Origin of the sequence: Streptomyces anulatus, assembly GCF_000721175.1 — a bacterium.
GTDB classification, from domain to species: Bacteria; Actinomycetota; Actinomycetes; order Streptomycetales; family Streptomycetaceae; genus Streptomyces; species Streptomyces anulatus_C.
The window spans coordinates 1-44068 of record NZ_JOEZ01000053.1; the positions used below are offsets into that span (position 1 = coordinate 1).

General features: G+C 70.1%; 26 protein-coding genes and 5 pseudogenes. 19 read left to right on the top strand and 12 right to left on the bottom strand.

The window, feature by feature from the left end; translation table 11 throughout:
- Nucleotides 1–79: 79 nt before the first annotated feature.
- Nucleotides 80–505: an ATP-binding protein gene (locus tag IG90_RS40985; protein WP_051860457.1), complete on the bottom strand. Its 426-nt coding sequence runs from the start codon at nt 503–505 to the stop codon at nt 80–82.
- 1220 nt (nt 506–1725) lie between these two features.
- Here IG90_RS40985 and IG90_RS0136505 point away from each other — a divergent pair.
- The 7 genes from IG90_RS0136505 to IG90_RS44540 all read left to right on the top strand — a co-directional run bounded on the left by IG90_RS0136505 (nt 1726) and on the right by IG90_RS44540 (nt 15378).
- Nucleotides 1726–2124 carry a hypothetical protein gene (locus IG90_RS0136505; RefSeq protein WP_030594693.1) on the top strand — a complete coding sequence of 133 codons (399 nt, stop codon included), beginning with the start codon at nt 1726–1728 and terminating at the stop codon, nt 2122–2124.
- A gap of 302 nt (nt 2125–2426) precedes the next feature.
- Entirely contained in the window at nt 2427–2846 is a 420-nt protein-coding gene (locus tag IG90_RS46780; RefSeq protein ID WP_267958716.1) for a DUF5988 family protein, read from the top strand.
- Between the two features lie 100 nt (nt 2847–2946).
- A complete protein-coding gene (locus IG90_RS0136510; RefSeq protein ID WP_209443587.1) occupies nt 2947–4224 on the top strand; it encodes a beta-ketoacyl synthase N-terminal-like domain-containing protein in 1278 nt (425 codons plus the stop codon).
- 232 nt (nt 4225–4456) lie between these two features.
- On the top strand, nt 4457–10759 hold the full coding sequence (locus IG90_RS0136515) for a type I polyketide synthase (protein ID WP_280922393.1): 6303 nt from the start codon (nt 4457–4459) through the stop codon (nt 10757–10759).
- 605 nt (nt 10760–11364) lie between these two features.
- A complete protein-coding gene (locus IG90_RS0136520) occupies nt 11365–12375 on the top strand; it encodes an Ig-like domain-containing protein (protein WP_078841981.1) in 1011 nt (336 codons plus the stop codon).
- Between the two features lie 56 nt (nt 12376–12431).
- Nucleotides 12432–15209: a beta strand repeat-containing protein gene (locus IG90_RS40990; RefSeq protein ID WP_167345028.1), complete on the top strand. Its 2778-nt coding sequence runs from the start codon at nt 12432–12434 to the stop codon at nt 15207–15209.
- On the top strand, nt 15148–15378 hold the full coding sequence (locus tag IG90_RS44540) for an Ig-like domain-containing protein (RefSeq protein ID WP_233436189.1): 231 nt from the start codon (nt 15148–15150) through the stop codon (nt 15376–15378). Before IG90_RS40990 ends, IG90_RS44540 begins: the two co-directional genes overlap by 62 nt.
- A gap of 505 nt (nt 15379–15883) precedes the next feature.
- Here IG90_RS44540 and IG90_RS0136540 read toward each other — a convergent pair.
- Together IG90_RS0136540 and IG90_RS0136545 are read right to left on the bottom strand one after the other, a co-directional pair.
- Nucleotides 15884–18334, bottom strand: coding sequence for an ABC transporter permease (locus tag IG90_RS0136540; RefSeq protein ID WP_030594705.1), 2451 nt, complete (start codon nt 18332–18334; stop codon nt 15884–15886).
- Nucleotides 18331–19023: an ABC transporter ATP-binding protein gene (locus IG90_RS0136545; protein ID WP_030594708.1), complete on the bottom strand. Its 693-nt coding sequence runs from the start codon at nt 19021–19023 to the stop codon at nt 18331–18333. The genes IG90_RS0136540 and IG90_RS0136545 overlap by 4 nt, the downstream gene beginning before the upstream one ends.
- Nucleotides 19024–19243: 220 nt before the next feature.
- Here IG90_RS0136545 and IG90_RS0136550 point away from each other — a divergent pair, with 220 nt between their 5' ends.
- Both IG90_RS0136550 and IG90_RS0136555 read left to right on the top strand, forming a co-directional pair.
- Entirely contained in the window at nt 19244–20542 is a 1299-nt protein-coding gene (locus tag IG90_RS0136550) for a sensor histidine kinase (RefSeq protein ID WP_033895010.1), read from the top strand.
- Between the two features lie 2 nt (nt 20543–20544).
- The gene (locus tag IG90_RS0136555; protein ID WP_411572664.1) at nt 20545–21228 is read left to right on the top strand and encodes a response regulator; all 684 of its coding nucleotides are present in this window, start codon (nt 20545–20547) and stop codon (nt 21226–21228) included.
- 12 nt (nt 21229–21240) lie between these two features.
- Here IG90_RS0136555 and IG90_RS47225 read toward each other — a convergent pair.
- A pseudogene (locus IG90_RS47225) lies at nt 21241–21478 on the bottom strand (IS982 family transposase); the annotation flags it as partial.
- Nucleotides 21479–21758: 280 nt separating this feature from the next.
- Here IG90_RS47225 and IG90_RS44545 point away from each other — a divergent pair.
- The gene (locus tag IG90_RS44545) at nt 21759–21944 is read left to right on the top strand and encodes a transposase (protein ID WP_030594717.1); all 186 of its coding nucleotides are present in this window, start codon (nt 21759–21761) and stop codon (nt 21942–21944) included.
- On the opposite strand, the pseudogene IG90_RS40185 reads toward IG90_RS44545, so the two are convergent.
- Nucleotides 21901–22448, bottom strand: a pseudogene (locus IG90_RS40185) (hypothetical protein). The gene IG90_RS44545 and the pseudogene IG90_RS40185 overlap by 44 nt on opposite strands.
- 217 nt (nt 22449–22665) lie before the next feature.
- On the opposite strand from IG90_RS40185, the gene IG90_RS0136570 reads away from it, so the two are divergent.
- The 4 genes and pseudogenes from IG90_RS0136570 (at nt 22666) to thrS (ending at nt 29168) form a co-directional block, all read left to right on the top strand.
- Entirely contained in the window at nt 22666–23298 is a 633-nt protein-coding gene (locus tag IG90_RS0136570) for an RNA polymerase sigma factor (RefSeq protein WP_030594720.1), read from the top strand.
- Nucleotides 23291–24268, top strand: a complete 978-nt coding sequence (locus tag IG90_RS0136575) for a CU044_5270 family protein (RefSeq protein WP_030594723.1) — start codon at nt 23291–23293, stop codon at nt 24266–24268. The genes IG90_RS0136570 and IG90_RS0136575 overlap by 8 nt, the downstream gene beginning before the upstream one ends.
- Nucleotides 24269–24704: 436 nt before the next feature.
- Nucleotides 24705–27753: pseudogene (locus IG90_RS40190) on the top strand (Tn3 family transposase).
- A gap of 188 nt (nt 27754–27941) precedes the next feature.
- Complete coding sequence (gene thrS / locus IG90_RS0136590; protein WP_030594730.1) at nt 27942–29168, top strand: threonine--tRNA ligase; 1227 nt, start codon at nt 27942–27944, stop codon at nt 29166–29168.
- A 12-nt stretch (nt 29169–29180) separates the two neighbouring features.
- Here thrS and IG90_RS0136595 read toward each other — a convergent pair whose 3' ends face one another.
- The 3 genes from IG90_RS0136595 to IG90_RS0136615 form a co-directional block, all read right to left on the bottom strand.
- Nucleotides 29181–30155 carry a tyrosine-type recombinase/integrase gene (locus IG90_RS0136595; protein ID WP_030594733.1) on the bottom strand — a complete coding sequence of 325 codons (975 nt, stop codon included), beginning with the start codon at nt 30153–30155 and terminating at the stop codon, nt 29181–29183.
- A 902-nt stretch (nt 30156–31057) separates the two neighbouring features.
- A complete protein-coding gene (locus IG90_RS0136610) occupies nt 31058–31489 on the bottom strand; it encodes an Ig-like domain-containing protein (RefSeq protein WP_078585537.1) in 432 nt (143 codons plus the stop codon).
- A gap of 242 nt (nt 31490–31731) precedes the next feature.
- Nucleotides 31732–32751 (bottom strand): IPT/TIG domain-containing protein, encoded by a 1020-nt coding sequence (locus IG90_RS0136615; RefSeq protein WP_078585538.1) that lies wholly within the window; start codon nt 32749–32751, stop codon nt 31732–31734.
- 1558 nt (nt 32752–34309) lie between these two features.
- Between IG90_RS0136615 and IG90_RS0136625 the strand changes: the two genes are divergently transcribed.
- The 4 genes from IG90_RS0136625 (at nt 34310) to IG90_RS0136640 (ending at nt 39133) form a co-directional block, all read left to right on the top strand.
- Nucleotides 34310–35056 carry an IPT/TIG domain-containing protein gene (locus IG90_RS0136625; protein WP_030594746.1) on the top strand — a complete coding sequence of 249 codons (747 nt, stop codon included), beginning with the start codon at nt 34310–34312 and terminating at the stop codon, nt 35054–35056.
- A 1046-nt stretch (nt 35057–36102) separates the two neighbouring features.
- Nucleotides 36103–37215: a bifunctional DNA primase/polymerase gene (locus IG90_RS0136630; RefSeq protein WP_030594749.1), complete on the top strand. Its 1113-nt coding sequence runs from the start codon at nt 36103–36105 to the stop codon at nt 37213–37215.
- On the top strand, nt 37212–38735 hold the full coding sequence (locus IG90_RS0136635) for a DNA primase family protein (RefSeq protein ID WP_030594751.1): 1524 nt from the start codon (nt 37212–37214) through the stop codon (nt 38733–38735). The genes IG90_RS0136630 and IG90_RS0136635 overlap by 4 nt, the downstream gene beginning before the upstream one ends.
- Entirely contained in the window at nt 38732–39133 is a 402-nt protein-coding gene (locus IG90_RS0136640) for a DUF6009 family protein (RefSeq protein ID WP_030594754.1), read from the top strand. Before IG90_RS0136635 ends, IG90_RS0136640 begins: the two co-directional genes overlap by 4 nt.
- 311 nt (nt 39134–39444) lie before the next feature.
- Here IG90_RS0136640 and IG90_RS0136645 read toward each other — a convergent pair whose 3' ends face one another.
- Both IG90_RS0136645 and IG90_RS46460 read right to left on the bottom strand, forming a co-directional pair.
- Nucleotides 39445–40146, bottom strand: coding sequence for a hypothetical protein (locus tag IG90_RS0136645; protein WP_030594757.1), 702 nt, complete (start codon nt 40144–40146; stop codon nt 39445–39447).
- A gap of 343 nt (nt 40147–40489) precedes the next feature.
- Nucleotides 40490–40776, bottom strand: a pseudogene (locus tag IG90_RS46460) (HNH endonuclease); the annotation flags it as partial.
- A 146-nt stretch (nt 40777–40922) separates the two neighbouring features.
- On the opposite strand from IG90_RS46460, the gene IG90_RS43015 reads away from it, so the two are divergent.
- A complete protein-coding gene (locus IG90_RS43015) occupies nt 40923–41117 on the top strand; it encodes a hypothetical protein (RefSeq protein ID WP_078585539.1) in 195 nt (64 codons plus the stop codon).
- Between the two features lie 376 nt (nt 41118–41493).
- Here IG90_RS43015 and lexA read toward each other — a convergent pair.
- Nucleotides 41494–42180, bottom strand: a pseudogene (gene lexA, locus IG90_RS40200) (transcriptional repressor LexA).
- A gap of 624 nt (nt 42181–42804) precedes the next feature.
- A partial coding sequence (locus IG90_RS46465) for a DUF2637 domain-containing protein (RefSeq protein WP_245170751.1) occupies nt 42805–44068 on the bottom strand: 1264 nt, incomplete at its 5' end.

Genomic DNA, 44068 nt, shown 5'->3' on the forward strand with positions numbered 1-44068 from the left:
ACACGGCGTTCGTGATCGGACAGCTCCAGCGGCAACGGCTTCGGACCAGGCATCAGCCCACCCTACAACCGCGCGCGAACTAACGACTCAGGACACTAGCGACGATGCCGAGGCCGCGACCGAACCCCGAAGTGTTGTGCCAGTGTTCCCCGGTGGAGAGCGTTCCCTGGTCGCGAACCTGAACGCGCAGGTGGGTTCGGTTTCTCCGCAGGGAGGCGGCGATGACGGCGCTGTCGGTGTGGACGATGGCGTTCGTCGCGAGTTCCGTGAGCACGAGCAGGGCCGTATGACGGATGTCCTGGTCCGCCAGTTGCTGCTGGTCCAGCCATAAGCGTGCCAGGTCACGGCAGATCGGAACCGAGCGGTCGATCGCGGGGAGGTGAACGGTGAGGGCCTGCGACTGGCGCCAGGCGATGGCCGGTGCTTGGATCACCGACGAGTCAGGCCATCGCTCGACGTCCTGGGGCGAAAGAACTATCGGGGCGCACGCACGTGTGGTCAGCATGTCTTGTCGCTCCTGATCCTTGGGATGAAAGCCGCGGCTGCAGTACCGGTGCCCTTGGCGCGAGCCACACCAGCGCCGATATCGTGTGCTGGCCTGCCCGTCAGGCAAGGGAACGTGCGTTTCTGCATCGGTAGCGGCCTGATGGTGCCTGACCGGCGAGGCGTGGGCCGGCGCCACCGGAAATGCGTCTGCGGGGTTCCCCGACGCCTGCGCCAGTGTCGAAGGTGTGGCGCCGCTCCTGTCCGGGCCTGCTCCGTCTTCCATGAGCAGGAACAGGGGGGCGTCGGAGGTGCAGGTCTCCGTTGCTACCGCGTTCGAGGAGCTCGCCCATCTCACGCGATGCGACATCAGAGTCGGCCGACGGGGCCAACCCTCCTCAGGGTGTCCATTGCTGGGGCCTGCCGTTCAACGGCTGGGTGAAGTCTGGCGCGTTGAGGACGGACGACCACTCCGCCGGAGAAGATGGGCATCTCACCGTCGGTTGTAACCGCTATCCAAGCGTTTGACACATGACGACAAATTCTATACGAAGGCAAGCACTCGTAAGGCCTAATCTTGCGATAAAAGCAACGGGGTGTGCTTGAAGTGAATGCGTGACCAAATGACTTGGCCGCGCCTCTCGCATGAGCGCATGCGCCGGCCGCGCTTCTGCCAGCCATTCAGGAGAAACTGATATCACCCGGCCGGATAGGGCCCAAGGCCTGGCGTATTGCAGCCAAATGACCGGCGGGTCTTTTTCCGGTCACGGCGTCGATCAAGCGAGGTGGCCCTTGGCTGTCCAGATATGGCACCCCTCATCGCGCCGGCTGCGTGTGCGCGCTGGATCAGCAGTAAATCCCGACGCATGACCTTCGCTCGTGAATTCGCCCGAAACCCCGGCAAGTTGCTTGCCATTCCCGCGAGGTGGGTGACAGCGATCTGGCTTGTAGACGCTGTAGGTCAATCAGCAGCCTTACTCCGATCAGGTGACGCAGGTGCCGATCCTCTTGAGGTGCCGCTCGTCCGTGCTCCATTACTGGATTACGAACCGGCGGGCCGCCCATACCTTTCCGGGAAGTGACTGCTACCCGCTCCGGTCATCACTCCCAGCGCGCGATGCACGCGGCGATCAGGTCGATCTCTCGTCCCACAGCGGCCACTCCCGGGCAGTCGGGGGCAAGCCCTTTCATCGGCGTCGTAGCCCATGAGTGAACCAGTTGTCTCTTCAAGGGAGTGCCATCATGTTCCGTTCCCGTTTCGCCGTCGCCGCCGTCACCGCCACCATGGCGGTGGGCGCCGTCGTCGGCATCGCCCCTGTGGCCATGGCCGCCCCAGTTGCCTCGGCCTGCGTCACCGCCCTGGAGTCCGCCCAGACATCCAACAACGCCGCCATCGCGGCCGACGAGGCCAACAACCCCGCCGCCGCCCGCACTCACAACGTGGTCACCGCCACCTACCTCGTCAGCGCCGTGGGTGACTGCCAGGGGCAGCCGCAGGTGGTGGGGGCCAACATCCTGACGGCCAGCGCGTCCAACGGGACCGCCCTCGTGTACAACATCCTCGGAGTCACGAGCGCGGCCCTGGCCGCCGAGCAGGCGACCGCCTCGGCGATCAGCCAGGCGCTGGCCAACGCGTCCTGACCGGTACACGGGCAGGTCCCGGTGTGACATCAGCGCCTGCCCCAGGACCGTCCGTGCGTGAGTAGGGACCAGCCGCGCGCCGGCACCGCCCCCCGCCGGCCCGGCGCGCGGCGACTGGGCGGGGCACTCGCTGTCAACGGCGAGTGCCCCGCTACTCAGCGACGCACGAACCACTGGTCAGGGTCGTGGCGCGTCGCGGCCGGACGCCGGCGGGTTCGTCTCCTCGGTGACGCGCAACCGGCCGCCGCCAGCACCCCTTGCGGCCAGAAGCCTCTCGCAAGCCTCATGTCTGGCAGGTCATCATGTCGCTTTCCACCATCCTCAACGCAGTGTGCCGATCCTTCGTCACGGCCTACCGATGCCTGCTCCTCCCGCCTTACCTGCCCCTCGCTCTTGAGAGGACGGCGCCGCCGCACGACCAGGACGACTGCGTACGAGGTGCCGAGCACGACACCCGCGGGGGTACCCAGGGGCGTGACCATGCAGCCCTCTTCTCGGATCCGAAGGCACCGAACCCTGTGCGAGTGGTTCTTTCCGGAGGCCCGGACTGGGTGATGGTTCCTGCCGTATGGGAAGTCAGGTCCGTCGAATCCGAACCCAAAGTAAAAATCTTGTGCGGTAACGCCTACGAGCACTTCGAGTTCTCGGGCATGTACTCCTTCCACGAAGGGGAGCGATTGCCCGTCTATCGCTGGTGCAATCGCACCTACGTGGCCGAATAGCCCACCACCCGACCCCGAAGGGAAAAGCCATGACCTCTGCACCGTCACAGGCAGGTGCCCGGTGACGCGGCGCACCGGCGCACGTGCGCGGGACGCCGTCGTGACCGGAATCGGACTGTGCCTTCCTGGCCCGGAGACTCCGGTGTTCACCGCCGACGAACTCTGGGACGTCGCTTCCACCGGCACGTCCTGCCTCGTCAAGAAGGGCGTCTACTACGGCAGCGTCAACCTCTCAGCAGCGATGTTCAACGAGCGCGTACCCGGCGTCCCGGAGCTCTTCTCACGCCACTACACGGAGGCCCACCGCTTCGGGCTGGTCTCGCTCACGCAGGCGTGCACGGACGCAGGCCTCGAGGTGCAGCGCGATCTGCAGGACGCCGCCGTGCTGGTGGGGCGGGGCGGAGTGGATGCCAACATCGACAGTTACCTCGCCGTGCTGCGGGCCGATCCGGCGACCTACCCCGCCGCCGAGGCGCTGGAGATGTTCGTCGCGGCGGAGCAGGCCGTCACACCGTCCGACGTCGCCCTGGTGCAAGGCGCACTCACTCGGTCGAAAGGCGCCAACTTCACCGTGTCGTGCGGTTGCGCCTCGTCCGCTCTCCAGGTCGGCAACGCCCTGGGCATGATCGCCGCAGGTGAGACCGACATCGCCGTGGTGACCGGAGTCGACGTCTTCAGCGTCACGCTGATCCGCAACATCCAGCGCCTGCTGAGCGGAGCCCAACAGGCGTACGACACCATGCGCTCGCAGGACATGCCCAGCCTGCTGCCGTCCTTCGACGCCCTGATGCGTCCGTACGACCAACGTGCCGACTGCATCAACCACGGCGAGGGGTCCGCGACCATCATCATCGAGAGCCGGGAGCACGCCTTCGCACGGGACGCGCGCCCCTACGGTCAGATCCTGTCCCAGGCCACCACACGGGACGGGCTCGCGAACCCGCTGGCGTCTGACGAGACCGGAAACGCACTGGTGTCTGCTGTACGCCGGTGTCTCGGCGGCACCTGGGACATCGGGCAAGTGCCGTACATCCACGGCGGCAGTGACGGCAACGTGGTCGTCACAGCCTTCGAGTCGAATGCCATCAGGGAACTGTACGGCTCCGCGTCACGCGACCTCCTCATGTCTTCGCAGGAGGGCTGCTTCGGGCACAACGGCGCTCCGGCCGGATGCCTCGGGGTGGCACTGACCCTGCTGATGATGCGGAACGGCCAGGTGTGCCCGACGGCGAACTGCGAGCAGCCGGCCGACCACCTGACGTTCGACCCCGTGCCCGGGACGCGGCCTCGTCCCCTCGACTTCGACTACGCCTTCACCTTCAACTACCAGGTGGGAGGGGTGAAGAGCGCGATCCTGCTGGGCGGCCCGGACGTCTGATCGCCCTTCCTCCCCCCCCGCTCCTGGACCCACAAGCCACGCACCACCGCCTCGTCATGTCGTGCACACCTACGTGCTGTCGCTACGCGCGTCCGCACGGGCCGATTCTCGTGCGGGGCCCGCCTTCACGGCCCGACAAGCGGCACATCCCCCTCTTCCGAGCGCAGCCGCGCCGCCCCTCCCCCGCGACAAGGAGACCTTCGTGGCCAAGTACAAACACCGTCCTCAGCCGGTGAGCTCGACACCCATCGCCGTCATCGGCATGGGATGCCGGCTTCCCGGAGACGCCGACTCCCCGGCCGCCCTGTGGCGCCTGCTGAGGGAGGGGCGTGACGCAGTCGGCGTTCCACCACCCGGGCGGGAAGCTGCCGAGCCTGAGCGCGGGTTACCCAGTGACGCGCACCCCTCGATGCATCAGGGCGGCTACTTGAAGGACGTCTCGCGGTTCGACGCGGACTTCTTCGGCGTCGCGGGTCGTGAGGCCGAAGTCCTGGATCCCCAGCACCGGCTCCTCCTGGAGGTCGTCTGGGAAGCGCTGGAACACGCGGGTCTGCCCCCCGACCGGCTCCATGGTTCCCCGACCGGGGTCTTCACCGGGCTGAGTTACAACGACTACATGGACCGGCTGGCCGGGCAGCCACAGGAACTCGAGGGCTCCATCCTGACGAACGGCCACTGCGTGGCCGCCGGCCGGATCTCCTACCTCCTCGGCCTGCACGGCCCCAGCATCGCTCTCGACACGGCCTGCTCATCCTCCCTCGTCGCGTTCCACCTCGCCTGTGAGTCCCTGCACCGCCAAGAGTGCGACCTGGCTCTCGCCGCCGGCGTCACTCTCATGCTGGCCCCCCGCGTGACACGGTCCTTCGCCCGTATGGGCATGCTCTCGCCGACCGGCCGTTGTCACACGTTCGACGCGGCGGCGGACGGCTTCGTCCGTGGTGAGGGCTGCGGCGTCGTCGTCCTCAAGCGTCTGTCCGAAGCCCGCCGGGACGGCGACCGCGTCCTGGCCGTTGTCCGCGGGTCGGCGGTGAACCAGGACGGCCGTTCCGACGGCCTCGCCGCCCCCTCCGCCGATGCGCAGCAGGCCCTGTACCGGGCCGCGCTCCGGCGGGCCGACGTCGACCCGGCCCGGATCTCCCTGATCGAAGCCCATGGCACCGGAACCCCTTTGGGCGACCCTGTCGAGTTCGCCAGCCTGGCCGCCGTGTACGGCAACGGGCTCTCGCCTTGCGCACTCGGCTCGGTCAAGACCAACCTCGGGCACCTGGAGCCGGCCGCCGGGATCACCGGTCTGATCAAGACCGTCCTGTGCCTGCAGCACAGCATCATCCCGCCCAACCTGCACTTCACCGACTGGAACCCTGCCATCACCGCCGACCCCACTCGGCTGTTCATCCCTCTCGAGAGCATGCCGTGGCCGGCCAAGGAGCCGGTCAGGCTGGCTGCGGTGTCCTCTTTCGGCTTCTCCGGAACCAACGCCCACGTGATCCTGCAGGAGCCTCCGCCGCCCGCCCGCCGGGCCGGCCTGCCCGCCCCCCGCCGCCCCCGGCCGGCGTCGCCCGACGTGATCCTCGTCGGGGCCGGATCCCACCGGGCGCTGCCGGACGCCGCCCGCAGAATGGCTGACTGGCTGGACGCGGAAGGCGCGGACGTCCCGCTTCGGGATGTCGCCCACACCCTGGCGCTGCGGCGCAAGCCGGGCCGCGGACGCCTCGCGGTCATCGCCCGATCGCGAGCAGAAACCGCTGTAGCGCTCCGGCTCTACGCCAACGGCGAGCATGCCCCGGCCCTCGTGTGCGGTCCGGCCGATGTCACCGCCCCCCGCCGTCCCGTGTGGGTGTTCTCCGGTCACGGCTCACAGTGGGCCGGCATGGGCCGCGAGCTGTTGGTCCGGGAAGAGGCCTTCCGGAAGGCGCTGACCGAGGTGGACACCCTGATGCGCAAGGAGGCGGGCTTCTCCGTGCTGGACCTGATCCAGACCGGTGAACCGGTCACCGGATGCTCGCGGATCCAGCCGGCGTTGTTCGCGATGCAGATCTCCCTTGCCGCGGTCTGGCAGGCGCACGGCGTGCGGCCCGCTGCCGTGATCGGCCACTCGATGGGAGAGGCCGCGGCCGCGGTCGTGTCCGGTGCCCTCTCCCTCGCCGACGGCGTCCGCGTGATCTGCCGCCGCTCGGCACTGCTGGAGCGGATCGTCGGCACGGGCGCCATGGCCTCCGTCGGCCTGGGGCGGGCCGCGGTGGAGGCCGCACTCGCCGACGCGGGCGCCGCCGGCGTGTCCGTAGCCGTCCTGGCGGCGCCCGACACCACCGTCGTCTCCGGCGACGCTGACCAGATCACCCGGCTGATCAGCCAGTGGGACGAGCGCGGCATCGCCGCCGTACCCATCGCCGTGGACGTCGCATCGCACAGCCCTCACGTCGACCCACTGCTCTCCGATCTGCGTCAGGCACTCGCCGGCCTTGCACCTCGTACACCCGACGTCCCCTTCTACTCCACCGTGGCCGAGGACCCGCGACAGAACCTCCTCCTCGACGCCGCGTACTGGTGCGACAACCTCCGCCGGCCCGTTCGCTTCCACCCGGCCGTGGCGGCGGCCGCCGAAGACCGACACCAGGTCTTCATCGAGATCTCACCCCATCCCGTGGTCACCCAGTCCCTCAAGGACAGCCTGGCCCCGTCGTTTCCCCATCCCGTCGTTCTGCCCACTCTTCGTCGTGCCCAGCCTGAGGTCGCCACCCTCCGGACCCAGCTGGCCACCTACCACTGCAACGGCGGCACCGTCGACTGGACGCCCTTGTACGGCGACGGCTCTCTGGTCGACGCGCCCACCACCGCCTTCGACCGCATGCGCCACTGGACTGCCGGCGGCACCGCGCCGCAAGCCGATGACGGTGTTCTGCCCGGCCGCCACACCGAGGTCCCCGGTGATCCCGTCCGGCACGTCTGGCACGCCACGGCTCCCGCCCGGCACCTGCCCTGGTTCGACGACCACCGCGTCCACGACGCCCCCGTCCTCCCGGGCGCCGGCTCCTGCGCCCTGTTCCACACCACGGCCCTCGCCGCACTGACCGGCGCCAGCGGCGTCGACCTCCTCGACGTCACCTTCCACGACCTGCTGCCCCTGGGCGATGACACCGAGATGAGCACCACCGTCACTCTCACCGACGGTGATCAGGCCACCTGTGAGTTGCACTCCCGTACTCCGGAGGGCTCTTGGCAACTCCACGCCTCGGCCACCGCCCGTCGGACGCTCGCGCCGCCCGACGCCCCCGCAGCCTCCGTCTCCGCACTGCACGACAAGCATCCCGTCGTCCTCGAGCCCGATCAGATCTATGCGAAGCTGCGGGCCTGCGGCCTGGAACACGGCCCCGCCTTCACCGGCATCACCACACTGCGGACCACGAGGCAACAGGAGAGCTTCTGGGCCGGTATCCGACTGCCGCGCACCGCTCTCGCCCCTGCCCCCGACCTGAGTGTCCACCCCGTCCTCCTCGACGCGTGTCTGCAACTGCTCGTCGCGGGAGCGGTCCAGGACCCCACGCCCCCACTGATCCTCCCGGTCAAAATCGGTTCCCTCCGCCTCCTCGGAGACCCCGCGCAGGCCGTGTACGCCCACGCGTTGATCACCGAGAACAGCGATAGGGCACTCGTCGGCGATGTCCGCGCCCTGGACGCGCAAGGGCACCCCGTCGTCGCACTCGACGACGTACAGTTCCTCAAGGGAGCACCTGCCGAAGAGACCCCCGTCGACCAGTGGTTCATGGAACTCGGCTGGCACGAAGCCCCCCGGCCGGACACCGACAGGAAACCGCCGGGGAACTGGCTCGTACTGGGCGAGGGGGACGGCCGGGCCGAACGGCTGGCCGAGCTCCTGCGCTCGGCCGGCGCCCGCGCGGAGGCGCAGGAGATTCCCCTGGGCACCCAGGTGCTCTCCTCACTGGCCGGGACCTTCAGCCGGCACCTGGCTGTCGGCGCCGACCCCTGGTCCGCCGTCGTCCTGCTGGGCGGCACACCCTCGGCCGGTCAAACCGACCCCACCGAGGGCGCGCAGCAATGCGCGCGGCGGCTGCTCGCTCTGGCGCAAGCAGGCGACGAGCACCGCGGATCATGGCGCCTGTACGCGGCTACGCACCACGCTTACGCCGTCACGGCCGAGGAAGCCGGCCACCCCGCCCACAGCACCGTGCGCGGCGTGGCGCGAGTGCTGGCGGTCGAACGGCCTCACATGCGCCCCACCCTGGTCGACACCGACCCCGACGAGCGGGGGCTGCGCACCCTGGCGGCCGAACTCCTCGCCGACGCTCCCGAGGACGAGGTGGCACTGCGCGGTGGCACACGGTACGTGGCGCGCATCGACCGGGCTCCCGTCGCGCCCCCCACGAGCACGGTCAGGACCACCCGGACCGTCCGCTTCGGCGACCACGGATTCCGCCTGCGCGTCGGGCGGCTCGGCGATCTCGACAGCCTGGAGCTCACCGCGACCGGCCGCCGCCGGCCCGGAGAGGGCGAGGTCGAGGTACGTGTCCAGGCGGCGGGCGTCAACTTCCGGGACGTCCTGACCTCCATGGGTATGCTCGGCTCCGAGCCTGCCACCCCCTACCGCATCGGTTTCGAGTGCGCGGGTGTGGTCAGCGCCGTGGGACCCGGCGTGGACCATCTGCGGTGTGGGGACACCGTGCTCGGCGTCCAGCTGGAGGGCGGTGCGTTCGCCTCCTTCGTCACCGTTCCCTCCTTTGCGGTCGTCCCCGTACCGCAGGGCCTGGCTCCCGCCGCAGCAGCGGGGCTTCCCACGGCCTACCTCACCGCGTGGTACGCCCTGCGGCACGTCGCACGGCTTGCTCCCGGCGAGCGCGTGCTGATCCATTCCGCGACCGGAGGAACCGGGCGGGCGGCGATCGCCGTCGCCCGCCTCCTGGGCGCGGAGGTGCTGGCGACGGCCGGGACGGAGCAGAAGAGGCACCAGCTGCGAGGAATGGGGATCCACTGCGTCATGGACTCCCGGACCCTGGACTTCGCCGAGCAGGCGCGCCTGGCCACCGACGGCCAAGGGGTCGACGTCGTGCTCAACTCCCTTTCCGGACCGGCCGTCCGTGCCGGGCTCGAAAGCCTGCGCCCGTTCGGCCGCTTCGTCGAGCTCGGGGTACGCGACATCATGGCCGACGCTCCACTCAAGCTCGGGCCGCTGCGCCACAACATCACGTTCAGCACGGTCGACCTCATCGAGCTGCAGCGACACCGACCGGAGCTGCTGGCCACGATGCTGCGCGAGGTGGTGGAGCACATCGCCGCAGGCAGGCTCAAGCCGCTTCTGTGCACCGAGTACCCGCTCGGCCGCGCGGCCGACGCCTTCCGGCTGATGGCTCGCGCCGGGCACACGGGGAAGATCGTGCTGACTGTTCCCGACCGGGGAGAGGCCGATGCCGTGGTGCCCGAGGGGCCGCAGAGCGTCGTGCGCAACGACGGTGCGTACATCGTCACCGGAGGGCTGGGAGGACTCGGGCTGGCCACCGCCCGCTGGCTGGCCGAGCAGGGAGCGCGGCGCATCGTCCTCAACGGCCGCCGTGCCCCGTCTTCGGACACCACCCGCACCGTGAACGAGATGGCGGCGGACACCGCGGTCGTACTGGGCGACGTCTCTCAGCGCGAGACCTGCGAACGACTGGTCGAGGTGGCCACCGAGGGCGGTGTCCCGCTGCGCGGCGTGGTGCACTGCGCCATGGTTCTTGACGACGCCGCGCTGGCCACCATTCGCGACGATCAGCTGGGGCGGGTCTGGGAGCCCAAGGTCACCGGTGCCTGGAACCTCCACCAGGCCACGGCCGACCAGTCTCCGGACTGGTTCGTCGTCTATTCCTCCATGAGCTCCCTGCTGGGCAACGCCGGGCAGGGTACGTACGCGGCGGCCAATGCCTGGCTCGACGCCTTCGCCACCTGGCGCACGCGCAGCGGCCGGCCCACACTGGCCGTCGACTGGGGACCGTGGGGGGACATCGGGCAGGCCGTCGACTTCGCTCAGCGGGGTTACGAGACCATCCCCACCCGCAAGGGCCTGGAAGCACTCCACTGCCTCCTCGCCGACCGCAGGGTCCGGACCGCTGTGATCCCTGGGCCTCCCCGGACCTGGATCCCCCAGGCGGCCGCCGGTTCCAGTCTGTTCACCCTGCTTGCCCCGGACAGTGTCCGCACGCAGGAGAAGCAGAGCGCAACCGGAAGCTCGGACATCCGCGCTCGCGTCGAGGCCTCGCCCGCCGGCATCGCCCGCCAGACAGCTGTGGAGAGCTACCTGGCAGACCACATCCGCACCATCCTGCGCACCGGCAGCGCCACGCTCGACCCGAACACCTCGTTGAAGTCCCTGGGGTTCGACTCGCTCCTGGCCACCGAGCTGCGGATCCGCCTCGACACCGACCTCGCCATCCGTCTGGCGAGCAACTTCATCTGGCAGCATCCGACCATCGCCTCGCTCGCCTCGGCCCTGGTCGCGCACATGGGCCTCGCCGCGGAGGAGGACCCGTCGCCCGCCGAACGCTAACCGGCCTGCCCGTACCCGGGACGATCACGGCTGTGCCCCGCTACGTCGGTAGCGGGGCACAGCCGCGTGCCTTCCGCCGAGTCCCCGCCTCGCTCATCGAGCGCGGAACCGCCTCACGGCGGTACTGCGTTCCGTCCAGCCGGGGTTCGTTCCACGGGCACCGGCAGCGGAACCCGACGACTCCTCGGCCGGAAGCGCGTCGCAGCGGACCTGGACGAGGCTTTCGGCCGCCTCTCCCCCTCGGGAGCGGCTCCGGGAGGCACCGCGCGACCTTTGCGACCACCGCGGGCGTGCCGCGGACCGCGAGCGCGACGAAGACGTACGGGGAGTGCGGGGCCGCAGCCGGTGCTCACGGGCGGCGCACGCCGAAGGCGTAAGCGGCGTGCGCCCTTCACGCGCCCTGCGCGCTCGTCTGTTAAGGGTGCTGTGGCTCTGGCATCCGGGACCGCGGGGGGCGCCTACTGGTGACACCGACCGGGGCCGCCCATCTCCTGTTGGGACGGCAGCGCGTGATGCCCAGCATCAGCTGCCGAAAGCGGCCGCTGGAGTCGGGGGACGAGTGGCGGCCGTAACCATCCTCGATCCCGTTTGGAGGCCGCATCCTCATGCCAGCCACATTAACCCTGGTCGCCATATCGCCGAATCCGTCGGCTTACGGCCAGCCGGTGACGCTGAGCGCTATCATCATCCCGCTCGGGCCCGGTACACCGACCGGCACCGTCACCTTCAGCGTCGACGGCGGACCGACCGTCACCGCACCCGTCGTGGGCGGTACGGCGACAGCGACGATCGGTGACCTGCCCGTCGGAGTCCACCGGGTGACCGCCGCGTACAGCGGTGACGCCAACTTCACCCCATCGACGGGCGCCACCCTCCAGATCGTCCTCCCGGCAGCCACCCGGACGACGGTGACCTCCTCCCCCGACCCCTCGGCCTACGGCCAGCCGGTGACGATCACGGCGGCGGTGACACCGGTCGCGCCGCTGCAGGGCACGCCGACGGGCACCGTCACCTTCATCATCGGTGGCGGGCCGACTCTCACGGCCCCGCTGGTGAACGGTACGGCGACGGTCACCGTGAACATGCTGAGCGTCGGTCCGCACCCCATCACCGCGATCTACGGAGGAAGCCCCGGCTTCCTGCCGTCCTTGGGGACGGACCAGCACGTTGTGCAAGGCAAGGGCGCCAGCACGACGACGGTGACCTCCGCACCGGACCCGTCGGCGCCCGGCCAGCAGGTGGCCTTCACCGCCGTCGTGGCGCCGGTGCCGCCGGGCGCGGGCACACCCACCGGTACCGTGACCTTCGACTTCGGCGACGGGTCGGTGCCGGTCACGGTTCCCCTGGTGGGGGGCGTGGCCACGGCCAATCACGCCTACGCGGCCGGCGGCCCGCACACGGTCACGGCGACCTACAGCGGAAGCGCCAACCTCGCCCCGTCCACCGGCACCGACACCCACACGGTGGTGGCCGCGGCGACCACCACGACGGTGACGTCGTCCCCGGATCCGTCGGCGGTGGGTGAGCCGGTGACCTCAGCGGCGACGCGAGCTTCACCGCGTCCACCGGCACCGACACCCACACGGTGGTGGCCGCGGCGACCACCACGACGGTGACGTCGTCCCCGGATCCGTCGGCGGTGGGTGAGCCGGTGACCTCCACGACCACGCAGGTGACGTCTTCGCCGGATCCGTCGGCGGTCGGCCAGGAGGTGGCCGTCACCGTGACGGTCGATCCGGTCATCCCGACCCCCGGGTCTCCCACGGGCGACGTCACCATCGACTTCGGCGACGGCGGCCAGTCCGAGACCGTGGCGCTGGTGGGCGGTTCGGTGACGGTGACCCACGTCTACACCTCCACGGCCGGCAGCCCTTACACCATCACCGCCGCCTACGGCGGGAACAGCGACTACGGCTCCTCCTCCGGGACGGACACGCACACGGTGACCGCGGCGGAGACGGAGCTCACCCTCGCCTCGGCCCCGGACCCGTCACAGGTCGGGCAGCCGGTGACGTTCACCGCCGCCGTGGCTCCCGTCGCCCCCGGCGCCGGAAGCCCGACCGGGACCGTCACCTTCGACTTCGGTGACGGCAGCGACGCGGTGACGGTGCCGGTCGCCGGCGGGAACGCGACGGCCGACCACACGTACACCAGCGCCTCCGGCAGCCCCTACCTGGTCACCGCCACCTACGGCGGTGACGCCGACTTCGCGGGCTCGTCGGCCACCGACCCCCACACCGTCGAAGCCACGGGCACCATCACCGCGGTCAGCACGAGTCCCGACCCCTCGGTGGCCGGCCAACCGGTCGACATCACCGTGGCGGTCGCCACCGAAGCGCCCGGTGCCGGCACGCCGACCGGGGAGGCGGTCGTCGACTTCGGGGACGGATCACCCACCGAGACCGTGACGCTGGTGAACGGCACGGCAGTGGTCACCCACACCTACACCGGCGCGGCGGGCAGCCCCTACACCGTCACCGCCACCTATGGCGGGAACGGCGACTTCACCGGCTCGTCCGGCACCGACACCCACACCGTGAACATCGCCCTGACGACCACCGCGGTCACCTCCACGCCCGACCCCTCCGCCTTCGGCGAGCCGGTGACGATCACCGCCACGGTGACGCCCACGGCGCCCGGAGCCGGCACACCCGGCGGGACGGTGTTCTTCGACATCGGCGGCGGCCCGGTCCTCGACGCACCGGTCGTCGCAGGCACCGCCACGGTCGTCACGGACGCCCTCACGGTCGGTACCCACACCGTCACCGCGACCTACCCGGGCACCGCGAACTTCGGTGCCTCGGTGGGCAACGACACCCACACGGTCGGCCAGGCGGCCACCACGACCGAGGTCACGTCCGCCCCCGACCCGTCCCGGCCCGGTGAGCAGGTGACGGCCACGGCGACGGTGACGGCCACCGCACCGGGCGACGGGACACCGACAGGCACCGTGACCTTCGACTTCGGCGACGGGACCGCGCCGGTCCCCGCGGTCGTCGTGGGAGGCACGGCCACGGCCGCCCACGTCTACACCACGACGGCCGGAAGCCCCTACACCGTCGCCGCCGCCTACGGCGGCGACTTCAGCCACTCGGGTTCCGCGGGCACCGACCAGCACGTGGTCGCCGCGGCGGACACCACGACCACGCTGACGGCCTCACCGGACCCGTCGTTCGTGGGCGAGCCGGTGACAGCCACCGCGACGGTCACGGCGAACGCGCCGGGCGGAGGGACACCGGCAGGGACGGTGACCTTCGACTTCGGCGACGGAACCACGGCCACCGCAACCCTGGTGGGCGGCGTGGCCACGGTCGAGCACACGTACACCACGACCGGGGGAAGCCCGTACAGCATCACCGCGGACTACCAAGGGAACGGGGACCACACCCCTTCCGGAGCCACGGAGGCGCACACGGTGCTCCCGGCCCCGACCACGCTGGTCGTTGGTTCCGCCCCCGACCCGTCCGTAGTGAACCAGACGGTGACGGTGACGGCGTCCGTGGCCGGCTCCCCGGGAACGCCGGGAACGCCGACGGGCGACGTCGCGTTCGACTTCGGCGACGGGACCCCCGCCGCCACGGCGACCCTGGTGGGTGGCGTCGCCACCGTCGAGCACACGTACAGCACCGCCGGAGGCAGCCCCTACACCATCACCGCCGTCTACGAGGGGAACAGCGACTTCACCGGCTCCACCGGGACCGGTCCGCACACGGTGCAGCAGGACGCGACCACCGTGCTGGTGACTTCCGCTCCCGACCCGTCGGCGGTCGGTGAGCCGGTGACCGTCAAGGCGACGGTCCTCCCGGGCACCCCGGGCCCGCTGGTTCCCACGGGGACGGTGGAGTTCGACTTCGGCGACGGCGGACCGCCCGTCACCGCGTCCCTCACCGACGGCGCCGCGGAGGTCCCGCACGCCTACACGGACGCGGGAGGCAGCCCCTACACCATCCACGTGACGTACGCCGGGGATCCGAACTTCTCCGGTGCCCTGGGATCGGACACGCAGACGGTGCAGCCCGCCCCGGCAACCGTGGCGGTGACCTCCGCGCCGGACCCCTCCCTGGTGGGTCAGCCGGTGACGGTCACCGCGGCCGTGACCTCGGCCTCTCCGGGCTCGGGGGACGCCGACGGGCTGGGTGGTTCTCGAGTTCGGCGACGGGGTGGGGAACGTCGCACCACTGGTGGACGGGGTGGCGACGATCCCGTACACCTACTTCTCGGCCGCGGGCAGCCCGTACACCATCACCGCGAGCTACGAGGGGGACCCGAACCACGCCGGGGCCGACGGTACCGACAGCCACACGGTGCAGCCGGCGTCCACCACGCTGTCCCTGGCGTCCGGTCCCGACCCGTCGGTCGAGGGCGAGGCGGTGACCTTCTCCGCGCTCGTGACCCCGGACGCTCCGGGAGCCGGGACGCCGACAGGGGAGGTGCTGTTCGACTTCGGTAACGGAGACCTGGTGAGCGCGACGCTGTCGGGCGGGCTGGCGACGCTCTCGTACACCTACCTCTCGGCAGTCGGCAGCCCCTTCACCGTCAACGCGTCCTACAGCGGGGACGGCGACTTCCTCGAGAGCTCGGCCACGGACACCCAACAGGTCGAACCGGCCGGACCCTAAGGGCCCGACCGCGGTCGAATCGGTCCAGCACGCCGAGGAGACCGATAGCCGCTGCGCCTCCCCGGCCGCCTTCGCGCGGCCGGAGAGGCGCAGCGGCGCTCGCCGTCTAGGCACGGGATGTGGCCTTCGAGGATCGCGGTGACCTTGTCGCTCATGTACTCCATCCACTCGTCCTTGCCGGGCCGTGCAGCGGATGGAGCACTGCGGGAAGCGGCGCTCGGCACAGCGATCGGAGATCGGCTGGTCGTGCAGCGGCAGCGCCAGCGAACCGATTTGGTTCCAGTCCATGACAGAAATGGTCTTCGGGGGAAGCCTTCCGTTCAGGGGTTCCAGTAGACCGTGGTGAACGCGCGGTCGAAGCGCCACGCGGTCAGGTCCTCGCGTGGGATCACCCAGAGGCCCTTCCCGCAAGCCCAAACGGGGCATTCGGCTCCTGTGCCTGTACGGGCGACCCGACCCCGCGGACCTGGCGGATCCGCCCCGGCAGCTCGCGCTCCGCCGGACGCTACTCGGTGCGCAGCGCCGTGTCCGTACGCGCCCTGGCGGCCCAGCCGGCCGGGATCAGTGCGCCCAGCATCGCGATCACTACCCCGCCGAGCCCCAGCAGGAGCAGCTGAACAGGTTCGTACACTTCGAGGACCGGCGACGGCAGACTGGTGCCCACGGCACGCCCCATCACCGGCATGACGACGTGGTGCAGCGCGTACCCCGCCGGCACGCCGAGCAGCCCGCCGGTCACGCCGATCACGGCCACCGAGGCGAGCACGAGGCTCAGGGTCTGCCGCGGCGACATGCCGATCGCCTTGCAGACGCCCAGGTCGTGGATGCGTTCCCGGGTGTCCAGGACCACGGAGTTGAGTACGCCGAGACCGGCCACGGTGATCAGCATGAGGGTGAGCAGCACCGCCATCGCGGCCATGATGAGGATGACGCCGTCCTGCCCCGACTCGGAGCCGGTCGTAGCGTCGCCGCCCAGCGGCTGCACGACCGCGGCGACCTTCTGGGCGTAGTCGTCGGCGGAGACGCCGGGCTTCGTTTCGACGAGGAAGGTGCTGGGCTCGGCCGACGTGAAGTCGGCCATGTCCGCGTGGATCTCCAGCTGGCTGCCCGACGTGTCGAAGGACTCGCCCACGATCCGCAGGGTCGCGGTGTCCTTCTCGTAGGTCACCCGCACCGTGTCACCGATCTTGGTGCTGGTCCGTTCCAGGAAGCGCGAGGGCACCACGACCTGTCCCTTACCAGTGATCCAGTGCCCGGAGATCATCTCGTAGCTGCCAGAGCGCGAATCGCCCTCGTAGAGGCTGGCCCGGATTGATCCTGAGATCCCGGCCACGGCGACCTCGGTCCGGGCCTTGCCGTAGTACGACTCCGTGCCCGGCTGCGACGTGACGGCGGACCGCACCTTCGCCGGATCGGCGACCTTGGGCTTCTTGGACGTGCTCGCCGCACTGTTCTCCACGGGAGGCGGGCCTGCATCGCTGCCGCCAGAGGGGGGCGGATCTCCCGCGTCGCCCCCCACAAGAGGCGGCGGCGGGGGAGCGACTTCGATCGGCTTGGTCGTGGTGACCGTGACTGCGGCACGGTTCTCCGGGTCCTGCGAGGTGCCGATCGCGTTCAGGGACGAGGTCAGCCCCACAGCGAACGTTGCCGCGACCGTACCGAACGCCACCGCGAGCAGCATCGCGAGAGTACGTACCGGATGCGTGAAGGGGGTGGCGAGACCGTAGGTCACCGGCCGCGGCAGCGGCAGCAGCCCCATCGCACGATGCGCGCACTGGCCGCGCCCAGTGCGCGGCGTCCGGCCGACCGCGATGGCCTCGACCGTACGCAGCCTTCCGGCCCGCAGCGCGGGAATCAGCGCCGCGAGCCCCACCACGACCAGGGCGGCGGCCGGTACGGCGACGTCCACCCACCAGGCCACCGAGAGCGAGACGCCGCCGTACACCGACTCGGTGTCGGACAGCAGGGGCACGGCAAGGAGATTCCCCAGGACGACACCCAGGACGATGCCGACGACGGCCGGGATCAGCGCCTGGGCCATGTAGGCGCGTACGACCTCGCTTGGGGTGAAGCCGATGGCCTTGAGGATGCCGATTCTGCGCAGGCTGGTGCCGACCGCACCACTGATCACACTGCTGACGGTGATCACCGACATCACGATCCCGAGCGCGCCGAAAGCCATCACGAACGGGACGGTCGCCGCCGCACCCTGATCAGCGGCGCGCTTGGTGTCCAGCCAGGACTGGGTCCCAAGAAGCGCCCCGGGCACCACGGAGGCGGCGAGCTTCTTCCGGTCGGCGATGATCTGCCACTTCGTGCTCGCGGAGTCGAAGCGGTAGAGCATCTGACTCGCGACTGGGTTGCCCTTCGATGCCAGCGCGTCGACCTGCGCGGGGGCCGCCCAGGCGTCGGCGGTCTTGCTGGCGGAGACGGCAAAGCCGACGATCAAAAGGGGCGGTGCGTCCTTGGCGTCCGATGTCTTCATGGGGGTGCCGATCCCGAGGGCGGGCCCCTCGAGCGACGCGTCGAGCACGATCTCGCCCGGCTTCTGCGCCCACCGGCCCGACTTCAGATCCACCCGGTCCACGGCGCCGTCAGGGCCGGACCGCCCGACCAGGGTCAGCGTCGGCAGTTGGAAGCCCGCCCGGTCCACCGGACGGACCGACGTGGACGGGTACGGTCCCGCGCTCGCGGCGACGCCGGGCAGCTTCCCGGTCTTCGCCAGCTCCGCCGCACTCGCCTTGGCAGGATCGAACTGGGCGGTGATGTGCGAACCTCGCTGCTTCGTGAAGGCGTTGTCGAAGGGCGCGGCTGCGGCGACCATCAGCGACCCGGCGACCACGGCCGAGGCCACGGCCATCATCGTGGCCACGGCGATCACCACTGTCTGCACCCGCCGTCGGTCGACGCCGGAGCGTACGACCCGGCCCATCGCGCCGGTGCCGAACAGGCTCATCGAACGGCCTGCGCGTAGGAGTCGAGGGCGACGTGACCGTCGACCAGGTGAAGAGTGCGGCTCGCGCATGCCTCCGCCAGCGTCAGGTCGTGCGTCACCAGCACGATGGTTTGTCCGGCGCGGTGCAGATCCATCAGCAGATTGCGGACATCGTGGCCCGAGGCGGTGTCGAGCGCACCGGTGGGCTCGTCGGCGAGCAGCAGCGCGGGCCGGTTGACCAAGGCCCGGGCGACCGCGACCCGTTGCCGTTCACCTCCGGACAGTCGGCCCGGGTAGGCGCGGGCGTGCTTCTGGATGCTCAGCATCTCCATGAGGTCACCCGCACGGGCCGCAGCCTTGCGCCGACTGGTCCCGGTCAGCTGGGCCGGGAGCTGGATGTTGTCGGTGACGGTGAGGTCGTCGAGGAGATTGAAGAACTGGAATGCCATGCCGATGTGCTCGCGACGGAACTTGGCGAGGGCGTGCTCGCTCAACTGGTCGATCCGTCGCCCGGCCACGATCACGGCGCCGTCGGTCGGCTTGTCCAGGCCTGCGACGAGGTTTAGCAGCGTGGACTTGCCGCTGCCGGAAGGGCCCGTCACGGCAAGGGCCTCACCCTTGGCGACGCTGAGCGTGAGCGGTCCGAGCGCCGGCGCGCCGGCGCTGTCGTAGCGCTTCGCCACACCCTCCAGTTCGATCACTTGGTGCATACGTTTTGTCCGTCCTTACGGTCGCGAGAGGCACATGCCGTTGCCAGTCCTGCGAACCTAGGAGTGCCGTGTATGGGGCGCGTCGGCCGCGGAACCGACATCAGGCCCTTCCCGCGGAGGATTCGGCCGCAGAGTCCTACCTGAGAAGTAGGCCTCTGGGACAACGCACTGGCCGGACAGGCGGACGCGGACCGGGCGGAGAGCGCAGCACAATGCGCGGATGGAGACGGAAGACCGGCGCAGTCGGCATCGGCAGCTCATCGACGCGCTACGCCCGGAGGCGAAGGCCGCCCCGCTGTCCCGGCGAGCGGTGCGCATCGATGTGGTGCTGGCGGTCGTACTGACCGTCACTGCCCTGTTCATGGCGGTGCGCTATCCCGGCGACGGGCCGGTGAACAGCAGCCCCCCTGCGGTGGACGTCGGGACCGGGGTCCCGGCCCCGCCCCTGCCACCCGACCCTGGTCAGGTGCCCGTGGAGGAAGAACCATCCTCCGTGCCCTGGGCCCTGGTCGTCCTGTCGACGCTGCCACTGGCAGCCCGGCGCCGGTATCCGCTGACCTTGTTCGTGGTGGTGCTGGGCGCAGCACTGGCCATCGGCAGCTCCGCCTCCTGGATCACCGTCCTGGCCTGTGTCATGGGCGCCTACAGCGCCGTCGTATACAGCCGCTATCGGATAACGGCGATCGCCGTCCTGGTGATCGCCGCCGCGCTGTCCGGCTTCGCTTTCCGCCACGCGGAACCCGTGCTCCCCGGATGGTCCAGCCCGGGATTCCTGCTCCTGGTGGCAGGGATGCTGGCCAGCCTCGTCCGTTTCCTGCAACTGCGGCTGGCGTCCAGCCGGGACCGGGTCACAGAACTGCAGGCCGCTCAGGAGGAGGCCACGCGTCGCGCTGTCGAGGAGGAGCGTGCCCGCATTGCCGCCGAACTGCACGACGTCGTGACCCACAATGTGAGCGTGATGGTGATCCAGGCCGGCGCGGCCCGCAAAGTGATGGACATGGCGCCCAAGCAGTCCAAGGAGGCACTGCTGGCCGTCGAAGCGGGCGGTCGGGCCGCCATGGCCGAACTCCGCCACGTGATGGGCCTGCTGGCCGCTCCGGACCACGAGAGGCCCGACAGCCTGGAGCCCCAGCCCGGGCTCGCACAGCTCGACGCGCTCGTCACACGAGTACGCGCCGCCGGTACGCCCGTGAACGTCGGGGTGTCGCTGCCGCCGGCTCCGCTGCCACCGGGGGTGGACCTCGCGGCGTACCGCGTCGTACAAGAGGCGCTGACCAACACGATCAAACATGCGCGCGGCGCGCAGGCGTCCGTCGCGATCGGCTACACCGACGCCTGTCTGGAGATCGAGATCACGGACACCGGTGGTGCCAAGGATTCCCCGCCGGTGCAGAGCAACGGCCGTGGTCACATGGGGCTGCGCGAGCGGTTGGCCGTCTACAAGGGCGAGCTGACGGCCGGACCGACGCCGACCGGCGGCTACCGGGTGACGGCCCGCATCCCGCGGAGCACCGTATGAATATGGGCCAGCCGCCGCTGCGCGCCGTCATCGCCGATGACCAAGCCCTCGTACGCACCGGTTTCAAGATGATCTTGGCCGCGGACGGCATCGAAGTGACGGCCGAGGCCGCCGACGGGGCCGAGGCTGTCGCAGCGGTTCGCCGTACGCGGCCCGACGTCGTCCTCATGGACATCCGGATGCCGGAGATGGACGGCATCGAGGCCACCAGGCGCATCATCGGCGACGCCGGCACGGCCGGAACGCGGGTCATCATCCTCACCACATACGACCTCGACCACTACGTCTACGCCGCACTCACGGCCGGCGCCAGCGGCTTCCTGCTCAAGGACGTCAGCCCCGAACATCTGGTCTCCGCTCTACGCCTGGTGCAGACCGGCGACGCTCTCCTCGCACCCACGATCACCCGTCGGCTGATCGAGCGCTTCGCCCCTCACGACGAACCGCAGACCATCCCCCCGCACCGCGATCTGTCCGGCCTGACCCCACGCGAGCTCGAGGTGCTCCGCCTACTCGCGACGGGCCTCAGTAATGCCGAACTCGCCTCTCGGCTGTTCCTCAGCCCGACCACGGTCAAGAGCCACGTCGGCCGCATCCTGTCGAAGCTGGACCTGCGCGACCGTGTCCAGGCCGTCGTCTTCGCCTACGAGACGGGGCTGATCGCCCCGGGCGAGGTGCCTAGATGATTGATTCCAAGGTCAGTGGCCGTAGCCGGTCAGTGACCGGATGGCTGATTGGTCGGTGTGGTGGTTGTTCCAGACCGCGGTGGCTAGAGCGAGGAGTCGTTGCACGACGCGGACGGCTACCCCGGCAGCGTCTGGTTGACGGACTCGATCAGCCGCCGCCGCGGCTTGAACAGCGCCGCGCCAGCCGTTCGGGTTGGCCCTTGCGGGCCGGCCGCAGCAGCCGGACGCCCAGGCCAGCGAGTGGAAGTTCGGTGTGGTCCTCGACACGGACCGGCCAACTGCCCTCAGTACCGCAGCGGCCTTCGGTCGCGGCAGGTTTTCCGGCGTCGCAGCGAATCACCAGATGTGCGTCAGCCGTGATGCCGTCACCCTCCAGGGCGCATTCCGAGGCGCGACGTCGACGCCCGCCAACTGACCGACGCTCACCACCGGCTGGAACTCGTCTGGGCCGACGGCGGATACCCCGGCAGCTTCGTCGAGCACTGCCTGGCCTCGCACTGGTCCTGGCGATCGTCAAGCGCAGCGACGACATGCGCGGATTCGTGGTGCTGTTCAAGCGGTGGATCGTCGAGCGTCTCTTCGCGCACCTGATGCGAAGCCGCCGCCTGGCGCTCGACTTCGAACGCCGCACCAGCAGCGCCGAGGCGATGGTCTACTGGTCGAGGACCATGGTCATGACCCGCCGCCTGACCCGCTCACGCCCCGCGCGAGCGTGAACCGGCCCGTCGCCGGCTCGGCCGGCCAGCCCCGCGAGACCAGGCGTTTCGCCTTCGACCGCAGCCCCTCCACCTTGGCCGGCACCACGTCCATACCGAAGGAGGAAGCCATCTCCTGGCAGGTCAGGGGCCCTTGACCGAGACGGATCCGATCCGCGAGCGCGGCCAGGATGCGCTGATAGTCCGCCGACAGTGCCGTCCAGGCCAGCCCCTCGCGCCACACCGGAACCTGCGACTTCGCCTTCTCCGCCACGGGCGGTGACGCCTGCACCTCGGCTTCCGTCCCGGCACCGCCCGGTCGTCCGGCGGCCACCGCGACGGCTGAATCGCCGCCCGGCGCTGACAGCACCGCACCCACCGCTCGCGGGCAATCGTCCACTCCAGCCGCTCCTGCTCGGCCATCGCGAGCTCGGCCTGGATGCGGTCGACTTCCTCGCGCAGCCCGTCCACACGACGACGGGCGGCAAGCTCGTGCTGTTCCAGCAGTCCGACAACCGACGGCATTCGCGACCTCCACGGGAGCGACGAAACGACGATCCATCACTCCCACACCGACGCCGCCTCTACCCCTGACCAGCGAAAACACAGTCGTCAGACTCGGAAGGACAACAGCCTCTGCCCTGTTGCTGAGGGGACTGAGGGAACCGCTTCGACGCGATGGGCGAAGGACAGGCGAAAGCCCAAGTATTCGAGCATCGTCCCTTGGACGAGAGGAGCCCCGATGGCCGTCGGACCAGGCGTCTGCATCGGCACCGCGCGTGCCGATGCGGAGAGCGACGCCTCAGTGATCGCGCGGTCACGGGATGAGCCCGAGGCGTTTGCCGCGCTCTTCGACCGGCACGCCGACGCCGTACACCGCTACGCGGCCCGCCGCCTCGGCGGCGAGGTCGCCGATGACCTCATGGCGGAGACCTTCACCACCGCATTCCAGCAGCGGCATCGCTACGATCCGGCCCGCGGCACGGGCGCCGACGCCCGGCCCTGGCTTTTCGGCATAGCGACCAACCTGGTCGGCCGGCATCGGCGGGCCGAGGCCCGCCGGTTCAAGGCCATGGCCCGGGTCCCGGCCCTCACCGACCACGACGAGCCGCTGGCCGACCGGGCCGCGGACCGGGTGATGGCGCGGGACGTACGCCGCGAGCTGGCTGCGGCGCTGGCCGCGCTGCCCGCTCGGCACCGGGACGTGCTGCTGCTGGTCGCCTGGGGTGATCTCAGCTACGAGGAGACGGCCCAGGCGCTCGGCATCCCCGTGGGCACGGTCAGATCGCGGCTCCACCGGGCTCGCAGCAAGCTACGCGAAGCATTGGGCGGATCAAACCCGACGGCACGGCGAGAGGTATCCGACCATGAATGACGAACTCGAACTCCTGAGGGAGTGGGACGCGGGCACGACCCCGCTCACCGGCCGGGCCCGGGCCCGGGCCCGGCACCAGCTGCTCAACGCGATGGCCCACGCGGACGAGCGCACCGGCACCGCCACCGGCCTCGGTCGCCGCCATGCACTGCGCTTCGCGGCAGTCGCGGTGGTCGCCACGGCGGTCACGGGGACGGCGGTGCTGATCGGCACGGACGGCTCCGGCGAGGGCGGCGCACCAAACACGAGCACCCCGCGGTTGGAGTACGCCGCCGCCACGGTGCTGAACGGGGCGGCGACGTGGGAGCGGGAGCAGGAGAAGGAGCCGGTGGCGCCGCGCGACGACCAGTTCATCTACTCGAAGCGGATCATCAAGGAAACGGAGCAGAAGACCGGCAAGGTCCAGACCTACACCGACGAGATGTGGGACTCGGTGGGCGTCTCCAAGCTCTCCCTGTCCATGGAACTGGGCCGCGAGATGTGGGAGGAGCCCGGGGGAAAGGGCAGCGGGATATGGCCACCCCGGAAGTGGAGCGAGCTGAAGAAGCTGCCCCAGGATCCTGAAGAGCTCGTCTTGGCCATCCTCTCCTCCGGCTCCCGCCCCGACGGCCGGTCGATCAGCGATCTCGACGAACTCAATCAGTACGAGGCCTACTGGCTGCTCGGCGAGCTTCTGAAGAACCCGGTACTGCCCCGGGGACTGCGCCCCGCGGCGTACGAGGCGCTGGCCCATGTGCCCGGCGTCAAGACGATCCCGGGAGTGAAGGACTCCGCAGGGCGGACCGGGGTGGGGATCGCCCATACCGGGCGCGGGTCCTACAAGAGCAAGTACCTGATCTTCGACCCGGTGTCGTACGAGTTCCTGGGCTTCCGCGACGAACGGACCTCTGCTTCCGGGAAGGAGACATACGCCCAGCTGTCGCACGTTGTGGACTGGGGGATCGTCGACCGGGTGAGGCAGCGACCGTAGGCCCCTGTCCCGCGGCCGGGACCCGCAGGGCCGTCGGCACCGGCAGTTGGTCGCCGGCGGCCCCGAGGTTGTCTCCGGGAGGTCAGTGGGGATGCCGCAGCCGAGGGCCTTGCCGCACGGCGTTGCGGACGAACTGCCTCTCGGCGTCGGTGCTGACTACGGGCTTCGTTGCTCTGTGAACAGTGCCCGAGGGCGTTGCGCTGCACGGGCATGTTGAAGATGATCCGACCATGGAACCGAATGCTCCGAAGTCGGCGCTCGGCCCAGGTGACGTTCCCGAGCGGATCGAGGCTGACGGCCTGGTGTTGGGGGTTGAGGAACATCGGAACGAAAACCGGCGCTAAGCCCCTGGAGGGCTTCAGAGAGCTTTGACCTGGGGTTCAGCGGGGGCGGAGCCTACGGCAGTCGTGTTGATCACTGACTGTGGAGGTCCGGGGTGCCGGTCGAGTTTCTGACGGATGAGCAAGCCGCGAAGTATGCGGCGTACGACGGGGCGCCGTCACGTACGGAGTCGGAGCGGTTCTTCTTCCTGGACGACACGGACCGGGCGTTGATCGAGCCGAAGCGGCGGGCCCACAACCGGCTCGGTTTCGCGGTGCAGATGACCACGGTGCGGTTCCTTGGGGTGTTCCTGGACGATCCGACAGACGTGCCGGCGGAGGTGGTCGATTACCTCGCCGAGCAGTTGGGCGTCGCGGACGCGTCGGCGTTGAAGGCGTACGGCGAGCGGGAGAACACCCGGCTCGATCACGTCCGTGAGCTACGGCGGGTTTGGAGTACACGGAGTTCACCGAGGCGGAGGCGGAGCTGCGGGCGTGGGTGGATGCGCGGGCCTGGACGACCGGGGAGGGCCCGAAGGCGCTGTTCGATGCGGCGGTGGGGTGGCTGCGTGAGCGGCGGGTGCTGCTGCCCGGGGTGACGACGCTGGCCCGGTTGGTGGCCTCGGTGCGGGAGATGGCGAACCAGCGGCTGTGGGACAGCCTCCACGGGTTGTTGAGCACTGGTCAGCGTGCGGTGCTGGACTCTCTGCTGGCGGTGCCGCCGGGGGCTCGGGTATCGGAGCTGGACCGGCTGCGCCGGGGTCCGGTGCGGATCTCCGGGCCGCAGATGAAGTGGGCGTTGGAGCGGGCGGAGGAGATCGCGGCCTTCGGGATGGGCGAGGTGGACGTGTCGGGGATACCGCCGCGGCGTCTGGCGGAGCTGTCGCGGTACGGGGTCGACGGTAAAGCGTCGCTGCTGCGGCGGCACGGTGATTCCCGGCGCCTGGCCACGTTGCTGGCCACTGCGGTCTACCTGACGTCCCGGGCGGTCGATGACGCCTTGGACCTGCTGGAGGTACTGATCGCGACGAAGCTGCTGGCCAGGGCGGAGCGAGAGACGGCGAAGGAGAAGCTGAAGACCCTGCCGCGAGTGGAGAGGGCGTCGGCGAAGCTGGCCGCCGCGTTTCAGATCGTGTTCGACACCACCAGCGAGCAGGTCGACACCGACACCGGGGAGATCAGCCCGCCCGAGGTGGAGACGCTGGAGGCGATGTGGGAGCGGATCGAGCGGGTGGTGCCCCGGCACGAGCTGGCCGCGGCGATCGCCTCGCTGTTCGAGCTGACTCCGCCGCTCGACTCGGACGCGGACGAAGCATGGCGGGCCCAGCTGGTCACCCGGTTCGGCACCGTGCGGCCGTTCCTGAAGCTCCTGGTCACGGTGGTCGACTTCGGCGCCACACCGGAGGGCCTGCCGGTCCTGAAGGCGTTGAAATCGCTGCCGGACCTGATGGGGCGCAAGAAGGTCGGCCCGGTGGAGATCGACACCGGCCTGCTCATCGGGTCGTGGCGGCGTCTGGTGCTCTCCGCGCCACACCTGGAGCCGGGCACGGTCGACTGGAAGGCGTACGCGTTCTGCGTGCTGGAGCATCTGCACCGGATGCTGCGGAGCAAGCAGGTATTCGCGAAGAACTCCTCCAAGTGGGGCGACCTCCGCGCGAAGCTGCTGGACGGTGACGCATGGGAGCAGGCCAAGCCAACCGTTCTCGCCTCGCTCAACCTGCCCGCCGAGGCGGGTGAGCACCTGGCGGCGCAGGCCGCGCTGCTGGACGGGACCTACCGCGAGGTCGCCGCGCGGGTGCCGGCGAACTCACAGATCGTGTTCGACGACGACGGCCGCCTGCACTTCGCCGCCCTGGAGCCGAACCCACCTCCCTGCGCGTGCTGCGGGAGGCAGTGGAGGCGATGCTGCCCCGGGTCGACCTGCCGGAGGCTCTGCTGGAGGTGTTCTCGTGGACCGGCGCCGACCAGGCGTTCACCTCGGTCACCGGCGGCGAGGCCCGGCTGAAGGACCTGCACGTGACGATCGCCGCGCTCCTGGTCGCGCACAGCTGCAATGTCGGCTACACCCCGGTCATCGGGGCCGCGGACGCGCTGAAGTACGGGCGCCTCTCCCATGTCGACCAGACGTATCTGCGGCTGGCGACCTACCGGGCCGCGAATGCCACACTGATCGACTACCAGGCAGCCATCCCGCTCGCGCAGGCATGGGGCGGCGGCCTGGTCGCCTCCGTGGACGGCATGCGGTTTGTTGTCCCCGTGCCGTCGGTGTACGCGCGGCCGAACCCGAAGTACTTCGGGCGCCGGGGCGGGGCGACCTGGCTGAACATGATCAACGACCAGGCGGCGGGGCTGGGCGGGAAGGTGGTGGCCGGCACCCCACGCGATTCCCTGTATGTGCTGGACGTCCTCTACGACCGCGACGGCGGCAAGCGCCCGGAGATGATCGTCACGGACACCGCGAGCTACAGCGACATTGTCTTCGGCCTGCTCACCCTGGCGGGATTCGCGTACGCACCGCAGCTCGCTGACCTGCCGGACCAGAAGATGTGGTGCATCGACCGCACCGCCGACTACGGCGCCTTCCAGGACGCGGCCCGTGGCCGGGTAGACCTCGCCAGGATCGAACGGCACTGGGAGGACATTCTGCGGATCATCGGCTCCATCCACACCAGCGCCGTGCGCGCGTACGACGTCATCCGCATGCTGTCGCGCGACGGCCGCCCCACCCCGCTCGGCGACGCCATCGCGCACTACGGGCGGATCTCCAAGTCCCTCCACATCCTGCGCCTGGCCGACGAGCCCGGCTACCGGCGGCAGATCAAGAGCCAGGCGAACCTCCAGGAGGGCCGCCACTCCCTCGCCCGGAAGATCTTCCACGGCAAGCAGGGACAGCTCTACCAGCGCTACCAGGACGGCATGGAGGACCAGATCGGTGCCCTGGGACTGGTCCTCAACGCGCTCGTGCTGTTCAACACCCGCTACATGGACGCCGCGGTCAACCAGCTGCGGGCGGACGGCTTCGAGGTCCACGACGAGGACGTGGCCCGCCTCTCACCGTTTGTACGGCATCACATCAACATGCTCGGACGGTATTCCTTCCAACTGCCTGATCTGCCCGGCGGTCTGCGACCCCTGCGTGACCCGGGCACTCCTGACGAGGAATGACCGTGTGGACATCGCTGCGTCCTGCTAACGTCTGCGACATGAAGCGCGCTGCTATGACGACGACGCCGGAGAGTGTCCCGGCGCGCTGACAGATGATCTGATCCGAAGCCCCGGGGCAAGTGCCCCGGGGCTTCGGCGTAGGCCCGGTCACTTGCTCCGCAACCAGCAAGGAGACCGCGATGACCACCGTGCACGACCATCGCAAGCTCGGCCGTGAACTGGGCCTGTTCGACACCGATCCGCTGATCGGCGCCGGCCTGCCGTACTGGCTGCCCGACGGCGCGGCCGTGAGGCACACCCTGGAGGAGTACATCCGTGCCGCCGAGCGGCGGGCGGGCTACCAGCACGTGTACTCACCGGTACTCGGAAAGCGGGAGCTGTACGAGATTTCGGGGCACTGGGCGCACTACAGCGACGACATGTTCCCCCCGATGGACCTCGGCGGAGAGCAGGTCGTCCTGCGGCCGAGCCTGTGCCCCCATCACGCGGTGATCTACCGCTCCCGCTCCCACAGTTACCGCGAACTGCCCCTGCGGATGGCCGAACTGGGCGGCATGTACCGCTCCGAACTCTCGGGCGTGCTCGGCGGACTGACCCGCGTGCGGGCCATCCAGCTCAATGACGCACACATCTTCTGCACCCTGGACCAGGTCGCCGAGGAGGCGCAGGCGGCGCTGGAGATGATCCGCCAGGCGTACGAGGCGCTCGGCATCACCCCGACCCGTTACCGGCTCTCCCTCCCGGGCCCTGGCGGCAAGTACGTTGCCGCACCTGAGAAGTGGCAACGGTCCACCGCCCTGCTGACCGACGTCCTCGACCGCTCTGGTCTGCCCTATGAGGCGGCCGAGGGAGAGGCCGCGTTCTACGGCCCCAAGATCGATGTCCAGGTCACCGACGGCGCCGGCCGGGAGTCCACCCTGTCCACCGTCCAGGTCGACTTCCACCAGCCCGAGCAGTTCGACCTGCACTACATCGGCGCGGACGGCGCCAAACACCGCCCGATCATGGTCCACCGCAGCATCATCGGCAGCGTGGAGCGAGCCGTCGCCCATCTCATCGAACAGCACGGCGGTGCTTTCCCCGCCTGGCTCGCCCCCACTCAGCTGGTCATTCTCCCGATCTCCGACACCGAACTGCCGAACGCCGCAGCCCTCGCCCAACGCTGCACCCGTCTGGGACTGCGTGCCCAGATCGCGGGACCGGACCGCGGCAGCCTGGGCGCCCGAATCCGAGAGGCCCGCCTGGTTCCCTACCAAGCCGTCATCGGCGCCAAGGAGGCCGCTGACGATCACGTCGCACTGCGCTTGCGTGACGGACGCCGACTCGACCCGCAGCCGGTCAGTGACGCACTCACCCACATCAGCGCTCTCATCGGGGCCCACAGCACCGACCTGTGGGCCGACCCCACCCCATAGCAGGCGTCGCGATCAGCGCCTGCTGTCGCCCGGCGCGAGGAGACTGGTGATCTCCGCGATGGCGTCGGGCGAGGGCTTGAAGTAGCGGCGGACGTTCTCCGGCTTCTTGTGCCTCGACTTGGCCATCAGCATCAGCAGGCTGGCCCCGGCCTCGCCCAGGTGGGTGAGGCCGGAGTGGCGGTATTCGTGCAGGTCCCAGCCCGTGCCCGGTCCGCGCACGGCGGTGTGCTCGTCGAGAAGGGCACGGGCCTGTCCGTACGACAGCCGGGCCAGCCCGGTGTCCGGGCACACGTCACGCGGGCTGACGACCTTGCCCGGCCCCGGGCGGCGGTGGGTGACGAACACCGGTCCGCGCGTGCGGCCCTTCAACAGCCGGGGCAGCAGCCTGGCGGTGCCGGCGTCCCAGTACACCGTCTCCAGCACGAAGTCCTCGCGTGCCTGGCCCCGGCGGCGGGCCTTGCTCCGCGCGCCCTTCGCCTTGACCGGGCAGCGACGCCCGGCGAAGTCCAGGTCCTCGATGTTCACACCGAGGATCTCCTCCGCACGGCCAGCGGTCTCGTACAGCATCCGCCACAAAGTCTTCTCCCGCAGGTGCACCTCGCGCCGCGCGACCAGCCGGTCGATCGCCATCTTCGAGCGGGCCGGGGTCTCGGAGTCCGGCACCGATAGCCGCTTCGCCCAGACCGGGACCATCGGCCCCTCGTAGCCGCGCTCACGGCACCAGCCGAGCCAGGACAGCACCCCCGCCCGGCGGGAGTTCCAGGTGTTCACCGACGCAGTGCCCCAGAGCAGTTCCAGAGCCTCGCCGATCTCCTCGTCCGCGACGGACGCCAGCGGCCGGGCCTCGCCGAGCCGTTCGGCGGTCTTGCCCACCCCGATCCCGTAATTGCGGACCGTATTCGGGTTGCCGAGCGAGTCGAGGAAGACGTCCGCCGCCGCACGGACGGTCAACGCCTTCCCGGCCGACAGTTGTACGACTGTGGGCACCGCTTCCCCCTTGCCGCAGATAACAGGGCCGCTTCACGCAGCGGCCGGAGAACGTCACCGCAGGCGACGAATCACGCTACCGCAGATATTGGGGTGTTATCCGTGGGACGACTTCATACGGGTCCGGCCCCGCTGCTCCGTCAGTGGGCCACCAGGGCGGACAGATCCTTAGCGCCGGTTTTCGTTCCGATGTTCCTCAACCCCCGTGTTGCGCCGCTGGGAGACTGATGATCTCGACCCGGTGCCGAATTCAGCGACCACGAACCAGGTGTTTTGAATGCTGCCGCAAGTCAGCTACGCCCTGCTGATTGACGCCGGCTGGATGCCAGTAGCCCCAGTCCGAACAGAAACAAGAGTGGCCCCCGACCCGTACGCGGACAACGCCACCGCCCCCGCAGCATCGGTCGGCCGGACAGCCCTGAAACCGGACAGGAACGCCCCCCCCCGCCGAAGAGCGCGGGGCCCCAGGAACCGATGGCCTACAACTCTTGCTCGATCAACCAGAAGACGAGTCCAACCGAGCCGGAGCACGTCGCCCCGGAGCACGTCGCCGCGGACACCTGACTCACGCCGTGCGATCCAGCTGCTGGGGCGCGGCCGCCTCAGGCGTGATGGTGGCCAGCCCGGCCCGTTCGGCGGCGAGCCGGTGCAGGGCCCGTGCCCCGGAGGCGTCGCTGGGGCGCACCTACTGCTGGGCGGCCGCTTTGGGGAACCGCGACAACACGGTCAGGGACTCGACGCGGACAGCGTCGTGCAGCAGACTCACCCTCGCGGCCTTGACATGATCAACAGCGTCTCGACAACGCACATGATCACACCAAGGCCGCACTGCTGTCGCATCAGCCCTTGCAGGGCAGCGGGCACTCAACTCGGTTGCGTGGAAAGGTCGTTAAGAAACAAGCTCAGCCGAGGATCACGTTGTTGGTGATGTCCCCCGTGACGAAGCCGATCAGGCTGCCGCAGGTGAGCAGGCACAGGCCAGGCCACCCGGGGGAAGGCGGGGGTGTGGACGACGAGACCTGCACTGCCGCGGTGCTGTGGGACGCGTCGCACCCGTCGTTGCCGTTGTAGGCGGCGGTGATGGTGTGCTGGCCGACCGTGGTGAACGACGCGGTGCGCGTCGCCTGCCCGTTCGCCGCCACCGGCACGGTGCCCAGAAGGTCCCCGCCGTCGAAGAAGGACACGCCCAGACCACCGCTGGGGTCGGAGTCACAGCTGACGGTGGCGGTGAGCTGGACAGGACTGCCGACGGTGGTCGAAGCCGGCAAGGCGACGACACTGGTGGAGGAAGGGGCGGCGGCGGCTGAGGTGGCCGTGCCCAGAACGACCGCCATCGCCGCTGAGGTGACGGCCCATCCGCTATGAGTAAGCCTGCGCCTCATTCGTGACTCCTATGGGTTCGGTGGAGCTGCCAAGCCGATGCCGCCCACGCTATGCCGCCTTCGACGCGTCCGCCGGGCGAGCGTCCGAGGGGATGCGCCACCTGGGCTAGCCGCAGTGAGCGGTCGTGTGAAGGGTCCCTCCCACACCGTCGGTGACAGTGGCCGGCGACTCGGCCGGCGAAGGCGCGAGGCGCTCAGATCGAGGGCGCCGGGATGCGGTGGAAGGTGACCGCGGCGGACGTCCCCCCGACCGCCGTCACCCGAATCGCGGCGGGCCCGGCGGGTCCCGGCGGTACGACCGCCGTCAGCTGGGCATCCGACAGCACGGTGAAGCCCGTCGCGACACCGTCCACCCTGACGTCAGTCGCGGTGGCCAGTCCTGTGCCCGCCAGCGTCACGATCGTGACGCCCGAGGCGGGCCCACTGGAGGGGAGGACACCACTCAGCGTGGGAGGGCTCACATACGCATAGGCCAAGGCGTTGCTCGTGCCCCCCGGCGTCGTCACGGTCACGGCGACCTGCCCGGAACCCGGTGGGGGCGTGGCGGTGATCTCGGTGGAGGACACGACGGTGAAGCTCGCGGACTGGGCCCCGAACCGTACGTCGGTGGCGTTCAGCAGGCCGGAACCCGTCAGCGCGACCCCCTGGTTCCCGGTGGAGGGGCCGGCACTGGGGGAGACCGCGAGGAGAACGGGGACGGGGGCGTAGAAGAAGTACGACTCGGGGGCGGCGGCGCTCGTGCCCGCGGGCGTCGTCACGGTGACCGGTACGGAGCCCGCGGGCCCAGGCGGTGACACCGCGGTGATCTGCGTCGAGGAGACGAGGGTGAAGGAGGGCGCGCTGACGGATCCGAAGCGGACCTGGGTGGCGCCGGAGAGGTGGGTGCCCGTCACGGTGACGACGGTGCCGCCGTTCGTGGAGCCGCTGCGCGGCGAGACGCCGGTCACCGTCGGAGCGGCCGAGGTGTAGGTGAACAGCACAGTGGCGTTGCTGGTCCCGCTGGGCGAGGTCACCGTCACCGGCACCGCGCCCGTACTCCCGGCAGGGGTGACCGCGGTGATCCGCGTGGAGGAGTTGACGGTGTGGGCGACCGCGTTGGTGGGCCCGAAGCGTACCGCGGTGGCGCCTGTCAGGCCGGTGCCGGTGATGACTACGGTGGTGCCGCCTGACACCGGTCCCTGCGCGGGGTTGACAGAGCTGACTACGGGCGCCATGGGGTCTCCGTAAGTTGTTGGGTGGGCGAGGGACGCCCGGACGGAAGCGGCCCTCGCCGCCTCGCGGAGGGGGGATCCGGCGGGGTCCTGGCCTTGTCAGGGGATGGGGCGGCTGAGCACGTCGGATTCCGGAGCCGGGTGCCGGACCCGGGCGGGGGCCGCCCCGCCCGTCCGGCCGGCGGAGCGGTCCGCCCGGCGTCGGCGGAGGCGTGACGCCGCCAGCGGACGGGGAGCCTTCGCCGCCGCCCGGGCAGGCGCCGGGCGGACGAGGGCAGCGTCCTCGCCCTCCCGATCCAGGTGCCGATGGGCGGCGCGGGACGCTTCCGCGCGGAGGTCGGCGAGGCACCCCGCCCCCCCCCGCCGTTCGGACGGGGCGGGGGCGACGCGCGGTTCGGCGTCGGCAGCGACCCACACCGGCCGGTGGTCCACAAGACCGCTCACGCCGGGACACCCGAACGGGCCAAGGGGGGCGCCGGGGGCGCGCCCCCGCTGTGTGCCGACCCCAGCCGGTGCCACAGGTGCGACACCGGCTGGGTGTCCCCTTCCCCGAAGGTGCCCATCGTGACCCCGTCGGTGCCGACGCTGCCTGCGCGGGAGCAGCTACGACCACACCGGTATCACTCTCCGGGAGAACGGACTTGTCCAACGGTTGGACGCTTCCCAGTGACACAGGTGCAGGGCGATGCCACAAGGAGCAGAGCGAATCGTCCCTCGGTTGGAGGGGCGCACCTCCGCGCATTGTCGGTAGATCCCATCCACTCCTCCGTGTCGGTCCGTGCCCCTCGATGGCCGGATCCCCGGTCCTGTCACGCGCCGGGCAGCGGGGCGTCCCCTCGTCGGGTGGCTTCCCGGGCCGCTGGCGGCGGGGGCGTGTGGTGGCGGGGGCGTGGTCGCGGCGCCCAGGGCTGCGGTATGGGCGCCCGGGTACCCGCGCCGCGGGCGCGGCGCTGCCCGGGCGCCGCGCCCGCACTGGTGTGCACTGGTGTGGGGTCGGCGCTCCCCCGCGGGTCGACGTGGTCAGGCTAGGCCGGCCTGCGCCCCCGCCGCCGCGTGTGCGGCCGTCTCGCCGCGATGCCGTCGAGGCGGCAGTCGTGTGGCCGGGAGCGCAGACGCGGGGCCCCGATCGCGGTGTGTCCAGGGCGAGGACGCGTGAGGGCTGCGTTGTCATCCGCTCTTCCGGCGGCGGGAGCGGCGTCCTGCTCCCGGCGGGCCGACTGCTCCGTTCGAGTGGTCGGGCGTGAGAGGGGCTTGTCCCTCGTATGGCCGTGTGGGTCACTGATGGCACATCGGCGGGCCGCCCATCCCGAGCCGAGGCAGGTGCACAGAGGCAGCGCTGGCCGGTCCTCCTCGCCTTCCGGGCGAGACGTTCCAGCGGTCCGTGTCGCACGCCGGGCCCGGGCGTACTGCCGCACGCTTCCCTGTCTCGTCAGTCCCGGCCGTGTACCGATCGCCATTCCTTGACACGGCGCCGACCCGCGTCTTCCGGCGGCTGCCGGCGGGTCGGGCCGTGCTGCACGCCGGTCCATCGCATGTCACATCGAGAAAGAGGAGCCTTGCCATGCCTATCTCCCCGAACCAGGGTTCGACCGGCGGTGGAACGCTGGTCGCCATCACGGGAACGAATCTGACCGACACCACCAATGTGACGTTCGGCAGCAAACCGGCGACCAGCATCACGCAGGTCTCCCCGACCGAGGTGACGGCGGTGTCCCCTTCGGGGGCCGGCACCGTGGGCGTCACCGTCACGACACCGGGCGGGACCAGCAACCCGGTGCCGTTCTTCTACGTGGGTGCGCCGTTCAAGTCGTCTCTGGGCGCTACCTCCGGGCCGCTGGCCGGGGGCAACATCATCACCATCAACGGCACCGGCCTGTCGACGGCCACCAGCGTCTCCTTCGGAGGTGTGACGGCCACCCCGACCGTGAACTCCGACAGCTCCCTGAGCGTCACCGTTCCCGCCGGAGCGGGAGTGGGCCCCGTCCCGGTGACGGTCACCACCACCGGCGGCAGCAACAACGGCCTCACCTACACCTACGTCGACGCCCCCGCGATCGGCACGCTCACTCCGACCTCCGGACCTGCATCCGGCGGAACGGCGGTGACCATCACCGGTACCAACCTCGACACCACGGACTCGGTCACCTTCGGCGGCGCGCCGGCACCGTTCGCGGTGATCGACCAGACCACCCTGTCGGCGGTCACGCCGCCCGGTACGGTCGGAGCCGTCGACGTGGTGGTGACCAACCCCGCCGGATCGGACACCGAGGTGGGCGCCTTCACCTACGTCGCCGGCCCCGGTATCTGACGGACCGGCTCCCCCGGCGCGTCGCCGGCCCCGTCCGGAGTGCCCGGCTCCTACGCCGGGGACGGGGCCGGGCACTCCGCGGACACACACGACGGCTCCTGGACCGAAACGGCACAGAGGCCGGCACCATCCCTGTGCGGCGGCCGGCTGGGCGTCGACGCTCACCGGAGGGCGCGCCCGGCCGTGGGGGCCGCCCTCAGCCGCCGGCTCTGGAGGACGCCCCCTGACGGGCGTTCGGGAAACCGGGCGGTTCCCGGCACGGAAGCGACAGCCGCCCGGCTGGTCCGTCGGAGGCCGCCCGCCGTCGGCCTCCGTACCCGTTGACAGCATCGCCGCAGGCCCGGCGGGGGAGGACCGCGCGGCCGGGTCGTCGGCAAGGCGGCCGGCCACCAGGTTGCGCAGATCCTCGCCGGGCCGGCCCGGTTCGGGCTCCTCCTGCGCGGCCTTCGTACGGCAGCGCGGCGCAGGAGTCACCCGCGAGGAGCGACCCGCCGGTCGCGGCGTACGCCGGCGGGGCGCCGGCCGGTGCCTTCGGGGAGGGACATGAGCCTGGCTCATGTCCCTCCCCGCGGTCGGCTGGGCCCCGCCCACCGCCCGCGCGGGTCACAGGGCCGGTCCAGGGTGTGGCGGGCAGGCGGTCCAGGGCATGGCGGGCAGGCGGCAGCGACTGAAGCCCAGCGACCGAGCTGCCTTTCGGTCGCTGGGTAAAACCGCAGTTCAGACGCTGTTTGGCTGGAGAAAAGCGACTGAAGCGACTCAAGGTTCGGGTATATGAGCTGCAATGTGCGTGCGTGTGCGCGTCATATATAGGGGTCTTGAGTCGCTTCAGTCGCTGATCCTGTTGTCAGACGCCTGTGACCTGCGGTGATTCCTCAGCGGCCGGGCAGCTACCGAAGCCCGTTCAGTCGCTGCGGGCAGGCTTCGGTAGCTGAGTGCCGACGGCAACTGACACGAGGCAGGTGCCTCGGCGATATGCGGGCTTCGTGCCGTGCTTTCGCTAGCCTGATTCCGTCGTTGGGTCGCTTCAGTCGCTGTAGGGGAGTCATATGCCGGCTGACCTGCGGTACTCAGGCAGCGACTCAGGCGACCCCGTCGCCGCGCGTCCCGTCGCCGAGTCGCTCACCATCGCCCGCTGGTGTGCCGCTCAGGGCTGGCCGGTCCACCCCCTGGCTCCGGGCAGGAAGACACCGGCGGCCAACTGCCCCGCCTGCCGCCGGCCCGGCCACGACCGCTGCCAGTGCTCCTGCCGGGCCGCGGGACGCTGGTGCCACGGCTTCCACGCCGCCACCCTGAGCATGGACCGCATCAGTCAGTGGTGGGGCACCACACCGCGACTCGGCGTCGCAGTGGCCTGCGGCCCGGCTAACCTGGTCGTCATCGACATCGACGCCCATCCCACCGTCCCCCCTCCACGGGACCGTCTCCTGCCCGGCATCCCGATCGCGGACGGTGTCGACGTCTCCGCCATGACGACCGGCTTCCACAGCCTGGCCGTCCTGGCAGCGCTCCGCGGCCAGGCGAACCCGGCAGAGGACACCACGACCCTGCGCGTACGCACCCCCTCCGGGGGGCTGCACATCTGGTACCGGGCCGCGGACGGCCGCCGCTGGCGGTGCTCCACCGGGACGAGCACCACCCGGGGTCTCGCCTGGCAGGTCGACGTCCGCGCCCACGGCGGCTACATCATCGCCCCCGGCACCACCACCGAGGCCGGGGCCTACACACCTGTGGGAGCGAGCCGCACCCCCGTACCGCTGCCCGCCTGGCTCGCTCAGGAGCTGGAACGCACCCGCCATCTGCCCGCAGCCCGTGTTCCCGCCCCCCGCCGGGTGCCGCCCCGCGCCCGGCAGGCCGTCATCGCCGCGGGCGGCGGCGGACACGACCAGGCCACCCGTGCTCTCACCACCGTGCTCGCGGAAGTCGCCGCCTGCGCCACGGCCCCCGAGAACACCGGCTTCTCCGAGAAGCTCAACCGGGCCGCCTACACCGCCGGCGGCCTCGTCGCGGCCGGGCACCTGACCCGGCAGGAGGCAGAGCGCGTCCTCACCGAAGCCGCACGCACGGCCCGTCCTGGCCAGGAACGGCGCTGCCAGCAGATCATCCGCAGCGGTCTCACCGCAGGCACCCGCCGCCCCCTGCAGCTCAGGAGCCGTCCGTGAACACTCCGACCGGCGGCGGCAACGACTTCCTCCTCGGCTTCGACGCGCACGCCGTCGCAGCGCAGATCCTCTCCACCGGCAGGCCGTCCGTACCTGCGCAGAAGCACAGCGGCACGACCGCGGCCCCCGGGCACGCCTCTCCGGACGGCCTGCTCCCCGACACCCTCACCGACCGCGGCAACGCCAAGCTCTTCGTCCGCCTCTACGCCCCCGACTTCCGCTACGTCCCGGGCCTCGGCTGGTACCGGTGGGACACCACCCGCTGGCAGATGGACGAGGACGACACCGTGCTGTGGGCCGCCGGCGACCTCGGCGAGAACATCGCCACCACCGACCCCCGCGGCGTCCACACCCCCGAGGCCCTGAAGAAGCACCGCCGCCGCGCCCTGAGCACCTCAGGTATCAACGCCATGCTCACCCAGGCCAGATCAGCCCCCGGCATGGTCCTCAACGCCGCCCTCCTGGACGCCGACCCCTACGCCCTGTGCACCCCCGCCGGCATCGTCGACCTCCGCACCGGCCTCATCCGCACCCCGAACCCCGACGGGGACTTCCACTCCCGCTCGACCGCCACCGGGCCCGCCCCCATGGACACCCCGCGGTGGAACCGCTTCCTGGCCGACACCTTCGGCGACGACACCGAGGGAACCCAGATGACCAGCTTCCTCCAGCTGCTCCTCGGGTACTCCATCACCGGCGACGTCGGCGGCCAGGTCATGTCCTTTCTCTTCGGCGCCGGCAAGAACGGCAAGTCCGTACTCCTCGACGTCCTGATGAGGCTCCTCGGCGACTACGCCGACGCCGCCCCGCCGGGCTTCCTCATGGCCCGCCCCTACGAAGGCCACCCCACCGACCTCGCCGAACTCCACGGCCGCCGCGTCATCGTCTGCTCCGAGGTCAAGCCCGGCGACAAGTTCGACGAAGCCCGCGTCAAGCTCCTCACGGGCGGCGACCGCATCAAGGCCCGCCGCATGCGCCAGGACTTCTTCAGCTTCCGGCCCACCCACAAGCTCTGGCTGCTGGGAAACCACCGCCCCGAGGTCGGCACCGGCGGCTTCGCCTTCTGGCGGCGTATGCGCCTGATCCCCTTCGAGCGCACCGTCTCCGACGACCGCAAGATCGACAACCTCGCCGACATCCTCGTCGCCGAGGAAGGCTCCGGCATCCTCAACTGGCTCGTCGACGGCGCTGGCCGCTACCTCGGCGGCGAGAAGGACCTCACCGGCCCCGACAAGGTCCGCATCGCCACCACCGCCTACGCCGAGACCGAAGACCACACCGGGCGCTTCTTCGACGAAGCCTGCATCCTGAATCGGGATCACCGCGCCGAACAGGCCCGCCTGTACGCCGCCTACCGATCCTGGTGTCATGGCGAAGGCGTACCTCCCATCTCCAGCCGAGCCTTCGCCGCCCGCGCCCGCGAACTCGTCGGGCTTTCCTCCCCCAAAGAGATGATCCTGTCGAACTCGCGAAAGTACTACCATGGGATCAGACTGCTCGCCGACGAGGAGATGGCATGAGCGCCCTGATCAGCGACGACGAGCTCAAGCACGAATCCAGGCTCGTCTGGCTCGAGGACGTCCAGGAGCTCGACTACGTCCGCCAGAGCCTGGACCGGCTGCCCACCCGCGGCGGCAAACCCGCCTACCACCGCGACGGACGCATGGTCGGCTACGCCGTCCTCGGACCCCAAGCCCGCGCATCCCGCGCCTCAGACACCTTCCGGCGCCGCGTCTTCTGGCTGCTGCCGCATGACCGGGACGCCGAACCCGAAGGCCTCTACGCCACCGGAGCGCCCGCGGAGGCAGTCGACCCCCGGACCGTGACCGCCGGCAGCAAGGGATGCAAGACCGAACGCTCAGAGGGCGGCCCGCCCTCCCCCGCCATGCGGGAGCTGGGGATAACGCTTCCGCTGTAGTCGAAACCTCCCTCGAGTCCGAAGCGCAGCCCTCCGACCGGACCGCCGGGCATGGACCACCCACCGCTGGCACACCCGACCCCACCGCCGCCCTTGAAACGCCGACGTTGACACGCTCCTGGGGTGTCGGCCACGCGGCAGCCCCCGGGGGCGTACCGTGCGGGACGTGGTCAGCGGGGGGTCAGCACGACAACTGCGCAGCACGGCAGGAGTGGTCACCGGAAGACGCGGTGGCATGCTGGACGATGGTGGACGCGACCGGGACCTGGTGGCGAACAAAGCCCGGCCCCATCCGGCTCGGCGGTGGAGGCTCAGTTGTCGCGTGTTGACGTGGTGCGCAGCGGTAGACCTGCGTTGACTCGCCGCTTCAGCTCGTGGAAGTCATCGAAACCGTCCACACAGGTGATTTCGTTGCCGTCTTCGTCTTCGTCGTCGTACACGTCCAGTAGATCGCGGTCGAAATGCTCCAGCATGCGGGGGTCGTCGACATCGATCACGGCCGGTCGGGTCGCGATCTCAAGGCGCGGCTCACCGATCACCGCGTTGGCGATGAGCGCGCCACCGATGGTGAAGTGATGTTCTTCGCCATAGAAGAGCTGGGCGTGAACGTCGCCACCGATGTGGGCGCCACAGTCGTTGTAATCACCGATGAGCCGATCGGTGCTCAGGTCGCCGTGGACCTCGAGCCAGCCCGCGGTCACGATGTCGCGTGCCCGCATGCTGCCGGTCACCAGCGAGAACGACTCGGGATGGTCGTCATCGCCATACGTCCCGTCGACAACCAGATCGCCGAGCACAACCAAGAGCCAGACGTGCTCCTGCGTCAGGTCGAGGTCGCCGGGTATGTGCAGGTCGCCATCGACAAACCCGATATCGGCGGTGTAGCCCTCGATCTCGTCGAGCGCCGCAGTTACACGCTTGATCATGTAGTCGTTGTGGGACAGGCCGATTGCCGTGATGACCTCGGCTCGGGAGACCTGATTCTTCTTGTAGCTACGCACGTTGGCAATCATGGCCAGGGCACTACCTTCGTGTAATTGGCGTCGAGTTCCGTCGAAGTGCATCTGTCGGATGGCGAGCCGCTGAGCTGGCCTCTTCGAAGCCGCACCGGCATGGTAAACGCCCTCACTGACACGACCGCTCTGGCCCGACCCCCCGCGGCGAAATGCCGTAGCGCAACAGGTACTTCTACCGACACCACCGATCTGGAGGCATCACCGGACCTGTAGTAACAGTCACATTCCGTAGCAGCCGCCCCGCCTCACCATGACCTGGCCAAAACGCCCAACCGCCTCTACTCGCGCGGGTTGTCAGTACGGCGGATCACAACAGGGAGGACTCCGCTCCGGGGCACAACTACGGGGCAGGGGTGTAGCGGACGATGGTGTCCTCGCACGGCCCCTCCGCGTACACCTTCAGCGCTTCGAGCTCGCGGTCATCGGCGGTGCGCTGCCGGCGGAGCTTGGTCGACACCCACTCCCCCACATACCGGCACTGTGCCTCCGGGGACGGTGGCATCCAGTCGGCCGGGTCCTGGTCACTAGCCGGTTGCTGCGCGCGGTCACCGCGACGAGGGAGACGTCCGCGCCCTGGTCGTTCGCGTACGCCTCCCGCCGCGCCGCCGTCCAGCCGGAGGCTCCGGCTCTGTCACCAGTACGGCCGGACGCACGGCGTCCCCGCGGAGCTATGTGACAGAGACAGGAGCCGCGCCTCCTCGCCTGCGCGTGCCCCGGTGCCAGGACGAGCTGCTCGGGTCGCGCCATGTGAGGCTGCGTCGTAGACAAGGAACATGAGCGATGAGAGTGCGTCCTGGCATCCCGGTGAGATCGTGCCCGCCAGCGGGATCTACGCGTGCGACTGCGGCGGGGAACACCACTGGAGCACGGACGTGAAGGGGCATCGTTTCCCACCACTGCCCTCTGGCTGTTCCGGCCAGTCCTGGACACTGCAGAATCCGGCGCACCCCGAGAACTCCCTCGGCTGACGCCAGAAGGTCGTGCTAGCGGCGGATCTACGCGGAGGCCACCAGGTACGCGGACCGAAGGCCCTGCGTCACCATCAACCGCTGAGCAGCAAATTTCAGTAACACCCCTGTTGCTCTGGCTTGATCCGGTGCATCGTTGGTCCTGCGGGATCCCCCGTTTCCCGCACCCGTCGGGCCCTGCCCACGCTGTGATGCCAGCAGGCCCGTCGCCCCTCCCGGCCCTCCCCACGGGAGGGGATCCGACAGAAACCCGCCCCCTGTTGCCCCGGCCGGCCACTTGAGCAGCCGCCGGCCACATACTCGGCCCGTACCAGTCACGGCCGGGTGCGCGCCCGCACGGCGGCCAGGGCAGGCAGGCCCGGGTCCAGGCCGCGGATCACACGGCCCGGAGCACGGCGACGACCTTGCCGAGGATCGTCGCGTTCTCGCCGGAGATCGGCTCGAATGCCGGGTTGTGCGGTGTCAGCCAGACATGGTCGCCCTCGTAGCGGAAACGTTTGACGGTGGCTTCGCCGTCCAGGAGCGCGGCGACGATGTCGCCGTGATCGGCTGAGGACGTCTTCCTGACAGCAACGATGTCACCATCGCAGATGGCCGCGTCGATCATGCTGTCGCCGACCACCGTGAGTGCGAAGATCTGTCCCTCCCCGACCAGCTGGCGGGGCAGCGCGTACACGTCCTCGACTTCTTCTTCGGCGAGGATCGGCGCGCCGGCGGCAATCCTCCCAACCAAGGGGACGTCCACTGAGGAGGAGGTGGAGGGGGACGCCTTCTCGTCGAGCATCTCGGTCCAGCAGGCTGCGAACGCGGTAGGCCCGCGGCCGGTGTGGGTCGCGGTAGAGGAAGCCCTTGCGTTCCAGCGACGTCAGCTGGTGGGACACCGACGAGGTGCTCTTGAGTTTGACCGCCCGGCCGATCTCCCGCATCGAGGGCGGTAGCCCTGCCGTCCGACCTCGCGCTCGATGAAGGCGATGATCTCCGCCTGCCGGTCGGTCAGCCCCACTCGGTTGGCCTTGGTCCCGGACGGCCCGCCTGCCCTGCCCTTCGCCTCGACAGCGTGCATCTGGCGCTCCCCCCTGACGGGATCTTGCTATTGGGGACAGTAACCCGCCAACCAGGCGCATAGGGAACACTGTTGCGATTCCCGGCATAAGCGGAGACCGGCTCGTGACCTGCTGTGGTGAGTTCCAACGACCACCGTGGTGAGTAGCAGGGGGGCCATCCCTGACACCGGTGAGTCGGAATGGAACTCACCACCGCAGGGTTCAGGACCGGGCCGAGTCCGAACCCGGGGGCGTGGTGAGTGGCGGTGACGTCTTGCCGGTCTTCCAACGAGCCGGGCCAACCGATTCCAAGGTCCGGCATCCGCAGCGTCTCAGCCGCCCCGACCCGGCCCTCGCGTCGGCGAGCGGGCCGTTCCTGTCTGGTACCTCCCCCGGGCGAAGCTGGGGCGACCAGACGAGTGCGAGTTGGAAAATCGCAGGTCAGCTCGTTCCAACACGTGTTCCGGGCGCTACCGCGGCCTGCTGGCACCGCTTCGCACCACGGGCTCTGAGTACGGCCGGGGCGGCATCACAAGGAAGTGGTGAGTACCTCCGGGGGTGCCACTCACCAAGGGGTACGGGCTTCTCCCCCGCTGGCCGGACGCCCTGGATTCCTCCCGGGCACCGGTTGGAAGACGAGGTGCTCAACCGGCTGGGGCAGCCTGTCGCTCGGCGCGCTTGATGTCTCCCAGGTACTTGCGCACCGTTCCAACGGTGTAGTCCGTGCCTTCGGCGAGCTGCGGGGCGAGCGAGTTGGCCGACCTGGAACGCTTCTCGGCGGGCAGCTCCCGGTAGCGGGCCGCCACCAGCTCCGCCCCTGTGAGCGGCGACGGCTCCTGCACCGGTGTCTTGTCCTGCTCGTCGTCGCGGTCGTCGGGGGGCGACGCCTGGTTGGGCTCCTCGTCATCGGGAATCCGCATCTGCACGACGCGGCGCCCCTCCCCTGTCCGGTCCGCCGTCGCTCCGCTGGACGCCGCAGCTGCTACTGGAGCGGGGCTGGAATGGGAATGTTCGTCTTCGAGTGCAGCGTCGCCGGACGCTCTGTTCCAGGGTTCCGAGTTTTCCAGCCTGTCCTGCGCGCCCCCGTCGGCCGGTGCCTTCGGGCCAGCGTCGAACCAGGCGCTGGCCCCGCCCCGCGGTCCCGGCAGCTCCTCGGCATCGGCCTCCGGGCCAGGGTTTGACAGCTCTGGTTCGGATCCGGTGGAGCTTCCTTCTCCACTCGTCGGATCCTGGCCCTGGCGGATGAACCTCGCGTTGTGCTCGCTCCAGAGCTCGTCGAGTACGCGGTCCAGCAGCGTCCCGGACAGCGGCCCGCGGGTCGAGGGGTCGGTGATGTCGTACTGAGCGAGGAAGAGCCCGAACTGCTCGGCGTCGGGGAAGTGCCCGTTCTGGGCCACGTAACCCTCGGTAGCCGCCAGGTAGTCCACGCCCGGGAGCACCAGCTCCGGCCTCGTCGGCGCGGCTTCCTGGACGGTGTTGGCGAGGTCGGTCGCCGACACCTCGCGCCCGGCCCCGGCGGGTCGCCCAGCTTCGGCATCCCGCTCCCCCGTCCGCTGATGTCCGATGGCCGGCGCAGGTGTCTCGCCCTCGGCTTCGTTCCGGCCGGCCGTGGCGAGGATCGGCTCTTCGATGCCGGCGGCGGCGAGTCCGGCCGGGGCGGTCTCGGCGAGCGGCACGCCGTACTTCGCCAGCCGCAGGGGCATCATCGACTCGACCGGGGCCTTGCGCCGCCAGTTGCGGCCGAAGCGGGCCTGGAGCCGGGCCTGGTAGATCAGCCGGTCCTGTTCGAGCTTGATGACCTGTTCGTAGCTGCGCAGCTCCCACAGCTTCATCCGCCGCCACAGCTTGAACGTGGGGACGGGGGAGAGCAGCCACCGGGTGAGGCGGACGCCCTCCATGTGCTTGTCG

Coding starts and splice junctions, on each gene's coding strand:
- IG90_RS0136555 (WP_411572664.1), top strand. CDS start 20,545: ATGGGCCAGCCGCCGCTGCGCGCCGTCATCGCCGATGACCAAGCCCTC.
- IG90_RS44545 (WP_030594717.1), top strand. CDS start 21,759: ATGCGCGGATTCGTGGTGCTGTTCAAGCGGTGGATCGTCGAGCGTCTC.
- IG90_RS0136540 (WP_030594705.1), bottom strand. CDS start 18,334: ATGAGCCTGTTCGGCACCGGCGCGATGGGCCGGGTCGTACGCTCCGGC.
- IG90_RS0136505 (WP_030594693.1), top strand. CDS start 1,726: ATGTTCCGTTCCCGTTTCGCCGTCGCCGCCGTCACCGCCACCATGGCG.
- IG90_RS0136520 (WP_078841981.1), top strand. CDS start 11,365: ATGCCAGCCACATTAACCCTGGTCGCCATATCGCCGAATCCGTCGGCT.
- IG90_RS0136570 (WP_030594720.1), top strand. CDS start 22,666: ATGGCCGTCGGACCAGGCGTCTGCATCGGCACCGCGCGTGCCGATGCG.
- IG90_RS40985 (WP_051860457.1), bottom strand. CDS start 505: ATGCTGACCACACGTGCGTGCGCCCCGATAGTTCTTTCGCCCCAGGAC.
- IG90_RS46780 (WP_267958716.1), top strand. CDS start 2,427: ATGTCGCTTTCCACCATCCTCAACGCAGTGTGCCGATCCTTCGTCACG.
- IG90_RS0136640 (WP_030594754.1), top strand. CDS start 38,732: ATGAGCGCCCTGATCAGCGACGACGAGCTCAAGCACGAATCCAGGCTC.
- IG90_RS0136575 (WP_030594723.1), top strand. CDS start 23,291: ATGAATGACGAACTCGAACTCCTGAGGGAGTGGGACGCGGGCACGACC.
- IG90_RS0136645 (WP_030594757.1), bottom strand. CDS start 40,146: ATGATTGCCAACGTGCGTAGCTACAAGAAGAATCAGGTCTCCCGAGCC.
- IG90_RS0136545 (WP_030594708.1), bottom strand. CDS start 19,023: ATGCACCAAGTGATCGAACTGGAGGGTGTGGCGAAGCGCTACGACAGC.
- IG90_RS0136615 (WP_078585538.1), bottom strand. CDS start 32,751: ATGGCGCCCGTAGTCAGCTCTGTCAACCCCGCGCAGGGACCGGTGTCA.
- IG90_RS0136630 (WP_030594749.1), top strand. CDS start 36,103: ATGCCGGCTGACCTGCGGTACTCAGGCAGCGACTCAGGCGACCCCGTC.
- IG90_RS0136625 (WP_030594746.1), top strand. CDS start 34,310: ATGCCTATCTCCCCGAACCAGGGTTCGACCGGCGGTGGAACGCTGGTC.
- IG90_RS0136610 (WP_078585537.1), bottom strand. CDS start 31,489: ATGGCGGTCGTTCTGGGCACGGCCACCTCAGCCGCCGCCGCCCCTTCC.
- IG90_RS43015 (WP_078585539.1), top strand. CDS start 40,923: ATGAGCGATGAGAGTGCGTCCTGGCATCCCGGTGAGATCGTGCCCGCC.
- IG90_RS0136550 (WP_033895010.1), top strand. CDS start 19,244: ATGGAGACGGAAGACCGGCGCAGTCGGCATCGGCAGCTCATCGACGCG.